This is a genomic window from Pectinatus haikarae (assembly GCF_015732185.1).
In the GTDB taxonomy this organism is placed as follows: domain Bacteria; phylum Bacillota; class Negativicutes; order Selenomonadales; family Selenomonadaceae; genus Pectinatus; species Pectinatus haikarae.
On the sequence record NZ_WIQM01000016.1, the window covers coordinates 173015 to 230685 of the forward strand.

47 protein-coding genes and 1 pseudogene (2 of these 48 running past the window's edge) are annotated in these 57671 nt (G+C 38.6%); 6 read left to right on the top strand and 42 right to left on the bottom strand.

Annotated elements, in window-relative coordinates:
• The 7 genes from I6758_RS11420 to I6758_RS14950 all read right to left on the bottom strand — a co-directional run.
• On the bottom strand, window positions 1–640 hold the 5' portion of the coding sequence (locus I6758_RS11420) for a hypothetical protein (protein WP_196605394.1). Its footprint begins 101 nt before the window's first position; only the first 640 of its 741 coding nucleotides appear in the window; the start codon lies at window positions 638–640; its stop codon lies beyond the left edge, outside the window.
• On the bottom strand, window positions 627–1169 hold the full coding sequence (locus I6758_RS11425) for a S26 family signal peptidase (RefSeq protein ID WP_196605395.1): 543 nt from the start codon (window positions 1167–1169) through the stop codon (window positions 627–629). Before I6758_RS11425 ends, I6758_RS11420 begins: the two co-directional genes overlap by 14 nt.
• Entirely contained in the window at window positions 1156–2964 is a 1809-nt protein-coding gene (locus I6758_RS11430; RefSeq protein WP_196605396.1) for a transglycosylase SLT domain-containing protein, read from the bottom strand. The genes I6758_RS11425 and I6758_RS11430 overlap by 14 nt, the downstream gene beginning before the upstream one ends.
• Before the next feature lie 9 nt (window positions 2965–2973).
• Window positions 2974–4095 carry a P-type conjugative transfer protein TrbL gene (gene trbL, locus I6758_RS11435; RefSeq protein ID WP_196605397.1) on the bottom strand — a complete coding sequence of 374 codons (1122 nt, stop codon included), beginning with the start codon at window positions 4093–4095 and terminating at the stop codon, window positions 2974–2976.
• A 4-nt stretch (window positions 4096–4099) separates the two neighbouring features.
• Window positions 4100–4885, bottom strand: a complete 786-nt coding sequence (locus tag I6758_RS11440) for a hypothetical protein (RefSeq protein WP_196605398.1) — start codon at window positions 4883–4885, stop codon at window positions 4100–4102.
• Window positions 4886–4968: 83 nt separating this feature from the next.
• Entirely contained in the window at window positions 4969–6144 is a 1176-nt protein-coding gene (locus I6758_RS14945; RefSeq protein ID WP_330998052.1) for a TraG/VirB4 family ATPase, read from the bottom strand.
• A gap of 16 nt (window positions 6145–6160) precedes the next feature.
• Complete coding sequence (locus I6758_RS14950) at window positions 6161–7786, bottom strand: VirB8/TrbF family protein (protein WP_231038652.1); 1626 nt, start codon at window positions 7784–7786, stop codon at window positions 6161–6163.
• 286 nt (window positions 7787–8072) lie between these two features.
• On the opposite strand from I6758_RS14950, the gene I6758_RS11455 reads away from it, so the two are divergent.
• The gene (locus I6758_RS11455; protein ID WP_196605399.1) at window positions 8073–10247 is read left to right on the top strand and encodes a MobA/MobL family protein; all 2175 of its coding nucleotides are present in this window, start codon (window positions 8073–8075) and stop codon (window positions 10245–10247) included.
• A 248-nt stretch (window positions 10248–10495) separates the two neighbouring features.
• On the opposite strand, the gene I6758_RS11460 is transcribed toward I6758_RS11455, so the two are convergent.
• The 20 genes from I6758_RS11460 to I6758_RS11555 form a co-directional block, all read right to left on the bottom strand.
• Window positions 10496–11410 (bottom strand): hypothetical protein, encoded by a 915-nt coding sequence (locus I6758_RS11460; RefSeq protein WP_196605400.1) that lies wholly within the window; start codon window positions 11408–11410, stop codon window positions 10496–10498.
• Entirely contained in the window at window positions 11394–12464 is a 1071-nt protein-coding gene (locus tag I6758_RS11465) for a radical SAM protein (RefSeq protein ID WP_196605401.1), read from the bottom strand. The genes I6758_RS11460 and I6758_RS11465 overlap by 17 nt, the downstream gene beginning before the upstream one ends.
• Window positions 12464–12880 (bottom strand): hypothetical protein, encoded by a 417-nt coding sequence (locus I6758_RS11470; protein WP_196605402.1) that lies wholly within the window; start codon window positions 12878–12880, stop codon window positions 12464–12466. The genes I6758_RS11465 and I6758_RS11470 overlap by 1 nt, the downstream gene beginning before the upstream one ends.
• Complete coding sequence (locus I6758_RS11475) at window positions 12877–13278, bottom strand: hypothetical protein (protein WP_196605403.1); 402 nt, start codon at window positions 13276–13278, stop codon at window positions 12877–12879. The genes I6758_RS11470 and I6758_RS11475 overlap by 4 nt, the downstream gene beginning before the upstream one ends.
• Complete coding sequence (locus tag I6758_RS11480; protein ID WP_196605404.1) at window positions 13275–16070, bottom strand: serine protease family protein; 2796 nt, start codon at window positions 16068–16070, stop codon at window positions 13275–13277. Before I6758_RS11480 ends, I6758_RS11475 begins: the two co-directional genes overlap by 4 nt.
• Before the next feature lie 15 nt (window positions 16071–16085).
• Window positions 16086–17255, bottom strand: coding sequence for an MBL fold metallo-hydrolase (locus I6758_RS11485; protein ID WP_196605405.1), 1170 nt, complete (start codon window positions 17253–17255; stop codon window positions 16086–16088).
• 495 nt (window positions 17256–17750) lie between these two features.
• On the bottom strand, window positions 17751–18437 hold the full coding sequence (locus I6758_RS11490; RefSeq protein WP_196605406.1) for a hypothetical protein: 687 nt from the start codon (window positions 18435–18437) through the stop codon (window positions 17751–17753).
• A 222-nt stretch (window positions 18438–18659) separates the two neighbouring features.
• Entirely contained in the window at window positions 18660–19256 is a 597-nt protein-coding gene (locus I6758_RS11495) for a type IV toxin-antitoxin system AbiEi family antitoxin domain-containing protein (RefSeq protein ID WP_196605407.1), read from the bottom strand.
• A gap of 387 nt (window positions 19257–19643) precedes the next feature.
• Window positions 19644–20657 carry a hypothetical protein gene (locus I6758_RS11500; protein ID WP_196605408.1) on the bottom strand — a complete coding sequence of 338 codons (1014 nt, stop codon included), beginning with the start codon at window positions 20655–20657 and terminating at the stop codon, window positions 19644–19646.
• A gap of 53 nt (window positions 20658–20710) precedes the next feature.
• Window positions 20711–22030 (bottom strand): hypothetical protein, encoded by a 1320-nt coding sequence (locus tag I6758_RS11505; protein WP_196605409.1) that lies wholly within the window; start codon window positions 22028–22030, stop codon window positions 20711–20713.
• Window positions 22027–23685 carry a hypothetical protein gene (locus I6758_RS11510; RefSeq protein WP_196605410.1) on the bottom strand — a complete coding sequence of 553 codons (1659 nt, stop codon included), beginning with the start codon at window positions 23683–23685 and terminating at the stop codon, window positions 22027–22029. The genes I6758_RS11505 and I6758_RS11510 overlap by 4 nt, the downstream gene beginning before the upstream one ends.
• A gap of 419 nt (window positions 23686–24104) precedes the next feature.
• Window positions 24105–28514 (bottom strand): NACHT domain-containing protein, encoded by a 4410-nt coding sequence (locus I6758_RS11515; RefSeq protein ID WP_196605411.1) that lies wholly within the window; start codon window positions 28512–28514, stop codon window positions 24105–24107.
• Window positions 28515–28558: 44 nt separating this feature from the next.
• Window positions 28559–29728, bottom strand: coding sequence for an ATP-binding protein (locus tag I6758_RS11520; RefSeq protein ID WP_196605412.1), 1170 nt, complete (start codon window positions 29726–29728; stop codon window positions 28559–28561).
• A gap of 215 nt (window positions 29729–29943) precedes the next feature.
• Window positions 29944–30954 (bottom strand): virulence RhuM family protein, encoded by a 1011-nt coding sequence (locus I6758_RS11525; protein ID WP_231038653.1) that lies wholly within the window; start codon window positions 30952–30954, stop codon window positions 29944–29946.
• Window positions 30955–31078: 124 nt separating this feature from the next.
• Entirely contained in the window at window positions 31079–32095 is a 1017-nt protein-coding gene (locus I6758_RS11530; protein ID WP_196605414.1) for a hypothetical protein, read from the bottom strand.
• Between the two features lie 155 nt (window positions 32096–32250).
• Window positions 32251–33780, bottom strand: a complete 1530-nt coding sequence (locus I6758_RS11535; protein ID WP_196605415.1) for a transposase — start codon at window positions 33778–33780, stop codon at window positions 32251–32253.
• 145 nt (window positions 33781–33925) lie between these two features.
• On the bottom strand, window positions 33926–35008 hold the full coding sequence (locus I6758_RS11540) for an ArdC family protein (RefSeq protein ID WP_196605416.1): 1083 nt from the start codon (window positions 35006–35008) through the stop codon (window positions 33926–33928).
• A 124-nt stretch (window positions 35009–35132) separates the two neighbouring features.
• Window positions 35133–35312, bottom strand: a complete 180-nt coding sequence (locus I6758_RS11545) for a hypothetical protein (protein ID WP_196605417.1) — start codon at window positions 35310–35312, stop codon at window positions 35133–35135.
• Between the two features lie 412 nt (window positions 35313–35724).
• Window positions 35725–36060 (bottom strand): GlpM family protein, encoded by a 336-nt coding sequence (locus I6758_RS11550; protein ID WP_196605418.1) that lies wholly within the window; start codon window positions 36058–36060, stop codon window positions 35725–35727.
• A gap of 26 nt (window positions 36061–36086) precedes the next feature.
• Window positions 36087–36599, bottom strand: coding sequence for a GNAT family N-acetyltransferase (locus I6758_RS11555; RefSeq protein ID WP_196605419.1), 513 nt, complete (start codon window positions 36597–36599; stop codon window positions 36087–36089).
• A gap of 130 nt (window positions 36600–36729) precedes the next feature.
• Between I6758_RS11555 and I6758_RS11560 the strand changes: the two genes are divergently transcribed.
• Window positions 36730–37644 (top strand): LysR family transcriptional regulator, encoded by a 915-nt coding sequence (locus tag I6758_RS11560; protein ID WP_196605420.1) that lies wholly within the window; start codon window positions 36730–36732, stop codon window positions 37642–37644.
• Between the two features lie 38 nt (window positions 37645–37682).
• On the opposite strand, the gene I6758_RS11565 is transcribed toward I6758_RS11560, so the two are convergent.
• The 5 genes from I6758_RS11565 to I6758_RS11585 form a co-directional block, all read right to left on the bottom strand.
• Entirely contained in the window at window positions 37683–37853 is a 171-nt protein-coding gene (locus I6758_RS11565) for a hypothetical protein (RefSeq protein ID WP_196605421.1), read from the bottom strand.
• A gap of 220 nt (window positions 37854–38073) precedes the next feature.
• Window positions 38074–39273, bottom strand: coding sequence for a hypothetical protein (locus tag I6758_RS11570; RefSeq protein WP_196605422.1), 1200 nt, complete (start codon window positions 39271–39273; stop codon window positions 38074–38076).
• A 27-nt stretch (window positions 39274–39300) separates the two neighbouring features.
• Window positions 39301–40518: a ParB/RepB/Spo0J family partition protein gene (locus tag I6758_RS11575; protein WP_196605423.1), complete on the bottom strand. Its 1218-nt coding sequence runs from the start codon at window positions 40516–40518 to the stop codon at window positions 39301–39303.
• 4 nt (window positions 40519–40522) lie between these two features.
• The gene (locus tag I6758_RS11580; protein WP_196605424.1) at window positions 40523–41272 is read right to left on the bottom strand and encodes a ParA family protein; all 750 of its coding nucleotides are present in this window, start codon (window positions 41270–41272) and stop codon (window positions 40523–40525) included.
• A gap of 149 nt (window positions 41273–41421) precedes the next feature.
• Entirely contained in the window at window positions 41422–41859 is a 438-nt protein-coding gene (locus tag I6758_RS11585) for a DUF5348 domain-containing protein (RefSeq protein ID WP_196605425.1), read from the bottom strand.
• A gap of 120 nt (window positions 41860–41979) precedes the next feature.
• On the opposite strand from I6758_RS11585, the pseudogene I6758_RS11590 reads away from it, so the two are divergent.
• Window positions 41980–42360, top strand: a pseudogene (locus tag I6758_RS11590) (IS1/IS1595 family N-terminal zinc-binding domain-containing protein); the annotation flags it as partial.
• Between the two features lie 94 nt (window positions 42361–42454).
• Window positions 42455–43495: an IS6 family transposase gene (locus I6758_RS11595; protein ID WP_196605427.1), complete on the top strand. Its 1041-nt coding sequence runs from the start codon at window positions 42455–42457 to the stop codon at window positions 43493–43495.
• A 280-nt stretch (window positions 43496–43775) separates the two neighbouring features.
• Here I6758_RS11595 and rlmD read toward each other — a convergent pair whose 3' ends face one another.
• The 6 genes from rlmD to I6758_RS11625 are packed head-to-tail and all read right to left on the bottom strand — an operon-like array spanning window position 43776 to window position 49580.
• Window positions 43776–45146: a 23S rRNA (uracil(1939)-C(5))-methyltransferase RlmD gene (gene rlmD / locus I6758_RS11600; RefSeq protein WP_196605428.1), complete on the bottom strand. Its 1371-nt coding sequence runs from the start codon at window positions 45144–45146 to the stop codon at window positions 43776–43778.
• 29 nt (window positions 45147–45175) lie between these two features.
• Window positions 45176–45838, bottom strand: coding sequence for an HAD family hydrolase (locus I6758_RS11605; RefSeq protein WP_196605429.1), 663 nt, complete (start codon window positions 45836–45838; stop codon window positions 45176–45178).
• Window positions 45839–45864: 26 nt separating this feature from the next.
• Window positions 45865–46326 (bottom strand): methylated-DNA--[protein]-cysteine S-methyltransferase, encoded by a 462-nt coding sequence (locus I6758_RS11610; RefSeq protein WP_196605430.1) that lies wholly within the window; start codon window positions 46324–46326, stop codon window positions 45865–45867.
• Between the two features lie 48 nt (window positions 46327–46374).
• Complete coding sequence (locus I6758_RS11615; RefSeq protein WP_231038654.1) at window positions 46375–46719, bottom strand: dihydropteroate synthase; 345 nt, start codon at window positions 46717–46719, stop codon at window positions 46375–46377.
• A 7-nt stretch (window positions 46720–46726) separates the two neighbouring features.
• Window positions 46727–47347: an MBL fold metallo-hydrolase gene (locus I6758_RS11620; protein WP_196605431.1), complete on the bottom strand. Its 621-nt coding sequence runs from the start codon at window positions 47345–47347 to the stop codon at window positions 46727–46729.
• A gap of 4 nt (window positions 47348–47351) precedes the next feature.
• Window positions 47352–49580: a RelA/SpoT family protein gene (locus tag I6758_RS11625; protein WP_196605432.1), complete on the bottom strand. Its 2229-nt coding sequence runs from the start codon at window positions 49578–49580 to the stop codon at window positions 47352–47354.
• Window positions 49581–49966: 386 nt separating this feature from the next.
• Between I6758_RS11625 and I6758_RS11630 the strand changes: the two genes are divergently transcribed.
• A complete protein-coding gene (locus I6758_RS11630; protein WP_196605433.1) occupies window positions 49967–51664 on the top strand; it encodes a carbon starvation CstA family protein in 1698 nt (565 codons plus the stop codon).
• A 92-nt stretch (window positions 51665–51756) separates the two neighbouring features.
• Here the strand turns inward: I6758_RS11630 and dnaJ are convergent, their stop codons facing one another.
• The 4 genes from dnaJ to hrcA all read right to left on the bottom strand — a co-directional run bounded on the left by dnaJ (window position 51757) and on the right by hrcA (window position 56621).
• Window positions 51757–52905, bottom strand: coding sequence for a molecular chaperone DnaJ (gene dnaJ, locus I6758_RS11635; protein ID WP_196605434.1), 1149 nt, complete (start codon window positions 52903–52905; stop codon window positions 51757–51759).
• Between the two features lie 87 nt (window positions 52906–52992).
• Window positions 52993–54843 (bottom strand): molecular chaperone DnaK, encoded by a 1851-nt coding sequence (gene dnaK / locus I6758_RS11640; RefSeq protein WP_196605435.1) that lies wholly within the window; start codon window positions 54841–54843, stop codon window positions 52993–52995.
• Between the two features lie 123 nt (window positions 54844–54966).
• On the bottom strand, window positions 54967–55563 hold the full coding sequence (gene grpE, locus I6758_RS11645) for a nucleotide exchange factor GrpE (RefSeq protein WP_196605436.1): 597 nt from the start codon (window positions 55561–55563) through the stop codon (window positions 54967–54969).
• Between the two features lie 26 nt (window positions 55564–55589).
• Entirely contained in the window at window positions 55590–56621 is a 1032-nt protein-coding gene (hrcA, locus tag I6758_RS11650; protein ID WP_196605437.1) for a heat-inducible transcriptional repressor HrcA, read from the bottom strand.
• Between the two features lie 272 nt (window positions 56622–56893).
• Here hrcA and I6758_RS11655 point away from each other — a divergent pair, with 272 nt between their 5' ends.
• Window positions 56894–57671: the beginning of a DUF3427 domain-containing protein gene (locus I6758_RS11655; RefSeq protein WP_196605438.1), read on the top strand. The gene runs 2093 nt beyond the window's last position; the window shows 778 of its 2871 coding nt (coding positions 1–778); it begins with the start codon at window positions 56894–56896; the stop codon falls past the right edge of the window.

Genomic DNA, 57671 nt, shown 5'->3' on the forward strand with positions numbered 1-57671 from the left:
CAGCTCTGGCTTTTTCTCTCTCTATGCGATTGGCCGTAAATTCAGCTTCTTGCATAGTCACTTGCTTCATAAATTCCGAACCCTTGACCTCTACCTGATCAATACTCTCTAAAGCTCCCAAAACTTCTGTCGCATTCTTTTTTTGCTGTTCTCCTAAAATACCGTCTGTTTTTGTTTGTAAAACCTCTTCTTGCGCATTTTTTCTAAGCTGCTGATTTTGAAAAGCTTTTTGTGCAGCATTGGCCGCATCCTGATTCGCATTTTCCAAGCTGGTATAGAGAAGAATTTCATACGCTTCATTATTGTCCGCTTTTTCTTTGATCTCCCGAAAAGCTGCACCCAGCTCTGCTGCACTTTTTCCTGTTGGCATATCGCCAACTCCCTGCACAGCCTTGAAAGCACTTTGCAAGTCAGAATTTAGACCCGTAATCATCAAGATTCTGTTATTCAAATTTTCCAAAGTGTTCTGCACCGCGGCAATAGCCTGTTCTGTTTCTTTTACGCTATCAGCAAAGCGCTTGGCATCAAAGACCTCTGCCCCCGGATAGATCAAATCCCCCCACCATGCCTGTGCAATCATAGAAGATCCACTAAGTACGGCCACAGTGAACACAACAACCGCAGTTTTACAGATTTTCATTTTGCATCACCTTCTTCACAAAACAAATAAATGGCTCATATGGCAAAAGAAGCTCGACTTTCTTCACAATCAACTCCTTTGAAATTGGTCCTAAATACCGGGAATCAAAAGAAAGCTCCATGTCGTTTAACAGCAGCATTTCATCTTCTGGCACTTTCCTTTCTCCAACTGCTAACTCTGGCAAACCTTCCTGATGAAAAATCTTATACTCTTTTCCTCTAATCTCTAAGGCATCATTAGAAACCATATATTCATCGCCCGGAAATCCCTGAACCTGCTTTAGTAGCAAAAATCCTTTTTCCACATAAAGCTTGGGCACATCTACCGGAAGAGATACAATGACATAATCTCCATAGTGCAAATTCTGGTTAAGGGACACCTTGTAAATTCCCTTTGGTGCCGAATCCGTAGTATTGATATAAAATAGTTTTCCGGCAAATATATTTGCTAAGGCCAGAAATCCAATCACCAAAAACATACCTATCATGAACACTTTAAGTTTTTTCTGTCCACCTTTAAGAAAGTTCATAGCGACCTCCCAAAGCATTCATAATGGACTTCGGCACACGGAAAGTTAATATCGCTAAACCTATTAAGGATAAGCAAAGCAGCACATATTTTGACATAGCTTCTGCTGTAATACCATTGTTTACGGTATAGGAACCAGATAGGTTTCGATTGACTTGATTCACATAATCCTGTGCCCATCCGGGAAGTGGTTCATTCTTAGAAAGACTATTGGGGCCGCCGTTATAAGCAGCCAAAGCATAATTCCAATCCCCAAACTGCTCATAGAGCCCCTGCATATATTTTGCTGAAGCTTCCAAATTCTGCTCCGGATTAAAGGGATCATAGCAGCCAAGCCCAGCTGCAGTAGATGGCATAAGCTGACCTAATCCTTCCGCTCCAACTTCACTAATCGCCTGCGGATTCCAGCTGCTTTCCGCTTTAATTTGTGCCAAGAAAAGCGTAACGGGAATGTTATATTTTTGCGCTTTTTCTGTAGCTATGCTCACTAAGTCTGCCGGTCCGGAAACACTGCCTGATCCCGTCTGTGTTACTGCTGGTGTTTTCATTGTAAAAATATCCTGCGGCTTGGCATCTTTGATGCAAAAAACGCAAAGCCCAACCATCACGGATAAAATCATGAGCTTTATGGTTGTAGAAACCAGATGGCCAAAACTCCCTTCAGCCACAAATTTCGTAAAACCTAAAGCTGCAAATGGCCCAGTGCAAAGCGCCACCGAAGCCGAAAGATAAAATTCGATATATACAAGCATGATGTAACAGGACAAGAAGAAAAATACTCCCATGGTCAAAAAGGTAATAAGATAAATCGGCAGTATCGTTCCAAAGTTCCGGACAAAATCCATTGAACCAAACGATGCAATTTTATTAAGTCCCGGCGTGATCATATACACGCATTTTTGCATTAAAAGCTGTGGCTGCGAAATGTTATCGGCAATCACCGTTGGATCTTGGATAAAAGTTCCTGACACCGAACTTACAAAACTCAAGAAAAAATCGTTAATGATTCGCTGCCAATTGGTAAAAATCAAAAACAAAAATCCATATTTGAAAGTTTTCGTAATTACTTGATTTAGTGAAGTTTCAAGCCCAGCAACAAGTATCGGCAGCGTCAAATCAATGACCGCCAAAACAAATAACAGAGCCAGTCCTGCCGTCTGCAGTCCGTTATACCCTTTTGATAAGGCCTTCACCATTTGTTCCATTAGCTGATTTAAAGAATCTCCCAGCTGATACATGGCTTCTACACCCCAAGGCAGTGAAATATTGTCGCTTCCCCGTTGTCCGGTACCTGGATTTACACTTCCATCACCGCTAAGATTGACGCCCAGCGCTATCAGTCTGGAATAGGGATCAATCACGGGTCCCGTATAATAACCAGAAGGCCAGTATTCTATATGACAATGTGCCCCGGTCGATGTGCCAAGATCTCCATCATAAGCATCGCCACCGGTATAACCAATCACGACTCCTTCAGAAACTCTTCCATCTGCACAAATTAAGGTATCCGGATTACAATCTCCGAAAAGAAGCGATTCCCCATTCTCTCCGGTAATAAGTACCCAATAAATAAAACCATTGCCTGCACCATGTTCGATAGTGCCATTAAACGGTGCCAGGATAGGGGTTCCAGACGAAGTGCCAACATCCAACCCTTTATGCGTATGTCCCATATGATTTTCTTCACCAAAAGGAGCCGTTACTTCGCCTCCACTAAACGGCGCTGCAGCAAAAACCGAAGCTATATTGAAGCACAGCAATATACTCATTAACATACATAGTCGTTTTATTCTCATAAAAACACCTTACTTATTGCCATAGTCATTGCGGTTTCTCTGTGCTTCCTCAAAGGCTCTGCCTGATCGAAGATTTTTGTAGTCCTCATGATGGTTAATGGCATTATTTGCACCACGCATTAAGGATCTGCCAATTGTGCTGTTAGCAAATTTTTGCCGCATCATAGTTTGAGCAAAATTACCGGCAACAGACCCACCGCTACTCGCCTGACTAGTACGGGCCGCATTCATAGTAGCCTTAGCATTACCATAGGTAGAAGCAGCTTTTGCTACACCACCACTCGCACCAGCAACGACTGTTGTTCCAACGGATCTTGCTCCGCCAATGGCCGCGCCTGCATCCATAGAAGGTTGTCCATTCATCATGCTAGCTGCCAGATTTGGAAGCTGCCAAGTAAGAAAGGCCATAGCGGCATAAGATAAGGACATTCGAAGCATCGTTGCAAAAGATTCCGTTGCCGGAATTGCTTTTACATCCCCGGCCAGCGAATTAAATAATCCCAGCAGAAAATACATCACCATCAGTTTTATGCCAAAGCTAAAAACGGCAGATACGACTCGTTGAAACAAAAAGGACGTATAGCGAATGGCTCCAAAAGGCAATAAAATCACGCCAATAGAAGCAAATACGTTGAATTCAATCTTCGTCAAAAGAATCTGCAACGTAATAAAAAAGAAAGCGCCTAATGTAATTACCGTAGACAGTAGGTACATAAAGCATTTCCCAAGCCCGCCATTACTCATAATGCTTGTCTCATTAAACGCTTTCAAAAGGCCGCCGACAACTTCAAATCCTTGTTCCAATATCTTGCTCGGTGCAATCCAATCACCAGATGGTGTCACCCCGGCAGCCGTTAACCCAGCGTATTGGAAAGACACCAAAATAGCCGAATTGATTTTATCCCACTGCAAAATGAGGAAAAGAAAAAATCCCACCTTCATTACTCGGCTGATCACAGCAGCCATCCGAAGTTCTGCGCTATAGAGCGTCCATGTTGTACAAACATCAATAACTGCCAAAACAGAAACGAGCTGCCACGCATAGGGCTGCAAAGCCAAAAAACCCGTAATGCTGTGCAGCTCAAAAAATTTCAGCAATTCCGTCAGAAAATCACTACTAGCAAAGTCCACGCACTTACCACCTCACATTGCCATATGTCTGCCATGGATCATCAAGTGCAGGAACGGTCTTTGTTACTTCCTGCTTCATTTTTGTGAGCGCTGCATCTTCTGCTTGTATCGCAGCATTTACAACCGCTTGATGATTCTGCTTTTCCAGCACTTCCGCTTGATTTTTCATTACCTGATTCTGTGCTGTTAGCGCTTGAAGCGCTGTATGAATACTATCAATCTGTGCTTTCTCTGTCGCAATTTCGTTGGCAAGTTGCTGCACCTGTTTGCTGCCTTCCGGCGATTTATTTTGCTCCAAAAGATCCGACAGGCGCTTTTTAGATACACCAAGCTCCGTCATGAGCTGATGGTATGTTGTTACATCATCCCGATTTCGCATGGATAAAACTTCTTGCAAAGTCGTTTTCACATTTTGCTCAGCCAAAGAAGTTTGCGCATAGGTATCTACTGCGATTTTAGGAAACGTACTTTGCCAATATTGGTTCCATACGGCATCTTCCGTAAAGAATCCGGACTTTTTCATGGCCGTATTGATAGAAGACATACTGCTATTCAAGGCATCTTTATAACCATCCAAAACCGTTTCTGGAAGTGCCTCCAGATCTTTCAATTGCAAAGTAATCTGCTGGGCTGTATTCGTCACAACCTGAAGCGTCTCTGTATAGGTTTTAATCTGCTGCAAAATATTTTCCGTATCAATTACCGAAATAGACGCTTGCGCCGTCATTGGTAATGCCAGCAAAAAGGTCCCAACAAGTCCCCTCGTAAAGCTTTTACGAACATCCACCATCTGAATTTCCCCTCTCCTTCGCAGGATGTCCATAATGGACCCCCTATATTTTTCTGTACCAAGGTGTCCATTATGGACACCTTTTAAGCATTTTGCAGATAATGCTTCCTGTAATCTTTCCACTCTTCCTCATAGCCTTTATATTCAAACCATTTTTGAATAAAGTTTTCTTGCCCATGCTCTGCTAATATCCGGTTCATTGCCTGCTGATCCTGCTTGGCCGTAGCTGTAACAAACGGAATTTCCGCAGGTTGCAACGCCAACCGGAAAATACGGTTTCCTTTTTCTGAGGAATAGTAATAATCTTGCTTTGGTGTCATGCTGGCAATTATGTCGATCTGTTTATCATTGCAGTCAAAAATCTTATAGAGTTCCCGGTTTTGCACGGTTCGTGCATTCTTATTTGCCAGATAGATCCGATTCGGACAGTTATCCATTACTGTATTCAAAAGTTCCGGTTTATTGGCTAAATCTGAAAGATTTTGTGTTGCGAAAATGATAGATGTATTCTTTTTCCTCATATCTTTAAAGTACTCTCGAAGCTTTTGTTTAAAGGCTTCATTATCAAAAAACAGCCAGGATTCATCTAACAAAATCATGGAAGGCCCGACTGCCTCTTTTAGCTGTGCTTCAATTCGGTGAAACAAATAATCCAGTGTTGCTGGCACTATTGCTGGCGTACTCATGAGCGTTTCCATTTCATACACCTGCCAGCGTCCTTTACCAGATACGTCTTTTGTGTTATCAAAAAGCTTGCCATAACTTCCTTTAACAGTAAGAGGAATTAGCGCCTGCCGAATTTCCTGATCTTGTACCATTTCACAGAACGTAGAAATCGATCTCTGCTCCTCTGGAAATTCTTTTAATGAGCGAAGTGCTTTCCAAACAAAATTATCCTTGGCCGGAGTAATTTCTATATTTTTCTGTTTTAAATACGCAAGAATCCACTCTTTCGCCCATTTAATTTCCTGTTCATCATCGATTCGTACCAACGGCTGAAAAGATAACTCTCCTGCACCTTCTGCCGCAATGTTATAGAAATTGCCACCAACAGCCAGCGTCAGCGCCCGACTCGAAGCTGCCTTATCAAAAATAAACACATTGCTATCTGGATATTTCAAAAAATGTGCTTCCAAGGTATTAAGCAGCACCGACTTCCCGCTGCCGGAAGGTCCGCAAATCATCGTGTGCCCTACATCACCTACATGAAGAGATAACCGAAACGGCGTAAATCCATTTGTATCTGTGTAGAGCAGCACAGGCCCCTTTAAGTATTCATTCCTTCTGTCTCTCTCCAGGCCATATCGATGTGACCGGGGCAAGGTGACAAAAATTTAAGCTGTTGACGATGGGACGGCGGATATTCGCCCGGTAGCAGCCCGGAATTGATCCCCACCATGCTTCCATGCTATTGTCCGTTTCAATATATCCGCAATAGCCTAGAGAATTTACAGCTTCTAGTATTCTGTTTGCTTTATCTGTACAACGATCTTTGTTAGCATCAGAAACCATCATCGTCATGGTGTAATAGCCGTAGCTTACGGCATCTTGTCCAAGTTCCTGCATGGCAACACTGACATCGTCTTTATTCATGACCGCTGTTTCATCAATGGCATCATTGAGTTTTTCCTTTAAAACGGCCTCCCGAACCTGCGTCCAAAAGCTCTTAATCTGTTGATTCCAGCGCATTAAGAAGTTCTTCAATTCTTCCATGGCATCCATTTTGGATAAGCAAATATAACGAGATACCCAGCGATATTCAATATCCATGTTGTTAAATACGTCAAAAGCACCTGGTGTAGACATCGGCGGAAAATCTAATATGGTAACAAGCTTGATGTGTTTTTCTCCGAGCTTCATTTCCCGACCGCCAAGCACATCCGTATCACAAATGTAATCTGTAATGTATTTATCATGATTTACTTTCACCGGAAACCGTTTATCCGAAATATTAGAGTGCAAATAGCTTAATGCTCCAGACGCATCGAGTGGCTTAATATCCGGGAACCAATTCTGTAGCATATTTCCAATGAGATTCACATTACTGATAAACTTTTCAACCGTTTCGCAATACACCCGCATATCGGCCTTATTCTGTCCTTTGTTTTTGGCATCGGCAATAAAAGCATCCGTAATACGTGACTTTAAAAGTTGCGGTGGTTCAGAGTAGACAATGAAATAGTAACTGGTTTCAAAGTGCTTCTGACCGGCATAATAACCGGCTCTTTCATCCTCCATTTTTTGCACAATGGGGATATCGATCTTTGCCGCATTGTACTTACTGGCAAGATGACGTTGCGCTTCAAAATATAGGACATAGCTGACTTTTCTCCCTGTTGTATTGCCACTAATGGCATATTCCTCTTCAATCCAGCGAACCTGATAGGTTGAATTTGATCCCGGCTGCAATTGAATAGAACGGATCTGCGGCTGCACCGTCATTCGACCAAGGAGCCCCACCGGATTATCTTTTGATACGATTGCATTTATTTTCTGTGCCGCTTCCTGCGTCATAAAATGCCGGGAGCGATTCCAATTGTTTTTATATTGGACTGGATCAAGCGGAATCGTTCTTGTGTCAGCAATGAATTGCGCTAAAAAGGTTTTGATTTCGGCCTCCTGTGGTTTATAGTTGGTTGCCTTTAATTGGCCGCCAGTTTCTACCTGCCCCGTAGCATTGTCCACGCGAACGACATACGTCTTATAATTTGCTGTTGTTGCAATGAAAATAATGGAAAGCACACAGATGATCAAAAGCACGAGATACAACAAGTTCCTTTTTTTCGCCACATCTTTATCTAAGGCCAGATTATATAAATCACTTTGGAACGTGCCTGCAGCCTTTCGGTCAAATACCTCTGTCGGTTCTCCTTTTGGGAAAAATTTCGTTTGCGGTTCCATATATTTCACCTCCTTTACGGTGAAATATTAGCATTATTTTAATAAAAAGTAAATAATAATATTTGTACAATCAAAGCTAAAATAAAGGTTTTAATTGAATTATTTCACCTTAATACTAATAATATTTATTTTACATTCTAGTATAAAAACCATATAATATAAGCAATAAAATGAATCGACGGCGAAAGGCAAAACCCATAATGCGCATTTACACAAAACTCTATCGAGGTTTGTTGCGCCACCCTCCAGCTGGACCGGATTACTGCCTCCGGCAGACGGCTTTGCCGTGCTTCGTTTTCCTTCGGATCAACGAACCGAAAAATTTTTACAAATTTTAAAAAGAAAAAGCAGCCCGAAAGATCCGGGGCTGCCAAAGGTAAGAGATATGGCCCATTACTATTTTGAAAATACACCGCACGGCACACGAAAAAACGGCACCAAACTAAACACCAAAACACATTACGACTATATTTTCCGTGAAGGCGAATACGCCCATATGGAAAATCGCGAAGAGGATCTGGCTTTTACCTCCTATGGAAATATGCCAAGCTGGGCCGATCATCCGGGGATGTTTTGGGAAGAAGCGGAAGCCCACCGTGACAAACCAGATGGCCGCGCTTACCGTGAATTCCGTTTTGCTTTGCAGGAAGAATTCACGCTTGCTGAAAATATGGAACTTGTCGAACACCTATTAAAAGAAACCGGCATTAAGGACCACCATGCCTATTCCTATGCCATTCATGATAAAGCCGCCACCTTTGATAAGGACCACCGAAATATCCATTGCCATCTGATGTTCAATGAAAAAATTATCGAACGCGACCGGCCACTTCCACCTGATAAATTCTTCAATCATTATGCGGTAAATCGCTCTGGTGAACCAACGCAAGGTTATCGCTCATCCAGAGAATTCATTACCAAAGAAATGACGCTTCATTTGCGTAAACGCTGGGCTGAAATGGTTAATGACAAATTTCAAGAAAAAGGTCTTTCCACTTGTATCAGTGAAAAGACCTTACAGACCCAACGTGAAGAACTAGTTTTATCCGGAAGAAATGAGGAGGCAGAACTTCTTAATCGAACCCCTGCCCCACACCTTGGCAGCGCTTACCGAAACCCAGCAGTTATGCAAAAAATTATGAATCAAATTGAACAAACAGATCACGAATCAGATTTCCCTGAAACTATTGAAGAAACAGACATATCTGCTCTTTCTTCCAAAGAGCAAAACGTCTTAATTTTTGCCAATGATGCTTTGCTCCGCCAAGTTGCCCAGCAAATACAACAAGAACGCCTGCGTCTGCAAAAGGATCAGAATATAGAAAAAGCAAAAATTGAAGCAGCAGAAATCAAGGAAGAACCTCTCATTATAACCATTGGCGATGTATATTCTTATCTCGAAGAAACAGCCTCTAATTACCGAAAGCTAGCAGATAATAAATTAGGTGCTTACAAAACCTTAAAATCGCAGATCCTTAACGACCAACAATTGCGACTTACTGCACAGGATAAGGCCTTCAATCATCAATACGATAAAACACGCAAAGCCTATGCAAAAACTGCTAAAGAATTGCAGCATACAAAAGAACTAGCTGCTTCCCTTTATGGCGTTCCTGATAAAACGCATGAACTGGCCGAATACAGCAAAAAAATAAAGCTGCTTACCGAAGAAAGAAATCTTCTTGGTAAACAGCTGAATAATTATCGCCACGCTATAGATGGCGAAGCAAAAGAAAAAATTGATGATATTTTAAAAACGTTACAGCAGAAAAATGCCAAAAATCAGCAGCAAAGCAAACAGCTCTATGCTGAATATCTGTCATTCAAAAAGCAGGTTGATAAATACGGAGAAGCTGCCCAAAAATTGAGTACAGAAAAAATGGATACCATACTTTTCACTGATAAACTCCCTGCAACATTAAATCGCAGATGTAAGATTAGCGGCATTCAGTCAATTTCCAGCCTTAAAATCTTGGTCTACAGGGGTGACTCCTATGCCCTTTTAGATCAGCTTCCTACGCTACCGAATACAACAAAGAATATAGATACTAGCTATACCGTGACTGCCGTAAAACTTGGCGATAATATAAGCCATGGCACGGTTCCAAAATATGAGCTTCAAATAACAATAGACAACAGCAGTAAATGGAAAATCCAAACTTCTTCTATTCCGATCAAAAATGATTCTACACCTGAAATTATCCGACTCTATACTCGCCCTGAATCAAAACAAAAAAATGCAGCTTTGCAAAAGGAATTAGCAAGACATACTCATCCTATTTTACAGGCTGCCCATAATCAGCAAAAGCAAGCAATTTCATCTCATATTTCCAGCCTTGCAGAAAAGCTCATTTTAAAAGAAAAGGATATCCATTTAGATGCCCATTGGAATAACAAATCTGAAATTATAGATAAGGCCAAAAATGCTGAAGACAGGATGTATCAAGGATGGCATTTGTAAAATTCGTTTTTGAGGATAAAATCAGTCTACCCCAAATATAACCTTGATCACTGTAGGAGCCTCAATAACTTGTCATAGAAGATTCAATATATAGATTTTTTACACCCTCCCCCAAGACTTTGAATGTCTTCAATCTACTCTTTATTATTAGGTACTAAAATTGACTATGCTTGATTCAGAAGTATCTACTGACATATAAACTTTCACAAGACATTCTAAACATGTAAGCCATCATGACCTGTGGTTTTCTAGTAGTAGTTGACCCAATTCGGCTGATTTTCACCAAGAGTTTTTTCAATGATGCTAATCCAATCAGCAACTTGTTGTAGCCTATTTTGCAATTCTTCTATGCTCATCTCTGTTTCATCAGCTTCATTCCATAAAACTTCTAATGCATGTTTAATGCCGTCTTCCGGGTAAAAAATTGAATCATGATTTAAATTCGCAAACAACACATTCTCCCCATTTTTTTTGCAACTACCATTAATTGCAATATGCCCTACATCCCAACCATCAACAGTTCTTTTTATTCTATAGTTATCGTAATGTCCCCACCTACGTGAATATACAGAAAAATTCAATGGCTTATCAAGATTACAATCTCCCTTTAACGTCATTTTTTCACCCTCACCTGTTACTTCTCTTAACAATATATCTAACATATCATAATCATCATAAAATTGAATAACACCATCCTCAGGAATTCTTCCCCTATCTATCATAAATTCTTCTTTAATGATCGGTAATAGCCCCCAGTGCAAAATCGGTATAATATGGGCTATCTTTTTATACAATAACTCAAAATTACTAAAGTCAAAATTATTTCTATTAGGATTCTTATATTCTTGTTGAAATCTACCAAAAGTCCTTATGAAAGCTTCTTTAGCACTATTCACCTTGCTTATCGCTGTATTATGTTCTTTTAATATATCTATTATTTTTCCTTTAATATTATCGGCTATGTAATAATTCCCCTCCTTATCTGGAATAAAAAATTTATTAATATGATATTTAAAATCTTTTTTTCTAAAATAGAAAATTTCTTGTATTTCATTTCGACTATAACCCCTATCTAAATCATATGCTTTAATTACTTTTGAAACAGTAATTAAAAGGTTCCTATCTCTTGCATTGTCGGATGTCACTTCACTCCAATACTCCATCGTATATCTCCTTACACGCATTAATGTCAAATATTTGACATCCACCGTGGCACGTTTCATATTTTGCGCATTCCATGCATTTCTTTATAGGATAAGCTTGATTTGCTCGCAATCTTAATCGATTTCGCATTTCAATAAACTCTTTGCCATTTTTCCATCCATCTTGTACTCTAATATTTCTTAAGTCTATACCTTCACGGTCAATATCTTTATAAAAAGAGCATGGATATAATTTAAGATCTTCTGAGATAAATGCCGAAAACCTTGCCGACTCACAGAATTCAGTTGTTTCTGAGTAAAAATCATCAGAATTTGATACTAAAAATGATATCATACAACTATCAAAACCGATCTTACACGCTTTAACTTTAAGGACTTTATCGATAAAAACTGATACTTCCTCGGAATATTTTAAACTTAAAGTGCGAGATGAATGTATCGGCTTATAGTTAAGAAATACTATGGCATTAATATTCCTCAGCAAATCTTCACGCTTTTCTAACAAGTAAATTGCATCTTTTATAGTATCTTTATTGAGTAAAAAGTGAACATTCACTTTTATTCCCATTTCTTTACATGTATTAATTACATCTATTGCACCTTTATAAGGATAATACCAGCTTACTGCTAATGCTCCACAATATTCTTTTGTTGCCTTGTAAATATTTTGAAGCATACCTTCTCCATTTGTTGTATATGACGGAATAATATTAGCTTTTCTTGTTAGCTCTAATATTTTTATAAAATCTGGATGTTGATTAGGATTCCCCCCTCCCAATGCAATCTGTAAAACACCTATATCAGCTGCTTGCTCAATTATAATCCTATAATCATCAAGAGACATAAACGTTCCATCTCTATTGGAAGCACGATAGCAAAAATCGCACATTTTTTCACAGTAATTAGTTATTGAAACATCTAAGAGTTCTGGTCCTACTACATTCCAAAATGGTTCCACATTGTCCGTTCCTTGCCTTATTAATTTTCCAGATTCTTTATCAAATAAAATTATGTACTGACTATCTTGATACTTTTTTAATAACCATTTTCCCATCACCAACCACCAATCTCGCCATTAAAATAAATATTTTCATCACATACTAAAAAACTTTCCATACAAAAAAATACTTCTGCTGAAGTACTTCCATCAGAACGCATTTTTCCATAATAAACAGTTCTTCCATTATGTATTAACTCTTTCACTTTAAATATAGTTTTTTCATCATATCCTTCTGCCTCTAAAAATTCATCTATACTTGGAAATTTTTCTTCATATTTATTCATATATTTATGAATTTCTTCTTTATTAACATCTATGGCTTCATATAAATCTTTAAAGAGCTTAGCGATAGGAGCTTCACCATTCATGCCAATATTTTTCAAGAAATTATTTTGATTTAATTCATTCTTCATCGATATTATAAAAGATGTTGAGGAACTGTTCGTTACAAAATCATCCTTTATTTTCATATATCAATTTCCTCCAACATTTGATTAAAATATTTTATAAAATCATCTTCATGGTCAAATAATGTGCTTATATTATATGAGTTTAGACTCATTCGAAGTTTTAATAATGTTTGATCTTCATGAAGATTAATAATTTTTATCTCATCTTCATTTAATAATTCCTTTTGATATAAAAAGTCAGAAAATTCCTTATATTCTTCTTTATAGAAATCGAAATAAATTTTTTTTATATCTAGTGCAGATTTAAAAATATCTTCAAAAAGTTTTATTAGATACTTTTCGGCAAATGAATTAGTTTTGGTTTTTGATTTATCCATAAATTTTTTTTTCAACTTATCAAATACAGCTTCTTCTTTAATTATACAAAAATATGATTCATTCAATTTTAAAAGTCTCATTTCTTTTCTCCATATATAAGTGTAAAAATACTATCGAAATCAATATCTATGTCATTACAAAATATATTTTCTTCGTACAATTGTTTGATAATAATATCATAAGAAGATTGCTTTATATCCATATTAACCAAGCTACTCAATATTTGCTTTATATTCCCGTTAAGACCTCCATTGGGGTAATTGTTCATTTCTTTTAAAATATCAATAGCAATATCAGGTGAAAATTCATATAAATTTTTCCATAAATTTATTGTATTCCAACAATCTAAATCAAATAAATATAACGTTAATTTGTAAATTATTCTATGATCTATATTCCATTTATCATACTCAACATTTGCTTGTAGCCAATCTAACAAATAATTATATGGACAAGCAGCACTAGACTCTGTTTGGGAATATCCATATTCATGCTTATAATAAATCTGAAACATTTCATTCAAAAATTCGCTATACTTACTATTTTCAATTGCTAATTCATTTAATACCTCAAATAATAAATTTATGTTAATTATTTTAAAATAATCACAATCATATTTTAAAATTAAATCATATACTATTCTTTTACTATATTTCTTACAATCAATTAATTCTCTTTTCCATAACCTTTTATCATCTCCTTGAAACCACTTGTCTTCTAGCCCCCATATGTAACGCCAATATAGTTTTTCATATCCTGGCAACTCTTTTAAAATTGGTAATAAACTATCAGGTGACATAACTCTAGCTAAATAAAATAAATATTTTGAAACGCCTTCCTTTATGGTACTATAGTTTTCCTCTAACTTTCCCCATAGTTCAGAAATTTTTTCTTTATCATAATTCTTTAAAATATACTCCGTTAAACAATAATCTCTAAATTCATCAAAAGTAAAACTTATTACCATTGCTGTCTTTCTCAGCATACCTATTTGTATAAGTTCTTCGTCTTTAAAAACAACCTCATTACTTACCATTTTATATAGCAAGCTCTGTTCCTTTTCACTAAAGATATTTGATGGAACTTTAAAAAACTCCATATTGTCTAACATATATTTCGCTATTTTATCTAGCAAAGAATAAACATTATCCTTATGGTTTAGTTGCATAACAGGAAATTCTAAACTATATTCATCTGCTTTTTTTTCGATATATTGATTAAAAACTTCGTACTTATATACATCATACAAATATAACTGTTTTTTTCCTGCATTTACCTCACAAAAAAATCTTAGTAAGAGAATATCTTCCGTCAATTTTTTGTATGCTCTATCGCTCAATGTATTTTCTCTAATAATAATTTGAAAATATTGTAGATAACCTTTAAATATTCTTTCTTTAAAACTTTCATTTCTAATAGCCATATCTATATGTTCAAAAAATTTTTCATATGTCCCATTCTCAAGTCCCGAAAATTTTTCTTTTAAAAATTCATTTCTTGTAGTTAAAATTACTTTTATAAACGAATAATTATTACACTTTTCTAGAAAACCCTTTAAATTTGCACCGAAATTTTCCATAACCGTGTTTTCATTTAACCCATCTATAATAATTACAAATGATCTGCCTGTTTTCTGCCATTGATCTTCTATTACTGAAAAAATATATTCTATTGTATGATTCCCGAAACTTTTTAATTCTTCACTAATCACTAACCATGGATTTTCTTTAAAATCATATGCATTATAATAAAGAACAAAATAGTTCTTTTTTATTAAAAAATTCATTGTAAAATCGCATAAAAAATTTGTCTTCCCTTGACCTGCATCCTTAGTTAATAAAAGAAACTTTAATGAATTATATTTAATCTTATTCTTTATTCTCCATAAGGAATGCTCAATTGAATTATTAAAAATATTTTGCCTTATTTTAAAATATTGAGATAATATTTGACTATTTTTTATTTCTTTTAAAGCTTTAGTTTTATTTTCAGCGTAACATATCTCGTTATTAAAATCTTCAAAAACATTATTGAAATCTGAAAAACTAATATTCTCATTGAATCTATCAAAAGTAATCTTCTTTTCATTGCATTCATCCAGCAACTTATTGTATTTACAAAAATTAACATCTTTTATTTCTCTTATCGCTTTTCTTAAAAATAAAATAGGATCAGCAAAATAGCGAAGAAATTCTTTATAATCACTTTCTTCAACATATATATCTGGAATATATTTTCTGCTTTTAATATTTTTATTAATTTGAACAACTGTAAAATCACTAAGCTTCTTTTTCAATACAAGCTTACATTCGTTTTCTTTAATATTTTTATCTTGTAATAAGTCAGCAAACCTGTTAACAGAAGACATCCGTATACCCAGTGATCCATCATTATCATATGATTGCATTTGTAAAATACCGACAATTCTATTGTTGCAAAGAACAGGTGCACCAGATAATCCTGAATAATCATTAGCTTTGCCAGCAATAATGTTTGTCAAATAACAATCCCAATCGTCGGCTTCCGTTACTGAAGGAAGTATGCCTCTACCCGTTACCGAATGTTCCAATTGCTCATTCGATATAAATCCATAAATTTTCCAATCAACTTCTTGAGAAAAAATTTCTTCGAGACAAAATATATCTGCCACCTTAGTCAATGAATTAGTTTCTATTTTAAGTACTGCTACTGCTGAATTTTCTTTTATAATTTGTGCACTAATTTTACAATCATTAATTACTACGAAATGCTCTTGCCCACAAACAACATGTTTAGCAGTTAAAATTAAATTATTATCAATAACTATGCCTGTGCCATTCCGAATGCATTCTTGGTTATAATATGAATTTACTTTTACTATAAACTCTTCCATGAATATTCTCCTATGCTAATCTATGGTAATCTCAGAATTACAAAATTCAGCTTTAAATTTATATTTTTCTTGAATATTCTCTATAATTTTCTTCATTTCAACTTCATAATTGAAATGTAAAAATAAATTACCTCCTAAAATCACTCTTGCAATTAAGTCTTTTTCAGGATGTCCATATTTTTTCCCATTTGTTGATATCAAAACATGTTTTCCCCTAGAATGCTCTATCAATTTTATATTTGGTTTAGTAGTTCCGTGATGCGAAATTTTAATAACATCATAGTCCTCTTTTAAATGTTTCCACCATAATTCACTGTCTGAGTCACCAGTAAATAAAAATCTTTTATTTTTATATTCTATTTCAACAACTATTGATGCTTTGTTTATTACATTCATTTTTGCTAAATTAGATGTTCCTAACCAATTTTCTATATTGCTAGCAACTGCTGAAATATAAGATGTATCAGATACCTCTTCTTTATATAGCCCCATAAGTAATTCAAATAAGGTTGCAAATTCAAAACTATTGTTGATTGCATAATCTTTTCCAAACATTTTTACCATTTCTTTATCAAATTCTGCAGCTAAGCTATCAAGTTGCTTTTTCCCAGGCGATAAAACACTAATATTACACTCTCCAATTGAAATTTTACTGCTATTAAATTCATTTATATATTTTACAATCCTATCTCTAAACTGCATGTTTAATCTATATCCATAAAATGAGCACAATTCTTCGAACTGCTTACTTTGCTGCGCAGAAATTTTTTTTTCTTCAGCTCCGCTTCTCATATATAAACTGCCCTTGGCAACTCTCATTTGTTTTTTTTGTGTTTCTGATACAATTTTATTTTTATGACAAGTAAATATATCTTTTATAAAGAGAGAGTTAAAAAAACCATTAAACCAGATGTTGTCTATTTCTATTATGTTAGGGTTTTGTGCAGATCCATTTTCAGTTAGTAATTCAATTGCACCTTCTATATGATCTTGATCAATATGTGATACTATCATCAAGATTATTTTGCACCCTTTAGCGCGTAGTTGCAACAATAAAGGCTTTAATTTATTATGATAAGTCGCCTTAAATCCACAGTCAATTAGTATACATTCCTTATTATCTAACTCTATAACTGAACAATCCCCTGATTCCGCAGGAAGAAAATGAACAACATTTTTCCCCATTTTATTTTTACTCCCAAATTTTTATTTAATTAATCACATACAACTCGATAAAAATATTAGAAAGTACTAAAAACTGTATCCACCATAAAAAATACGTGCAACAGTTTAATTTACCACGCCCCTCAAACGCAGATTTCTATTAATTCTCGCTGGCTTCAAGAAACAATTAGATTAACAAAAAGCAGGTGAAGTCAACTATGCACACCTAGATTTTTAATCAAGCGCAACATGGGGTTTCTTTGTCAACTATTTTAGCGCATTTAAAGTATTCCTAAGATAGTTCTAATCTCTCACATGTAAATATTCATTAGTTATTTTAATCGTGTTGGGCCATACTTAAACGGCAAGGGAAGTGTAATGAATTAATCTCCAAATACGTTATTCTAAAATCTCGGCCTTCTTTCACCTCATGGCACCAATTTGATCAAACGTAGAATTTCTATCAAATTTCCTTGACGTAATCTTCGAGAATCTACCTTTACATTTAATTCCTACTTACTGCACAAATACTGAGACGGTTTGTTGTAATTGGGTTACTACGTCTTTTAGTGTACCCATATGCGAATATATAGTTGATATATGTTTACTAGTTTCTACGAATCTCTCAGTGTTATCATGTTGCTGCTGTAAAAACAATCTCTGCTTATAATAAAAAACTGGTATATTCAGCGCAAAAAACATTAATAAATTAACAATTCTAGTTGCATTACTACGTACTTCTTCTTTCTTAGCAGCCCAAAATCTATCATACTCATTTTTAACAAATTCTTTAAAAGTATCCGACATACGAGCTATGTTCATCGCTTTAGATACCTTTTGCAATTTATCCATATAAGATAAAAAAAATTCTGCTTGAGTTTTTGATGGGTTTTTTTCAGATCTTCTGCTAATTGGAGCAATTATTTGCATGGCCAGCAATGTTGCATTTCCGGCAAGAAATATTAAGTCTACAGCTGAAGAATATTCATTCAGATTATGGGCACCATTTGCCCAATATGGATAAAGTATAATAATTGATGCAACAGCAAGATACGGTAAGCATCGTTTAAAAAGCAAAAAATTAATTTGTTTTATAAAATCATCCGTCAATTCATCAATTCTTATTTTAGTATCATTAGAGTTTTCTTTTGGAACTCTTCCGATATTTTCTTCAACAATTTTTCGACAAAACCATTTAAACACCTTTCACACCTCCATAATAGACGCTTTCAAATTATAAGCGTTATCTTTCAATGACGCATTTCGATTAATATTCATAATAAATATACCGCCTTGTTATTCCAAATAAAAATAGCCTACGCAAAAATTCTTCTTGGCAAAATAATTGTAGACAAATTTGATAACTTAAATTAGATGACTTTGCCTGATTTTTCAAGCGAGCCAAGATGGACGCGACAACATCTTTCATAACCATACTCCTATAGTAGTTCTGACTTTCTTTTCTGTTCTTAGTTTTTTTGCATATATCATTAAACGAGGAATATTTTTTTTAGGATCTTTTATATAAGCTTGGATTGCTTTGTTATATATCTCAACATCCATCTTATTCATTTGACGAAGGCAATCACAAATCACTCTCTCACGGTCATATATTTTCATTGAAATATCCTCTATTGTGCAACTTTCTACTCCTATTTCCAGAAGCTTCGCCTGCATATAGAATGGTTTTATAGCTGGATAATCAATATCAAAACGTGATTTCGTAGAATTCTTATCAACTGCAAGACACCATGCTGCAGGTGTTCTATCCGTATAGCCATAGTACTGAAGAGCCGTTTCCATACAAAGAATCGCATCAGGAAATAGTTTGGCAATTGTGGCAGCTTCACTGAAGGAACGGTCATCCTGCCATTGATAGTACCCATACCGTATTTTTTCGACGTATCCATCTTGCATAAGCTGGCACAGAAGTTTGTAATAAATACCACATTCAGAAAGCTCTTTTGTGCGCATAATGCCATCATGGGTATCAAATATTTTTTTTACACTTTCCGTATCCATGATTACATCCTTTCATAACTTTAAGAAAATATTTTTCTTAAAGCGGATAAAGTTCTAAATACAGATTACAGCTTTATTTAGCATAAGTCAAATTAATTCTTTAAGAACTTTTTTGTATATTAGCGGATAAAGTTCTAAAATAAGCTTTTATTTCTTTCAATATCCACTAGGTGTCCATAATGGACCCCTAGCTCAAACTATAAATATAGGGCTTTGCTATTATTCATAGCAGAAGCCCTTATCTCATTTATTCATAAAATATATAAATTTTTCTACTCAAACATAAAAGCATCGAAAATGTTATTTAAAAGAGAACTACCAACAAATGTACTTTTATGTATACTAACACATCTCTAATTATCATATAAGTGCATTGCGCTCATTAAATCATCGCGAACGCTCCTTTTGACGTTCTTGACTACGCACATCATCTTTTGATTCAACACGAAGAAGTACTTTTTTGGGCTTTTTAATATTAACTTCATTATTAAAAACCTTATCTTGATTAACGTTAACGGTTCTATCTTTCAACTCTTCAATTGCATGCTGCACCGACGGCTGCTGCTTTTCTACCATTTTTACTTCTTCTTGCGTTTTTTCTGCGCCCTGCTCTTTCTTATCGAATGGTGAAAGGTTTAGAACTTTTTCTTTCTTTGCCTGTAAATATTGAATTCCTTTATCAAAAACAAATGCTGTTTTTTGAACGGCCTGGTCCACAATGCTATAAGCTTTATTCCGAACTGCAACTTTTATTTTATCTGGCATTTCCTGAATACCAGTATAAACTTGCTTTACTTGTTCACGAGCCTCTTTCCATAGAGCAGCTGCGATGACCGGCTTTTGCCAACGAATCTCCGCGCGGAGATTTTCTATATCAGAAATAATTTTTTCACCATTATCCACTAAATTCTGCATTTTTTCCGACGAACTGCCTCTTGTCTGTTCCTGCATCCTCTCAATAATATTCTTGATTTGTTCCATTTCCCGCTGAACTTGTCGTTCACGTTCTACGAGCTTTTCATATTCCGTTTGCAGAAAAAGACTGGCTTGTTGAAAAAAAGTTACCGTTTTATCTGAAGCGGTCATAATATCCTGCTCAGAACGTGGTTTCTCCGGTACGGCTTGTAAATTCTGCAAATTTTCCTTGATAGCTTCATGTTTCGGCTCATATTCCAGCCAAGTTTCCGGCGATGGTATATACTCCTGTTCTGCCTTCAAAAACTGATCCATCTTCTCGTACAAATTGTCCGCGGCCTTGCCAATATCATGATGCACAATTTTCGGGGCTTTATCAAGCGTATCTTGTACGCTTTTTTTCATATCCTGTTTTAGCTGATGTGCAATATTCCCATAATTTTGCACATCAGCTTCATCGATCATCTGCCATAAATCTTTTTCCATAACGCTTTAATCCACCGTACAGACAAGAAACATCCACATCTATAAGGCTAATCTTAAGGAAACTCTGTCTTTACCCCTATTGCTTTGATCTCCTGGACGATTTCGGCAATCGGATCGTTTTTTTTCGCCTTTCTTCTAACCAATTGAACATATCTATCCAACGATTTTTTTACCTCAAGGTCCACAACCTGTTTTGCATAGGCCTCAATCTCATCGGCATATTTACGAAGTTTCTGCGCTTTAAACCAGCCGGCCATCTGTTGCTCGATGTTCTCGACCAACTGCTTCTGGCGTTTTTCCATGGCCTGGATCGTCTGCAGCTCTTTCTGTCTTTCTTCTTCAATTGCGCGCTGACGTTCCCGTTCCCTTTCCCTTATTTCCTCTTCCCTGTTCTGTATGACCCATGCAATTTTTGCCTCCAGGGCGGTTTTGACCATCCACTTGAATACCTCGCCCAATTGTTCTTCTAAAGATGCCTCGGCAGAATCAGCAAGGGCTAAGACCCGCTCCATCTTGTCTTTTTCCCAGTAATCAGAAATTTGCTTGAATTCAATTTCCAGCTTGCCGGTGAACACTTTTTCATACATGGGCCTGAATTCGTGAACCATGTTTTCGGACGGCATATCGGCGATGACGGCCCGTCGTTTTGCCATCGCTTCTTTCACCTGAAATGAAAAGGAGTTTTTAAATAAATTAATACTGGCACAGTCGGCAGCTTCTCGTTGGTTATAATGCGGACTTTCAACCTTAACCTTACCGCCCACCTCTTCTACCGCTTTTATAAGCGCGTCAACGATCCGGCAGGCCCGATTGCTCTGTCTGTCGGACACCTTGATCGGCAAGACCATGTGATCAGGGCGGTATTGTACTTTGGGAAAGAACGCCACGTCCCCGAACTGGAACATATCGCGGAACTGATGCTCTCTGTTGCGCACCTTCCGATATTCAATTTCCTTTTGATATTCAATAATCAGAGGATGAAATGGGTCGACTTTTTTCGAAACATGGATCTTCCCGCACCATTTTTCAAACGCCTCCCGGGAGCGGGGTGTAAACACGTCAAGTCCATCGAGCTTTTTCAATTTTTCTGTTGGTTGGGCACTGATATCGATAAATTCCATTTCATGCTCATGTTTCGTATTTCTTAAAACAATGCTCTCCTCTTTGGCTTTCACTACTGGCAATTCGGGCTTCGACACCTTGGCTCCGGCCTTCACTTTAGCCCAATAGCCGAGCGGCGGCAGAGGAATTTGCAGATTGATGCAGCGTTTGCGCAGACCGTTGTCGGAAATCCCATAACGCTTTGCTACGGTAGTTACCGGCTCGCTCCAAACTTCGTTATACAGCTTTGTTCTTTCGTCTTCAGTACTCATGGCTGTTGCTCATCCTTCCAGTCAACAAAGGAAAACCCAGCTCTCAGCAAGTTATCTGCCAGCTCTTCGAGCTCTTCCGAACTTTTTACTTCTTCCGGTACGAAATAGCGGCGTCGGTTGTCGTTGAAAAGTGCCGAAATGGACCCTAGAAAATCCGACAGTCGAGGGTATTCGTACTGATTCAAATACACCTTGTCTTCCTTATAAATTCTGTCAATAAGACTGCTACTAGGAAACCTGTTAGCTAAGTGCACCCCAACGATGGAATGGCGAAGCTCGCTTAGTTGATTGAATTCTTGTTCAAATTGGCTGTGATTGTTCTTATTCGTAATAAGCTTTGAGATGTCTAAAGATATCTTAAGTCGGAGTTTCAGTTCCTTAGCCAGCGTCCTTATCTTGATAATATCCTTGGTTGTTTGCATCAGGTAGCTCGGCTTTGCTTTATGTCTTTGCGGTCCGTTAACCAGAGCAATGGTGATACCATCGTACTTCTTCAGTTTTTTCTCCAGTTGGCTGTACCTGGCAAAAAACTCTTTTTCGGTGTACATCGGGCCTCGAAGAGGTGAGAACAATTCCAAAGCGTTTGGCGGACCGTATGCTGCGAAGCTTTCCTGCAAATTGGTTATTACACGGGTCAACTGCCCGTCGTCTTTCCAGATAAGATCATTTTCCTTGTCATATGAAAGACGTAAGATATATGGTCCGCCGGGGTCGGCCTTCAAAGCCCCAGTTGTCGTTTCCACAAATACACTAGAGCTCTTGATGTCCTCCGGATAGTCAATCCCTTTATTGATTACGGGAAGCAGAATGTTCATGTTGCGGACGATGTTAACCCGCCCCGTGTTGACACAAAGATTCACATATTCCGGCCAGTATTCTGCATCTTCGACCCAGCTATGCACCCAATCATACATGATTAACATTTCCAGTTCGCCTTTACGGCCTTCAATGAATGGCCTATGGCAATTGTCTTTATATATTTCGTCGACTCCGAAGGGATTGTTATTATAACGGTGATTGTACCGATTAATATGGTAATGCTGCTCAGTACTCCTATCGTAGATGCTCTCTACATATTTTTCGTAATATTGATAAGCGATTTCACCGGCAAAGCCAAATAAGTTTACCTTGAATTCCGCATATGTATCCTTTATCCAAGAAAGCAAGGCTTCGTCCAAATACTTATATCCAGTACGAGAAGGTTTCTCTGTTTCACGTTCCTTTAGCTCTTGCACCAAGATGATAAGCTCTTCCTTGTGTTCGGCTAACCCCATATCCTGTATTTTGCGATCTTCACAAAACTTGTTAATCATATTTTCAAAATCATCCCTGCTATAAAACAGATCCATATACTCATAGCTTTTTAAATGAGATTTTAGCGTTCTGTCAATTCGTGATTTATATTTTTTATAGTACTCGATAATAAAGTCTTTACTGCGGAGTAAGGTGTCAGCAATTTCTTTTTCTACCCTCGCCGCCGACTGCTCGAGTTTTATCGTCTCGTAATCATATTCCTCTGGGTTTAGATACGTGTTGAAGTATTCCACTACACATTTCATTACAGCGGCCATGTTTTCCGCATGATTCTTAAAGTCGAACTCATCGAGTTTCTTCTTTTTTTTCATTTGAGAAATGTACTGCTCAACTGTTAGCATGTTTCCACTTCACCCCTCTGAAATTGCCTTTCTGGGATTGTATCAACTTAAATCCGGCATAATTTTACAATATATTTCAAAATCAAATTAGCACATCTGCGCCAAAAGTGCAAAAAACGGCAAAGGTTATTGCTTCCTTTACCGGCTATCCGATATTATGATTGCCATCCACAACCAATTCATTTGTACAAGTTTTGTTCTTCATACTCTCTATACTTTTCAAGAACACTCAAAGCTTTTTCCTTAAGACGCTCTACCAGTTCTTCATGCCTTTTGTCGATTGTCAACCAAAGCTCTCCGTATTGCTTGGCAAATGCCTTAAACAGTACGTCTTAATGTACCTTTTTTACACTAAGTTGTTAATTCCCAAATCAATCCTTATAATCGCATCATTATGAATTTCGTAATATATATTTATATCAGCTAACACCCTGCATCATAAGGGGCCAAGGACGCCCAGATTCAATATCCGGATGACGCGGCTCAGTGTCAACAATTCCATATTCATCGCGCAATTCGTCAATTAGTTCCAGGCACGATACTGCAACATTGGCCGCAATATTGGTTTTCTTAACCATTGCAAAGAGTTTTTTTCGCAGAGCCGACACATCGACGCTATAGTATTCATAGACGTGCGGCAATGTTTTTTTACCCACAGCTATTTCATTTATCATTCCTTCCAACACCCAATCAAATTTAAGGTCTTCCTCACCATAGCTCTGTACTAATACCAATAACCCCTCTTCATCTGCAATCTCTGCTATTAAGGGCTTTATTCGAGACTTTGCGGTAGCAGAGAGTTGCCCATAACGCTGTAATAAATTGTGATATACATCAGGATGGCGAGCGATTAAATCTGGTATACTTCCTGAAAGCAGTCCCTGCTGGTTTCCGGCCACCTTACCGCTACAGACTAAGTCAAGAATCCTTGTGACTGACGAATCCGTATCACGTAAAACTACTGCATTTAGCCAATAGTAATCTTTATAAAATCGTGGATCACCCTCCGCCAATTTGAACAAAGATAACTCCGCCCGCGTATTCGGGGCATGCGCAAGAGAAGCTAATAATTCTTGGAACCTGTAAGGCTCTTTAAGATGTTCTTTCCCCAAATCTAAAGCTTCATCCAGGGCCTCTGGCTGATCGGAAAAAGGTAATAGTTGCAGCCATTCTACAAGCTGATTATGATGCTCATCCAGCAACCATGGTTTCTTCTTAGCCTCTTCTAATAAATCTTTCAGCCCTTGGATAACTATATCGGCTTCTATTTTGTATCCTGCAATAACGAGCGATCTTAAAAGTTCAAGCTTTTCTGATAGCGGCAACGGTACATGCAAAAGTTCAAAAGCAATAGAACCCCTATCACCATGAGGCATACTTAATGCTATCTTGGCAAGTTTTAAAACATGTCGGTATTCTTTATCGCCGCAATTAGATGAGTTGATATTATGTATAGCAGAAAAAATCGCTTCAGCAAAAGGTGATAGTGATTCATAGATTACATCCTCTTGCTGGCGTCGTAGATGACGGGCAGCTACTTCTGAGAAATCGGGCCATGGTTTAAAAACTTTCCTCTCATAATCGTCCTGTTGTTTATCCCAGATAATTTTAAGCACATATGCTGCCTCAATACCAAAGTCAAGATCGGATAGGTATCGAAGCATTAATTGAATGACCTTATCTCCGCTAATAGCTGAAAAAGCATCTTTGTAAATGTTAGTATAGCAAATAGTAGTCTCTTGAAAAGCATATCGATTCCTTGGGTTTGCAGCAAATTCATACTTTGCCTGTTTCCATTGTGAAAGGTCTTCCAGCAGAAGACTTTGTAGCCCTTCAAAGAACTCTGGCTTTGGAAAAAATGATATTACTCGAACAACTGACGAAAGTTGTTCACGGCTTGCAGGTAGCGATTTCAGCACCTCAACCCATTGATTAACGGTCTTAACAAGAAATTCTTGAAGTCCTTCATCCGTATTTAATAATTCTGCTTCGTTCTTTTGAGCATGTCGTGCCAGAATATCTGCTAAAAGTGCAATAACATGCGGCTCATGGGTGTTACTATACGACTGTAGTGTCGTCAGGATTGATACAGGCTGACTGTAACTAATGCGGTCAATTAAACGCCAGTATTCGCTTCTCGTTATCTCTTCGACCGGTCCGTCCATTTCCTGAATTTTTTTGTCAAGTTTAATCAGCTTTTCGATGAGAATACTTACCGTCTTTGGCCCAGCTATCACAGTCGCCTCGTCTGCAAAACGATTTTCTTGGGAAGTATTAACAATTAAGTCAATAATGGCCCCTTCTTCGACTACTCCTGCGTCCCTTAATAAGTCAATTGATCCGTAAGGGGTTTTGCTTCCATTCTCAATACGACACAGAATTCCCCTTTTGACCTCTTGAAGATATTGTTCCTTTGCCTTTACTAATGTCCAATAGGCGTTATTATCATCTAATGGGAACTCATCCGATACTATGATATCTTCAACTTGCTTTCTAATATAAGGGCTGATTTCACCATCATTAACAAGCAAACTCAGTTTTTTTAATACATTGGTTTCTTCTGTAATATATGTTAGGTGTTCTTTTTTCCATCGTTCCGCAATTTCGGCGTCAGTAATTTCATTCGTATAATTGCTACAAGCAAGCATCTGCCAAATGTCTTCCCTCGCGACTTTGATAATCGCAATGGCAAACCGCTCTGCACGCCGAAACAAAAGAGCCTCTATCACTGCAAATTGTACTTTGGTACTCGTTTCTAGCTTGGCAAGATTTGTAACAAAGTTTATTCCATCAAGGCCACTCTCCATAGCGATTTCTGCCAAGACACTTTCACGCACTTCTTCAGGTACAATGGCCAGTCGTTCTTGGATACTAGCGCCCAAGACGCTAGGTCGGAATTGCCGAGCGACACGAAGGGCTTTTAAATGTATTTGGTCATCAGCATAGGTGACTAATGGCCAAATCTGTTCCGCAAATTCCGGACGTCCAGTAGTGATCATAAAGCCAATTGCCCGATCCACTTCACCTTGTTTATGCCAACGTAAAGCGAAAGCCTTAATCTTATCTTGAATAATGTCCCAGACGTCCGTCGATGATCTATAAATCATTTCTGCGGCAAGCATTGGATCGACCGAAATAGACTGCAAAATTGCAGCAGCAACTGCTTTAACACTCTGGGGATCACGATAAGATAATCGTTCACACGCAAAAAGGATTGGCTCCTCCCATAAAGGCAAATTAAGAACATTGAAGCTCAGTTGTTTTCCGGCTTCCACATCACCGGCTTCTGCTGCTAGTATCATTTTCTCGACATCCAAAGAAGCATACCACTCTTGGATTTGCTGGTGTTGGAAGGAGATTCCGCCACTTCCACCTGACCTAACCAACAAATGCTGATTTACTAGCGTATCAATAACATCCTGTGGCTCCGGCCGATTCGTTATCTGCCCTCCTGTTACTAAATCATTTTCAATCTGACTAATTACGGCACGTGCCATATCCTCCCGAATTACGGTATTGGAAATACTGGTGGCCTTTGAAGCCAATCCTGCAAGAAATACCTGATGACAGCCAAAAAGCTTTTGCCTTAAAATTAAAGCCCGTTCCTGCACCCTCTCGTATTCTGCGACAAAACGGTTTAGTACTTCTTCTTTAGTAGTCGGCATTTTCCCAGAAGTAGCATAGGTAAGCAACCAATTCAAATAAAGGGGGATTGCTACCAGTTCCCTCACCCCATCCGTTTGCCATGCTTGCTCTAACAATGCTATTCCATTGTCTCCAAGCAATACATGAGCAATCTCCTTCTGTTGTTCATCAGAAAATGTGTTAAGTTCAAGTTTGGGTCCAGCAATCGACAAATCCCCTACCTGGGGTCTTGTACTGATAGCTATCCTGATACGAGGAAATTCACGCTGAAGGGTTTTTATTTGGCGATTGACACGAAGCTTCGCTTCATAATCAAGTTCATTCCAACCATCCAACATAAGCTGTAACCGACCATGACATGCAAGCAGCATAAAGTGTTGTTCACGGAAATTACGAAAAGCATTCCTCTGGATAAGCATTTTAAAAAAGGTGTCTGATTGCATTGACCATTCTGCGAGCGGAATAACAACAGCTATCCCGCCTTCCGATGCGAGAATAGTATCTGCAAGCTGTATCATTGTTGTCGTTTTCCCAAGCCCCGGTGCGGCAACAATGGAAATTTCATTGACAATTTTCATTGCAGCCGCGATGCCTGCCAGGCTAAATACATGGACGCCGTTAGTGTCCTTCGAAGTCATATTAATAGGAACTACGTGTTTTGGCCAACTCTGCTCGTTCTTGAAATGCTCGATATCTATTCTAGCGGCGCTACGTAGTCGCACTGTCACTTCCTCAAGATCATCATCCTGAGGCAATGAAAGACTTCGAATTATTTTAAGATCATCTTCATCCATCTCGACAGGAATTTTTCTTAGGAGCTGAGCATCAATGCTTGACCCTGCAATTGCAGCAAAAGATTGGCTCTCAGCTGTACGTTTCCAATCATTCAGCCGTGAAACGGAAAATGCGTCTTCATCACGATCTATGAGAATTGAGCAATTGCTACAGAGCCAAATACCATTAGTAATATTTTTTCTCTGGTCTGGACTAAGTGCTGGATCATATCTGGGCCCACCGGGAGCAGCAGCAGTAATATGTGCCGCTATCCCAGTAATAATGACACCTTCGCTACCGGACTTTGCGCCGATTGTGGCCCGTCGGCAATTAGGATTTGAACATAGCCAGGCAACGCGCTTTGCAAGTTCATCTTTCGTTTTTTGTGTGAAATCGTCTCTATTAGACATAACTAAACTTCTGCCCCCAAAGCTCAAAAATCCCGTCAATTTTATTACACATGAGAATAATCGTTACGAAATTCTACCAACATTTCATTGAGTACACGACCTGCTTTTAACCTTTTAATAATCTCGTCCCGCGATCGTTTATTCTCTGCCTCAATCCAGCCATACTCCTCAGGAATCTGTTCGACTCTTTTTATCATCTCTTCTTTCTTCCCGTAAATAAATGAGACAAAATCATCTTTTTCTCTGTCATCCTTAAATATAAGGATAACCTCATAAAATCGCTCGCACGCATACTTCGCTTCTTCACTATCTTCTCTGAGCAAGAATTTATGGAGCATGTAGGAAATTTCACTTTTCAGATAATATTTGAAAGAGTAAGTAATATCCATTTTATATTTATCAAATTTTAGAAATCCCCATTCTGGTACAGTCGTCATAAAACGTCCGCTATCTAAGGTGACAATTCGACATCCATATAAACGCGTTTCAAAATATTTGATATTCACATACCCATAATTAACCGAAGAATTACACATTGCATATGCATAAAATTCAGGCTTTCCTCGTTCATCATCTTCTTCATCATCAAATACAATAGTATACTCAGGATTATATTTGCTATAGTAAAAATTCTCCTCTTTAATCCATTCCTCTTTATTTTTCAGTTTTTTTATGAAACGTTCTAACGGAACTGTAGTTAATCCAAACCTTTTTTTCCATAAATACTCTGTGTGGTCAATGTCCGCACTTTTATCAATATCGGTATTCGTATCACAGACTCTTGTGTATATATGATAGGCTCGTACAATCCGCCGCTGATCCTTATCCTTATAATCTTCTATTAAATAATAGGGCGTATCTGACGTATTTTTAACAATAAGTACATCAATCTCATGATCTTGGATATTGAGGGTCCTTAATTCAATACGCGGACGAATCCCTGAGACAAATTTCTTGCTTTTTAACTGATTTATAATCTCTTGCTGATTTCTACGCCCTGGATCAGCCTCTACACCAACAATATTACCAGTTTTATCTACAACTCCATATATAATATAAGCGTCTCTATCAGCGCGATTATTGGCCATACAGATAATATCGTGCAATAAATCAGCGGTATTGGCGTGATGCTTTTCTTTAAAGTCCCAATAATCATCTTCTCGTTTACTCAAAATCAAACTTTCAATTTCCTCTTGCAGTTCGTTTATATTCATATAAACTCTCCCAAAAATATTAATATACATACCATTTTGAAACCTAGTAAAATAAGCTAATTACTTTCGCTTAGATTACCTTATATAACTAATCATCTTGTAAAAACTACGCTTTCCTCCGATATCGTAACTCACTTCTGAAGATTTTGTTTGTACTGAGAGTCTGACCATTTATTAACTAAATCATCTAAATAGAAGATATTTCAAATATATTATTAGCGTGGTGATTTGTTATTTTTTTCACCCAACAATTTCATTTCCATATCTTCCAATGCCTTTATATAATCTTTTTCGGCCTTTGAAACATCACCTAAATGCAATATCTTATATTTTTTATACTCTTCTTTCGCTTTTAGTTCAGCCGTTTTAGTACTAATTTTTCCGGAATGAGTAAGAATTTCATGCTTAGACAATTTCAGAAATCCATCTAATGCGTCAATCCAATCTGACATATACATAGGTATCCTTCTACGAGCCTGCATTTCTGCAAATTCAAGATAAGCAGAAACTACACTGTTTAATGCAGATAATTCATCTTCAGTGCAATAGTTTTTTGCTACTAATGCGTCAGCTTGCGTAGGCTGTTCTCCCTTGAAACTAAGTATACCCATATAAGGTTTGTCTGCATCTGCCGAATAATAAATTTTTTCTGCTGCAGTCTGTCCATGTGCTGCCCAATGCATTTTATTCTGCACAGTTTTGAAAAACAACGCAGAGGCTTCCATTCTCGGATCATAATCAACACTGGTTGCATAGATATCAAGAACCTTTCTCCAAAACACTTTTTCTGAGGAACGGATGTCACGGATACGCTCCAGTAATTCATCAAAATAAATTCCACCGCCATTATTTTTTAAAAAATCATCATTTATGGCAAATCCTTTTTTCATATACTCTTTCAAAACATTGTTTGCCCAAATCCTAAACTGAGTGCCTCGTAAAGATTTTACACGATAGCCCACAGAAATAATAACGTCTAAGTTATAATAGTCAACTTGATATGTTTTTCCATCCGCAGCAGTTGTTGCAAAATTTGCAACAACTGAATCTCTTATTAATTCGCCTTCTTTAAATATATTTTTTATGTGACGTGAGATGGTAGACTTGTCTCGTTGAAATAGCTCTGCCATTCCATCAATCGAGAGCCAAACAGTATCGTTATCAAAGGTAGTTTCTATTTTAGTCAGACCATCTTCAGTTTTATACATTATAATTTCAGAATTCATATGCACACCTCGTACTTATTTTTTTATTATAAATGTTTCTCCGAAATATTTCCATTAATATATATATAAATTATCCGAGTTTTGGATATATCCCCGCTAGTCATTTTGGCATCATAGCAAAGTTTCACAAGGATCGGTTCCTTTCATGTTCCTGACTACGCACATTCCCCTTTGATTCAATACGGAGAAGTACTTTCCTTGGCTTTTTAATATTACTTTCATTATCAGAAACCTTATCTTGGACGGATGCCACGGTTCTGCCTTTCTCTGGCTCATTTACGCGTTGAACAGCCGACTGCTGTTGTTCTGCTGTCTGCAATTTTTCCTGCTGCTCCTTTTCTACAGCCTGCCATCTCTTTTCTAATGGTGAAAGATTTAAAACTTCTTCTTTCTTCGACTGAAGATATTGGATTCCCTTGTCAAAAATGGATGAAGTCTTTTGAATAGCCTGATCCACGATGCTATAGGTTTTGTCCCGAACCGCAGCTTTTATTTTACCCGGCACTTCTCGAATACCAGTATAAACTTGCTTTACCTGTTCACCCACCTCTTTCCATAGAGCAGCCACAATAACTGGCTTTTGCCAACGAATGTCTTCACGAAGATTTTCTATATCCGAAACAAATTTTTTGCCATTAACCATTAATTTCTGCATTTCTTCTGGCGAACTACCCTTTGTCCGCTCCTGCATTTGTTCAATAATATTCTTGATTTGCTCCATTTTCCGCTGAACCTGCCGTTCACGTTCCATGAGCTTTTCATATTCCGTTTGTAGAAAAATACTAGCTTGCTTAAAGGAAGCTACCGTTTTATCCGAAGCAGCCATAACGTCCTGCTCAGATTTTGCCTTTTTCTGTACGGCCTGTAAATTCTGTAGATCTTCCTTGATAGTTTCATGTTTCGGCTCATATTCCAGCCAAGTTTCGGGCGATGGTACATATTCCTGTTCTGCTTTTAAAAACTGATCCATCTTTTCATACAAATTGTCAGAGGCCTTGCCAATATCACGACGCACGGTTTCTGGGGATTTATTCATCGTAGCCTGTACACTTTTTTCTATGTCCTGTTTTAGCTGACTGGCAAGATTACCATAATTCTGCGCATCAGCTTCATCGATCATCTGCCATAAATCCTTTTCCATAACGATTTTCTCCCTTCAATTTAAAGGGGCTGTGACAAAATGAGAAATCATTTTGTCCACAGCCTCTTTTTCTACACAGTTTGAGGCAACAAGCGGGCAATTACTGAAAAAAGGGCATACAACCCCTTTCCCCATAAAAACTGCTTTTCTACAGTTTATGCGGCTTTCTTCAAACGTAGTCTTTTATTGTGGTATTTATAAAGATTGTGCCCGATGGAAACCAGGAAAATCTCTAAACGTACCTGTTCCATGCCTTTACGAACAATTCTTTTGTACCAGCGGTTATTTTTCATAATCCCAAAAGTACCTTCAGATTGAATCGAGCGATTCATACGAAGAAGCGCTCCTTGAATGCTTTCTAGGTTATCCACAACTTCTTGGTGTATAGAAGTTAGTTCCTGGTTAAGACGAATCGTCCTGTTTTTATCCGTCTTTTTACACTCGGAGGCATAAGGACAATCTGTACAATTTTCGCACTGGTAGACCTCTTCCTGACGTCCGTATCGATTCCCTTTTACATTTTGTCTGTATTGAAGGTGAAATGCCTGTCCAGCCGGACAGCGCAGAGTACCTTCTTCATCAATCTTGAAATTCACTGCCCGAAACGGATTATCTCGATACTTTGCGTCAGTAGTTTCTTTCTTGTACATAGTGAATTTCATATACTTTTCCATACCGTGCTGCTCACAGTAAATATAATTGTTGTATGAACCATATCCTGCATCAGCAACTGGATACCTTGGATAAAATCCGTAGGTATTATGAAATTTCTCCAGTAAGGGAACAAAACAATCCATGTCTGCACGGTATTGATTTACATCAGCTACAGCTATGTATTCATCTGCAATACCAAATTGAATGTTGTAGGCTGGCAGGAGCTGGTCGTTGCCCATATAATCTGTCTTGATCCGCATGAATGTCGCACAGTGATCTGTTTTGGAATAACTGTTCCGGTCTGGACCACAAATGGTTATCTTTTCAACATATTCTTTGAGTTTCGCTGTATATTCCTGAAGCCGTTCGTAATAGCTCTGCTGGGGTGTTTTTCGATGGCCTTTTCCATGGACAAATTTTGTTTCATCTATTTCATAGATTTTGGCATACCGATCCGTTACTTCACTTAGGTACTCAGGAACGTATTCGGAATTCGTATCAATTTTGATGCCAAAGCTGGCAAGATCGTCGTTGATTTCATCGAGTAATCCCGTGACTTTTTCAAAAAGTCTATATCTAGATTTTTCAGTCGCTTTCTTCCATACCCAGCTATATTTATTAGCATTTGCCTCAAATTTCGAACCGTCAATATACAGATGGCTCAAATCCACATGATCTTTGGCAAAAATTTTATTGTTGATCTCGCTGAACAATTCCTCAACCGATGGTTTGAGCATAGTTTCGATAAAATAGCCGAACGTGCGATAAGATGGAGTCTCGCGTTCCATGAGATACATAAAGCGAAGATTGACTTTACAGCTATCTTCGAGCTCACGTAGCGATATATATCCATTTGTCATAAATCCAAATAAGATTGTTTTCAACATGCTGGTCGGGTTGTATCTGATGCGTCCGGTAACGTGTTCCGGAACATTTTTCAGGTACTTCTCCAAGTCGATTCCCCCCATGAATCTGTCGAAAACCAGCACAGGATCACAAATATCCAGAAAATCCGAAATAAATAGTGGCAAAACTGCCTGTTTTGTTTTAAAATAATTGATGGTTGAATTTTTCATTAGACACGTAAAATTTTACCACAAAAAGAGGATCACCGGCTCTTTCGAGCCAGCGATCCTCTTTTGTTTTTATAGGAGTGTTATTTCACAGCCCCTCGCATCATCGTGCCATTTCTGTCTGTTTTGACTTGTCCTTTATCGAAACTTGCAGTTTTTGTTTCCGTTGCTGTCGATTTTTCTTCTCTATTGCTCGATCCGCAATCTCCTGAAACGGCGATACCTTTGTCGGTTCTTTAACCTCTTTGCAAAGCAGTACTTCCTTACCATTTTCCAACGCTGGTGCTACTTGTTCAAGTCCTTTCAAAAGCATATTCTTTTCAATGTAATCAGCCATTTCTTGGGCTTTAGAAGCTGCCCGATACAATTCATTTGGATCATCTTTTAAAACTTTAGCCCAAGACTGCAGGTATGCGGCATGATTCTCAAAATGCTTTTCATCAAATTTAATCCCATATTGCTGCTGCAAAAACGTGGAGGCAAGCTCAGCCCGTAGTTCCTCTTTGGCGTATTCACTTTTTTCAAAATTGAACATATCCCGATTCATCCGGGTAGAATGCCCCGTACTGTGAGCAATTTCATGCGCACAAGTTGCATAAAAGCCATCCAGCGTCTTAAATTTTTCTCGCGGTAATACATGGATCTCGTCTGTAGTAGGGCTATAAAAATTCCGATTGCTCTGATCAAAAAAGATTTTTGCCTCACTGTTTTTCAGCATATTTTCCATGTATTTATTCTTCTCATCTTCAGCAATGGTCAACGGATATTCTGGCGGAATCCCTTCCATTTGCTGTGCATTAAATACCGTATAGTATTTAACTATAGGACAATCTAAGTCTTTCAGTTTTTTCTCTTCTTCACCTGTTTCTTGATTTAATTCTTTGACTGTAATGGATTTGCTCCAAAATTCAATATGCGTTCCTTTTTCGCCTTTTTTGACCTGCCAACCTTTTTCCTGCGCCTGCTTATACGTGCACCAGCGACTATCAGTATAACCTTTGTCCTCAGCCGCAATCATCAGGCGCATGCGATTGAGTCCTCGATAGGATGACCCCAGCGCCATATTATGCGCTGGCTTACCAAAATGCTCAGAATCCCAAAAAAACGGTTTCCCTGCCTCCATGTCTTTTGTTACTTTTTCCACAAGAGCATTCCGCTGCTCCTGCACATGCTCTGGTAATGACATATCTTCACCCCCTAACGTTTCGCGTTTTCTTCATCGGATTCCTGAGCCAATTCCGCTTTTTCATCCTCGGTCAGTACCTGTTCATTTAATTCAACCCCATAATCTTCCACAGTTTTTTCCGCCTTCATCGCATTTCACCTCCTGCATTTGGTATCCTTTTTATCACAATTTGGACCTTTTCCTCATCAAATTTGAGACTCAAAATATAGGCCTTGTCATACCAAATAAGCTCGTTATCCTTGCATACGCCTTGATTTGCCGTTACAATCTTTTTTCCATTTCTTACAAACGCCACACTTATCACCTTTACCTCCTGAGCAATTACTAATTTTCCCATTTAAAGTTTATTTCAATATATTAGGGGGTCCATAATGGACCCCTTCACTTGATTTCTATGCAACAAAATGGAAGTCTTCTATATAACTAAAACAATTTGAATCCATCATTTTGGCAAGTAAAATAAATTTAATTCTAAATAAAAAACCATATTGGAAATACCAACGAATACTTAATTCGTGGTTCCAATATGGTTCAATCCGTCATATAAAATTCTTTTTTTAACCTATAATCTTATATAATGCCTGTCTATTCCCCTTTTTTAACAAAGTCCGCATATTTAAATTTTCCAGTCTCTTCTTTGCATATCCTCCACCCATCAAAGAGAAATATTATATCAGGCCCATAATTTAAAGTTCACTTTTTTCGTACAAACCAAACTAGCTAAATTCTTTCCACAGTATTATTACAACGGATGAAAAAGCTGTCCAAACTAAGCTTGAAAATAAAATCGAATAAAAAATATTATAATTTTTCAAGGTAAAATATAGCACGACAAGAAAAATTATAAAAGGAATCGCTGATGCCATAGCAAAAATTATTGTTTCGCGAACTTTTGAAACTCCATGTTCCACATACATGAAATAATAAGCCAAAATACTTAGTCCTGGAAAACTTAATACTAAGCCAGTAACATAGTAATTTTTTGTTTTCGATATATAATCTATTATAATCATTAGAATCACAGATATACTGCATTTGATAACTAAATCCATAAGATCTCCTCTTTTAACAATGAAAACTATCCTTCTGTAGGTGCTTTTGGACCCGGTAATTCCAATTGATAAAATGCAAGATCCAGCCATTGATCAAATTTAAAACCGGCTTTTTTAATCACGCCCGAAAATGTAAAACCTAATTTTTCATGCAATTTTATACTCCCAATATTGGCTGCATCAATTCCGGCAACAAGGGTTGCAAATTCTCTTTCATTCGCAATTTTTATGAGCTCCTGCATTAATTTTATTGCAATGCCCTCTCTTCTAAAATCCTCATGGACATATACGGAATGTTCGATTGTATATTTATAGGCAGGCCATGCTCTAAACGGACCAAAAGTAGCAAATCCAGCTACCTTTTTATTTTTTTCAAACACCAACAACGGATAGCCTTCTTGCTTTTTCTTTTCATACCATTGTTTTCGCTCCTCAATGGTATGCACATTATAATCGTAGACTGCTGTTGTATGTAAGATAGCATCGTTATAAATTTGCAAAATATCCATCAGATCTTTTTCAGTTGCTTCTCTTATCATTTGTATCCCTGCTTTCATTCTTATTTTTTTATATTGTATCCCTTTCTTTTATAAGTTGTAAAATTGATCTTATGAAGCATTTGCTATAGAATCAAGTTATAACAAATTATTTTAGTAAGGAGTACTTTTCATGACACTTCAACAAATTCGATATATCGTGGAAATTTCAAAACACAATTCAATCAGTAAAGCAGCCTCTGCCCTTTATGTAACGCAACCAAGTATCAGCAAAGCTATTCAAGAGATTGAAAATGAATTAAATATTACCATCTTAGACAGAACAAACAAAGGTGTTCTCTTCACAAAAGATGGCATGGAATTATTATTTTATGCAAAAATGCTTTTAGAGCAAACAGAATCCATCATCTACCATTTTAATAAACATAAAATAACCGACGTAACAAGAGTTTCTATATCTTCTCAACATTATGGCTTTGCCATAGAGGGTGTTGCAAAGCTAATGGATTATTTTAGTGAACGCAACTACAATATAACCGTTCGCGAAGGAAAAACAACGGACGTAATCAATGATGTATATACGGATAAAAGCATTCTAGGTATTGTCGCATTAACAGACTTAAACAAATCTTTTTTTGATCGCTACTTCATCTCAAAATCACTGACATTTACCCCTCTAGCATCAATAACTCAGCATGTTTTTCTTCGAAAAGAGCACCCCCTGTCGCAGCTCAAATCTATTGAGTTAGAACAATTAAAAGATTATCCGTATCTGACCTATCAGCAAGATGACGTATTGCTTCACTTTGCAGAGGAAGTTATCCACGTGGATCAGATTAAACAAATCGTTTATTTAAAGGATCGGGGCGCTATGAATAATCTTCTATCAAATACAAATGCCTATAATATAGGAACTGGCTGCATAGTAAACAATTACATGAACCCTAATATTATTTCCATTCCACTAGCGGAAGGTTCTTTGATTCAAATAGGGTTAGTAAAACGAAGCGATGTATTTTTGCCTGAAGAACTTACTGTATATGTTGATTTTTTGATCACTACTTTAAACGAATCTGTCCCCGGCTAAATGATCAAGCGCTTAACAAATCTTGACGCTCACCACTACTACTCTCTATCTAATTTTTCTATCTTTTTTACCATAATTTCTATCTTTTCCTCATCAAATTTGAGACTCAAAATATAGGCATTATCATACCAAATGAGCTCATTATCCTTGAATACACCGCGATTGGTCGATATAATTCTTCTGCCATTTTCAATAAACTCCACCCTCATACAATTCACATCCTTGACCAGCACATTAATTTTCCCCATAAAAAATTATTACAAGCCGAATCGGGTGTCCATTATGGACCCCCAAACGAATCGACGTATCCTAAGAAGCAGGGGCAAAATCAGTCGTTTTTATACGACAATGCTGGCCCCACCTACCCCAAGATTAAATTTGCCTACAGTCAGTCAAGGTGTCCATAATGGACACCTAAATTCCAGACATTCACACCGGACTCTTTTCATCCTGCTCTTTTTTATATTTTTCAAGAAAAGCGTGAAATGGACTATTTTCAGGAATTTCAAATTGATTGGCTTCCTCTTCTGCTTCTCGTTCCAGAGCAGCTATTTGTTGCCGTTCTATCTCCGCCATTTTTTCTCGCATAGCAGCTTTCTTTTCCTCCTGAAGCTGTTTAAACGCAGCTGGAGCATCAACATATCCTTCCCGCAACGCCATATGCAGCCAACCTGCAGGATTATTTATCTTCCCTTTTTGCAATGCCTTTTTCAAAAGTTCCCATTGCTGTTCAACTGCCTCAAGACCATATTCAGCAATAAATTTCTTTGCAGTAGCAAGCGTAATACCATAGCTTGGCATTACAAAAAGTAAGCTATCCAGTGAATCTTTTATGTTAACCATATCTCCAACAACAGTTTCCTCATTCTTGTTTGTTGTTGTTTTTTCTGAGAATTCTCTGTTGTTATTCTCTGGTATTGGTGAGGACAGATTGTCCGATTCCATAGGGACAAAATGACCGGATGGATTTGGACAACTTGTCCCTATGAAACGGTCATTTTGGGTATTCTCCGCCAAAGGACCCGACAAGCCTTGAATTTCCTCATAAGGACAATTTGTCTCTATGGATTGGTCACCAACGGAAGCATCTCCCACAGTATCCGTGAGCCCTTGATTTTCCTCATGTGGACATTTTGTCCCTATGGACTGGTCACCAACAGCAGCATCGCCCATAGTACCTGCGAACCCTTGATTTTCTTCATGTGGACATTTTGTCCCTATGGACTGGTCACTAACGGCAGCATCAATTTCTCCTGATACATCTGGCTCTGATTCTTCATGATTTTCCGTTTCCGGCTCCTCCTTTTCTAGCCCTTCCAACGCAAGATAATCAATCGTGTACCACTTTGTGCGATCATAGCCTTTTTGATTGTAGTTGCCGGAAATAACCAATTTTTGCTTCTCTAAGTTGGAAATCGTCCGCGATAAAGTCTTCTGCGACCAAAACGGAAATTGCTTTGACCAGTCCGCCATGGTGTTATACACCCATTGCCGACCATCGATAATATTTTTACTGCGGTCCACCCAATAATGCAGTTGCTGTATAAAAAGCGCTTCATTCAAGCCGATTTTTACTGCAAGGCTGGGCAGGCACATCAAAGGAACCTCATTGATCAATAATTTACTCATTTTCTTCTCTCTCCCAACTGCAGATCATTAATTATTCATGGTATTTGCGACTTGAAAGTTTTTCGAATGCTCACAGGGCCGATCACAATCATCACAACATTCTTTGCATCGTTCCGGGCAATGAGATTCATCTAAATAAGCCAAGACACCTTTTATAACCTTGACACGTGCCTGCCACTCCTGACACTCTTCTTCTGTTTTATCAGCAGTTTCTACGGAAAGCCGTTGCTCAGCGTCTTTTAATTTCTCAACAATTTCTTTCTGAAACCAAATTTTTGCGGCAATATCTCTATCTGTCACTTCTTGCTTTTGCACAGGTGGTACAGCCTCATCAGTAAAATTAGCACCGTCATTGCTTATATTTTTATCGGTATCATTTTTCTGCGTTTGGTCGAATAGTTTTGTCTGGCCCTCATCCTCTAATTCACATTCTGTCGGACGCTCTTTCACAACAGGAATAATGTCATTTTTAGGCATAACGATTTTTTTCTTTTCCTCTTTCACAGCCTGCACCGTAATTTCTTCTCCCCGGTCCTTAATCGCCTCAACAGCAGAATTCTGCTGTTCTTCATCCATGCTTGCCAATTCTGCTGCAGCTGTAGCCGTAATATTCCCGGCATCAACCTCGGCCTTAACTTCATCTGAAACCTTCCGTATGGCTTCTTTACGCTGCAGAGAAGTTTCGGAAATACCAAGGATATTGGCAAAATAAGGGCGAAACTTACCATCAATATTTCCGGCTGCTTTCTGATAATCATAAAGCTTCTTGATGATTGGCTTAATAAGTGCAATTTCATCCGCTTCCTGCGAAGGTGTCAAATTCCTGCGCTGCCCTTTATTCGGAAATACGATATTCAGCGTTTCCATTTCATCGTCCGTTATGGCATCCTCAAAATCATTGATGATTTCTCGTGTAATGGTCGGAACCATCGGATTATCTATCAGTCCCTGCTCCAATCGATACAGCTGGGCCAAGCGGCGGCGATGACCGCTGGTAATCATAAATCGGCCATCCTCCATCGTCTTTAAAATAATGGGCTCTATATTATGAGTAAGCTGGATCATCATCGCCAGTTCTTCAATATTATCCAAACTATACTTTTCATTTTTAGGATTCGGCACCAATTCATGAACGTCTCGCATGATGATTTCTTCCGTAGTGTTAAGTTCCTTACCGCTGCCCTGTCCTGGCTGAGAATTTTTATTTAAAAGCTTGGCAATTAAGCTTGCTGACTGTTTTTTCATGATTTCATTCCCCCGCTAAAAGTTCTTTGAAAAACTGTACAAGATCCCGTGCAAAGCCACAATTAGGCGAATACTCAAAAATAGATTTTCTTTCTTCTGCCGATGCTTCCAGCTTATCTTTTGTGTAACGAATTCTGGTCCGAAATAAGGGAAACTGACTTCCTAATAACTCAATGCAACGAAACCCATGCGGGGTAGAAGAAAATTTATTGAGAAGACAGCCACGAAACTGCAGTGCAGGATTATATTCCTTAATTGCTTCGATATAGTCAGCCATCTGTGAAACGCCGCGAATCCCATAAATATCCGGTGTCGTCACAATGATGACTTCATCACTGGCTACCAAGGCATTGATAACGGAGGCATTAATTGTTGGAGGGTTATCGATAAGACATACATCATAATTTGCAGCAACCTTTTCTAAGGATTCTTTTAAAATGGTCTGCTGCACAATCTCTTCATCTTTTATGACAGCCACATTGGCATCCAATAGAGCAGCACCACTGGCAACAATGTCAATGTTCGAATACCGTGTAGGCTGGATAACCTCCTGAATATCCGCTTTACCTAGCAGGATATCTGCTAACGATCTTTTCGGATCTGCGTCAAAGAACTGCGAATCATTGCCCTGATCGTCATTATCTATAACCAGTACTCTTAAATCGCAGCTTTCTGCTATGGCATACGCCATATTAACGGTAATCGTTGTTTTGCCAACGCCGCCTTTTTTGTTGATGAACGAAAATGTTTTCATAAATTTTCAAGTCCTTTCGCTTAACTTTTCTATACAAATCAAGCGAAAATCTGCTATAATGAATCTTAGAGAACGAGATTTGTTTATAACAAATTTTCACCAGAGCACTATCAGTTAGCCGCTGATAGTGCTTTTTTCATACCCAACTTTCATCTGCTCTTAATTCTTACTAAAGCACCTTCCAGTTTCATATCCGGACGTGCCGTAAAGTAATAATCGCCCCTATATTCGATAGACGTTGGAAGCCAAGTCATCCATTCTTCTTCATCTGAGAAATATGGTGCATAAACTTCACAACCACTACCACACGTAAATTCAATGTCTGTGCCTTCTATTTCGAACCTACCAGCTGAATTTCGGGCTAAGCGCCCTGTTTTACCTATGTCCGCATACATGCGCTTCAAACGCCAGTCACTTTCATCGAATGCGTTACTACCTAACCCCAATAAGTGTTTTACATAGGATCTCTCTTCTTCTGTTGCTTTTTCTGGATTGAATTCGTTCTGAATCCATGCCAAATCATCAACAAGTTCCCGAATTATTGGAGTAGCCTTTCTAAATCGTTCAATCATACCTTGTTTTAACATTTTCTGTTCCTCCTTCATTAAAAATGCGTTTTGTTAACTTAAATGAAAATTGAGGCACCGAACCTTTCAATGGTACAATGTTTCTGCTAGAAAACACACCAATCGAAAGGACGATGCCTCATGCAGAAAATTATACCGATTGTATGCCCTAAATGCAACAATAATCACCATTTTCATAAGTTTGGCAAAGATAAATTCGGTAATCAAAAATATCGCTGCCTTGCTTGTAAACATCAATTTGCACCAGATGCTCTCCCCAGGGTCAGAGGTAAAAAGTATCCTCCTTGCCCTATGTGTGGAAAATCGTCTTTCTTGCATCACGATTATCGTGATTATTCTAACTTTCGTTGCTCTGATAAAAAATGTAATCATTCATTTTTTCAACCAAAATCAACTGCTACTTTGCCACCTTCTGTTTCTAAACTTTTTGGTAAATCCGATTTATCACGCATGCGTCATCCAGTTCATTTAATCATCACTGTTTTAACTCTTTTTTTCGTATTGTAAAGTTAAATGAAAGTTGAGGACTCGTCAGCCCTTCTGGTACAATAGTTTTATCACAAACACTGTACCTCCCGAAAGGAGACGAGTCCTCATGACAAAATCATATCAGATTTGCTGTCCAAAATGCAACAATCATCAAAACTTTTATCGTTATGGCAAAGATAAAGATGGAAATCAAAAATATCTTTGCCGTGTATGCGGGCATCAATTTGTACCATATGCCAATACAACCGGCAAATCAGGAAGGCCACGCATACGTTCTTACCCAATTTGCCCTATCTGCGGGAAGGCCATGTTTCTTCATCATGAACACAAATATTATTCAAACTACCAATGTGGTGACAAGAAATGCGGTCATTCCCTTTTTGTCCCAAAACAAGCTGCTATTACAGCACCTTCCATGTCGAAATTGTCAGGAAAAACCAATTTCAAGCGAATGCGTTATCCTATGCATGTTATTCTGACGGCATTGTCAATGTTTTATTTAGGCAAGAATTCTTTCCGTAATATTGCTCTTATTATGCGTACGGTCATGAATATTCAGCTTTCTCACACCACCATCAGCAACTGGTGTACGAAATTTGCCCCTTTGTTTCACAACATTGCACTTGAATTGATACCAACGCTCAATTTCGACTCCGATGAATGGCACGCGGACGAAACCGTGGTGAAAATCCGTGGCATGAAATATTATCTTTGGTTAATTGTGGACAGCGAAACACGTTTTGTCCTCGGCTTTCATCTTTCCAAACACCGGGATAGTCCTCAGGCTTTTTCCCTGCTTAATTCCGTTAAGCACCTTGGCAAACCCAGAGCCATTGTAACCGACCGTTACAGTGCCTACAAAGTTCCTGTAAAAGCAGTGCTGAACGTCAAACATATCCGTGTCCACAGCTTCAGTGACGATATCACCAACAACCTGATTGAATGCTTTAACAAGCAGTTCAAAGCATGGTATAAAACCAAACAGGGATTTTCTTCTTTCAATTCCGCCAACAACCTTATTGCGGTTTTTCTCTTTTTTTACAATTTTGTCCGTCCTCATTCCGCTCTTAACAGTTTGACTCCGGCACAAGTTGCAGGGCTCAATCTTTCTGCCAGAAGTAAACACAAGCTTTTGTTCGTTGCTTGAAGTATTTGGCTGTTTCTGTTTGTTAATCTTTCATGTTTACTTTACAAAGCCCAAATAAAAAAGACGCCCAATACGAATATTGAACGTCTAATAATAAACTCATTATTTTATTGTAGAATCAAATTATCTTGACTGACAAAATAGCAATTTCTTGTGTCTACTCATACTAGGTTGATAACTACCGAGACATTGATGTAGTCCTTAACTACCTTTTTGCGCTCAAAACCATCTTTTTTTACAAAGATGCAATGGCGGTAGAAGTAGCGGAAATTAAGGATTTCTACATAGTACGGCGTTGTATCAACGCTACAGCCTCCACGTGCGAAGTCATAGGGAACATATCCACCGGCTGAATCTGCTCCGCCCCATAACCGAGCCCGTTCAGTATTGCAATATCACGGGCCAATGATGCCGGATTGCAAGAAACGTACACTATATGTTTTGGACGCATATCAGCAAATGTTTTGAGCACAGTCGGCGTACAGCCTGCACGTGGCGGATCAACTACCACCACATCGGCGCGAACGCCCTGTTTATAGAGCTGCGGCATTACAATGGTCGCGTCGCCAACAATAAATTCAGCATTCTTTACATGATTATCGCGGGCATTCTTCTGCGCATCAATAACGGCTGGCTTAACTATCTCAATACCATATACTTTTCTGGCTTTTTGAGCCAGAAAAAGTGTTATTGTACCTGTCCCGCAGTATGCATCAATAACAGTTTCTCTGCCCGTAAGATTTGCATATTCCAATGCCTTTCTATATAAAATTTCAGCCTGATCAGTATTGATTTGAAAGAAAGAACGAGGCGATATATGAAAGGAGAGCATGCCCAATGTATCTTTTATAGTAGGTTTCCCCCACAAGAGGTTAGTTTCCCGCCCCATAATTACATTGTTACGATAAGTCTGCACATTTTGCTGAACACTGACAAGCTTCGGCAGCTTTTGCCGCAGAAGACTTACAAATTCCTTACTGCGACGCAATTCTTTTGTTGCTGTCACAAGCACAAGCATGCACTCTCCGCCCCTACCAACACGCCCGACTACATGACGCAGCATTCCCATATGACGGTCTTCATCGTATACACTGATCCCAAGTTTTTGTACAATATCACGGACTGCATTAATAATATCATTGTTCAATTCTTTTTGAATATAACAATTTTCCGTATTTATTATCTGATGACTGCCTTGTGCAAAGCAGCCAATAATTATCTTTTTTTTATCTCTGCCGACTGGGAATTGCATTTTATTACGATAATTCCAAGGATTTTGTGCTCCAAGTGTGGGATGGACAGTTAAATTCTTCTGACCGCCGATTCTTTCGACAGCATCCGTCACCTGCTGCTGTTTTATTTTTAATTGAGTTTCATAAGCAAGATGCTGCAGCTGACAGCCGCCGCATTCGTAGTAAAGCCCACAGCGTGGCGTCACTCGCTGCGGGCTGGCTGCTGTGATATGGACTATCCTGCCGATAGCATAATTTTTCTTTATTGTATGAACAACTATTTCTGCCTGTTCGCCCGCCAATGAATAAGGGACAAATACAGTAAAACCATCAATGCGCCCCACACCTTCGCCATTGCTGCCAAGGCCTGTGATATTGATCGTATATTTAGCATCTTTTTTTATTGGTACAGATTTCATTATATTGATAAAGCTCCATTTATAAAATATTATTTTTCAACAAATATAACCTTGCGGAAAAGATCAGAAGGATGTTCTAATAAAAGTGCAGCTCCATTTGCCACAAGTTCTTCTTTAGCACGAAATCCCCACAAAACTCCTACAGGCAGCATCCCTGCATTTACGGCAGTTTGCATATCAACTGAAGAATCACCTATATACACAATTTCCTGAGGTTTCAACGCCATATTTTCGGCGATAATAAAAACTTTTTGCGGATCAGGTTTACGTTTAAAACCTGGAAGATCCCCTATAATTTTCTGAAAAGTATTTCTGGCAAATAAGGTTGCGATAATTTTTTTTGCAGCCTCATCATGCTTATTGGTACAAACTGCAAGCGGAATATTTTTTTTCTTAAGATCTTCCAACATGTTTATTATACCTTCATAGGGTGCGGTTTTATCCAGCTGATGTGATTTATACACCGTTTTAAATCTTGCCAATACTTCTTCGCGGATTTTTTCAGATATATTGGCAGGCAGTGCGCGCTCTATGAGCATTCCTATGCCGTTGCCAACCATGATGCGATATTTATCCACAGGATGTGCAGGATAGCCATATTCCTTCAACACCACATTGACACTATCCGCCAGATCATTCAAAGAATTTACCAATGTACCATCAAGATCAAAGATGACAGCTTTGTATTCCATATACATATACCTCTATCCTTCATAAATCAAACGTTTTTATGTTCAAGCTCAAGCAAAAATTTTTTTACCTTTATATTGCGAGTATGCACCGGCAATATTCCCGCTTCATTAACAAGCCGATGACTGGGAATACATATATCTATGTGATTTTTATTTTTGGCAGTTTCCACAGCTCGTATAGCTTTCGGCTTACCGACAGCAGCTGCCAGCTCTCCATAAGAGCAGGTATACCCATATGGGATTTGTAAAAGCGCCTCCCATATTTTTTTCTGAAAGGCAGTTCCATCTTGCCGCAAGGGCAATAAAAATCCTTTTCGGACACCGCTTAGATATTCTGTAATCTGCATATAGGTTTCTCTGATCAGCAGTGTCTCTGTTTCAAGCGCCGGGGTAAAAGGTTTATGATAACTTATCCCTGTGATAAATGATTTTTCCTCTGTTATATATATATTACCAATCTTTGTCTGATAAACAAATCTTTTTTTCAAGAAAAGATACACCTCTCTCCTGATAAGGCAGCATTTTCGCCGCGAAATCTACAATGCTAAAAGTGTCTTCAGCTCATTCGCTATCTGCTTAAGCCCCCATGGCTGTGCCAGTAATACAGGAATGGCAGCCCGATACTGCTTCAGTGTAGCCATAAGGACAACATCCGTATAATCTTTACTCAGATCGGCGCAATAGCGGGAAACGGCTGCATCCCCCCCCTTGCTGAGCATTGTCTGCTTCAGTATATTGGCCGCTTTCGTTTTTACCTTATATATTCTGACAACACGAAATACTGCTTTTTCTGCCATCATTGCAGTACCCTCTTTTGTACAATCAACATCTAAAAGGATTTTTTCCGCATCTTTTTTATCATTGATTTTTATAATTTTCATAAAATATTCAGACAAAATACGGATTATTGATTTTTTCACTGCCTATGGTAGTGCTTGGGCCATGCCCCGGATAGACGATGACCGAGTCGTCCAGCGGCAGCAATTTTTCTTTGAGGTTCTCTATCAGCCCGGCAGTTGAACCGCCGGGAAAATCAGTTCTACCTATAGAACCGGCGAAAAGTGAATCACCGGAAAAAACAAATTTTTCATTTATAAGACAAATACCGCCTGGGCTGTGCCCCGGCGTATGAACCACTCTCAGTCTGCTGCTGCCGACTTTTATTATATCATCTTCATTCACAAAAAAATCTGCTTTTTTAGACAGTATATTCAATCCCCAGTATGCTGACAGATTCAACTTGGCATCGGTCAGCATAGGTGCATCCATTGGATGAATACCCAATTTGGCATCAAATTCATTGCAAATATCTGTATTAGCACCGATATGATCACTATGCCCATGCGTATTTATTACATACTTGACATCACAGTCTTCTTCTCTTACCCATTCGATGATAAGCTTTGGCTGTGATCCCGGATCAACAATAATTCCCTCCTTTGTGCCTTCATCAATAGCAAGATAACAGTTTTCTTCAAATGAACCATTCGTAAAAATTTTTACTTTCATCTTCTTAATCCTCTTTTATCTCCTTTACGCCCCCCAAAGAGCGCGCTACCCTGAATACGTCTTTATTATGCCGAAACTTACTCATTATTACTTCAGCCTGAGCCATGCTGCGTACTTCCAAACTCATTGATATATTTGATGTCTTATTTTTTCTGTTCGGCCGCGCGGCTACAGAATGGATATTTATCTTCGATTCGGAAGGTATTGCCAGCAGCGCTGTAAGAACCCCCGGATGATCATTGCAAATAATATCTATCGTTACGGTATATGTCTTATCAAGGCCCACATCCCAGCTTACATCGACAACACGTGAAAGATCATTATCAGCATTTAATACATTGGGGCAATCCGCACGATGGATAGATACCCCGCGGCCTCTTGTTATATAACCGATTATAGAATCACCTGGTATCGGATTGCAACATCGCGACAAATGCACAAGAAAGCCGCTCTCACCATCAACGAGAATCCCGTGACTGCCTTTTTTCTTTTCACCCTGTGGTTTTATTTTTTCCAGCATCTGCGATATATCGGACGGTGTAACTTCTTTCAGATCCTTTTTGTAAAGCTCGATGAGGCGGGAGATGACTCCGTTTACGGTAATACCACCGTACCCAAGTGATGCCAAAAGATCATTGGCATTTTGAATATTCATTTTCTGCGCAACTATATCAAGCCGGTTTTCCTTGAGCATTTTTTTTGAATCATAGCCGAGATGCTTAATTTCTTTTTCGATGAGAGCCATGCCAGAGTCAATATTTTCTTCACGTTTCTGCCGCTTGAACCATTGGCGTATTTTAGTGCGCGTTTCAGATGAAGCCACTATATTAAGCCAATCAGGACTTGGCCCGTTATTTTGAGAATTACTGAGTATTGATACTATATCACCATTATGAAGTTTATATTCAAGAGGTACGATTTTACCGTTTATCGTTGCCCCTACACAATGATTGCCAATATCAGTATGTATACGATATGCAAAATCAATAGGATTTGAACCTTTTGGCAGACCGATGACATCGCCCTGCGGTGTAAAAACAAAAACCTCATCAGAGAATATGTCGACCTTAAGCGCCTCAACATATTCATCAGGATCACTCAATTCCGTCTGCAGCGAAATAAGCTGACGCAGCCATGATAATTTTTGATCATAAGCATTGCTGGCATCTATGCTTTTCCCTGATTCCTTATATTTCCAATGTGCGGCAATGCCGTATTCAGAAATCTGATGCATCTGAAACGTTCGTATCTGTATTTCCAATGGATAACCATTTGCCGCGATTACTGTGGTATGGAGCGATTGGTACCCGTTGCTTTTGGGCATTGCTATATAATCCTTAAATCTGCCGGGGATAGGCTTCCATATATTGTGAATTATCCCCAAAACTGTATAACATTCCTGTACAGTTGAAACCAATACCCGCACAGCTGACAGATCATATATTTCACTTATATCTTTATTGTCCCGCTTCATTTTCCGCCATATGCTGTAAAAATGTTTGGCACGGCCTTGTATCTCAGCATCTATATTTGCTTTTTTTATTTCTTCGGACATCTCTTCCACAGAATCATCTATAAATTTCTGACGTTCCTGCCGTTTTTGTTTGACCTTTTCAACAAGATCATAATATTCTTCAGGATAGAGATATAAAAAGCACAGATCTTCCAGTTCCCATTTTATATTGGAAATCCCCAGACGATTGGCCAAAGGAGCATAGATTTCCAGAGTTTCTCTGGCTATCCTCTTTTGCTTTTCTTCCGGTACGTATTTTAGCGTGCGCATATTATGAAGCCTGTCAGCCAATTTTATCATTATGACACGTATATCCTTAGCCATAGCTAAAAACATCTTGCGATAACTTTCAGACTGCTGTACTTCCTTCGATTTAAAATGAATCTTATTTAATTTGGTAACACCGTCAATTAAAAGAGCAACCTCTTCGCCAAATTTATTTTTCATTTCTTCCAGCGTAAAGGTCGTATCTTCCACTACATCATGTAAAATAGCCGCAGCTATAGTGACTTCATCTATATGCATTTGTGTGAGTATAGCAGCCACATGCAGAGGATGAATAATATAATGTTCTCCCGAAGCTCTTTTCTGGTCAAAATGCGCTGCATATGCCAGATCATAAGCTTCCTGTATTATGTTGATATCAGCGCTCGGCTGGTATTCCTTTACAGCAGTTTTTATATCCTCTATTGTTATTTCGACGGCGTTGTCATCAATCATAATAATTACCCTCATTCATTTAAATCGCCCAACGGAAACATATTTACATTTCAACTGAACTTTTGTTATTGATTGTATCATATTAATACATTTCATAGCAATAGATTAAACATCGACATCATCCCCGGATTCATACCCGATCTGCGGCCGCAGCGTTTTTTTGATCTTATGAATCCCGGTAAACTGTTTTTATCTGTACCTTATATAATAAAGATATACACCGTTTATATATACAACTTAACAAATAAAGTTTGACTAAAAATATTAAAAATGTTATATTAACATTCATATATTATCATAAGAATTATTTAGGAAGATTTATTGCCTTACTGAACGTTTCAGAGCGGTCAGTGATTCTTTAAATCACATGAAAGGAGTCAATATATGTGAATGGCATAACAATGCTCGGTCTTGCAATTATTATCTTCATAATCGGCTATTTTACCTATGGACGATGGCTGGCAAAAAGCTGGGGAATAGATTCAAACGCACAAACACCTGCATATAAGTACGAAGATGGTCAGGATTATACCCCCGCCTCCAAGTTTATGGTTTTTTCTCATCAATTTTCCTCCGTCGCAGGAGCAGGTCCTGTTACAGGTCCCATTATAGCCGCAATGTTTGGCTGGCTGCCCGCTTTTTTATGGATCGTTCTGGGCGGTCTTTTTTTTGGCGGAGTACAGGATTTTGTATCTCTTTATGCTTCGGTAAAGAATGAGGGAAAATCAATGGGCGTGCTCATTGAACAGTATATCGGTAAAACCGGGAAAAAATTATTCCTATTCTTTTGCTGGCTTTTTACTTTGCTTGTTATAGCAGCTTTTGCTGATATAGTAGCTACTACTTTCAACGGTTTTGCCAAAGATGGCAGCCGGTCACTGCCGGGAGCGGCTGCCGCATCAATCTCCATGATATATATCGCCGGTTCTTTGCTTTTCGGTATCTTCGTAAAAAAACTTAAGCCTTCCGAGAGCATCCGCTTTATCGCCGCCATTATTCTCATGGTGCTCATGATATCTGCCGGCATCGCTTTTCCTATGTATTTTACACGTGATATTTGGATCATAATTGCATTGGGATATTCGTTCATAGCTTCTGTTCTTCCTATGTGGCTTCTGATGCAGCCTCGCGATTATTTAAGCACTTTCTTATTGATCGGTATGATCATAAGCGCTGTCGCAGGTATAATCATAGCCAATCCAACGATAAATATGCCCGCCTTTGTTGGTTTTGAAGTCAAGGGGCAAGGTCTTTTCCCCATATTATTCATAACGATAGCCTGCGGAGCTGTTTCAGGCTTCCACAGTCTCGTTTCTTCAGGCACATCATCAAAAACTGTATCTAATGAAAAAGATATGCTCTTTATAGGTTATGGCTCAATGCTTGTGGAATGTGTTCTGGGAGTTGCCGCTCTTGTGATCGTCTGCGCAGCAGCTACTAACGGACAAATGCCTGAAGGTACACCGTTTCAAATATTTTCCGGCGCTGTAGCAGGTTTTTTGAGCATGTTCGGCCTGCCTGAAGTATATTCTGTATGTGTGATAACGATGTGCGTATCAGCGTTAGCCTTTACTACGCTTGACACTGTGGTGCGGGTCGGCCGTCTTTCTCTTCAGGAACTTTGCAGCGGCGATTCTCCTGAAACAATGAATCCCATTCAAAAAATATGCGTAAATAAATACGCTTCAACATTGATAACAATAGGTATCGGCTATATGCTCTGCCGGATAGGTTATATGAATATATGGCCTTTATTCGGTTCGGCAAATCAACTTTTAAGCGCTCTTGTATTAATTTGCATGGCAGTATTTCTGCGCATGACCAATCGCAAAGGCTGGATGCTCTATATCCCCACAGTGATAATGTTTCTGGTCACACTTACTGCACTGTCACAGGCAGTTTACCGCATCATCAGTAAATTGATAACCGGCAGCGGTTTTATATTCATGATCGATGGACTGCAGTTTATTATAGCTGTGGCACTGATGGTTTTGGCTGTTTCAGTTGCAAGCCATTGCGGCAGGGAATTATTGCATGCCAAAAAAAATATATCTCCAGGCAATAGTCTGCTTGAAGACAAATAATTGATGTTTTCTTCAATGTAAAATCTGCATTTTATCTTACTAATACAGAGATTTCATTCAAATAAAAACGGAGCCTATTCGGCTCCATTTTTTTATTTGAAAAATTGCTTGATCTTATCTTGCCAGCTTTTTTGTTCAGGATTTACATTTTCGTTTTTTTCATCGGCAAATTCACGCAAAAGCTCTTTTTGTCTTGAGGTAAGTTTCTGCGGTGTCAGCACTTTCACTTTCACATGCTGATCGCCGCGTCCATTGCCGCGAAGATAGGCAATCCCCTTTCCCTTCATTCGCAGGATAGTACCGGACTGTATACCTGCCGGAACTGATATTTCCACTTTTCCATCCAGTGTAGGCACTTCTATCTTATCACCCAGCGATGCTTGTACGAAAGAAACAGGAACTTCACAAATGACATCATTCCCATTGCGATGAAAAATTTTGTGCGGTCTTACCGTAATATAAACATATAAATCGCCCGGACTGCCGCCTCTGTCACCTGCTTCGCCGCCTCCGGACACACGAATGCGCGAATTATCGTCTACCCCCGCCGGAATTTTCACATTTATCTTGCGGCGTATACGGGTATGCCCTTCACCACGGCAATCTGGACAGGGTTTCTTCACTATTTTACCTGTTCCGCCGCATCTATCGCAAGTACGTGCGTTCACCATACGCCCAAACGGCGTATTATGAACTTCCTGTACCTGACCTGTTCCATGACATTTAGGACATTCCTCAGGCTGTGTTCCGGGAGCAGCTCCGCTGCCATGACAGGTTTTACATTCTTCCGTGCGCGGGATCGTAAGTTCTGCTTCTTTACCAAAAGCAGCTTCCTCAAAATCGATTTCCAAATTATAGCGCAGGTCATCACCTCGCTGAGGGCCCTGGCGCCTGCCGCCTGATCTGCCGCCGCCACCAAAGAAAGCATCAAAAATGTCACCAAAATCAGATGAGCCGTCACCGAAACCGCCGAATCCTCCAAAACCACCGGCTCCACCGCCTCCGCCGCCTTCAAATGCCGCATGTCCAAATTGATCATATTGCGCACGCTTTTGTGAATCCGACAGCACTTCATAGGCTTCATTAGCTTCTTTAAATTTTTCTTCGGCCTCTTTGGCATTATCTTTATTAAGGTCAGGATGGTATTTGCGGGCCATTTTTCTAAATGCTTTTTTTATATCAGCCTCGGTAGCATCTTTAGAAACACCGAGGACCTCGTAATAATCTCTTTTTTCGCTCACTTTATCCACCTTGATATACAGATTAACCTGATGACTTTTATGTGAATCAAAGTCATCAGGCCATCATCCTATTTTAAATGCATTTAATTATTTTTTATCATCGTCTACTACTTTATAATCCGCATCCACTACATCGTCACCGTCTTTTTTGGCAGCATCTCCCGCAGCTTGCTGCGCATCAGGACCGGCTGGTTGGCCTTGAGCCTGGGCCTGTTGATAAGCAGCTGCACTCATTTCATAAAGAGGCTTCTGCAGTTCTTCTGTCGCTTTCTTTATAGCTTCTATATCCGTGCCTTTAAGTGCTTCTTTTACTTTATCGGAAGCCGCCTGTATTTTTTCCACAGCTGCTTTATCAGCTTTATCACCAAGATCCTTTATCGCTTTTTCTGCCTGATAAACCATACTGTCAGCTGTGTTTCTTGTATCTATTTCTTCCTTGCGTTTTTTATCTTCAGCTGAGTGAGCTTCAGCTTCTTTTACCATACGGTCAATATCATCCTTGCTCATACCGCTGTCAGACTGAATAGTGATTTTCTGTTCTTTACCCGTGCCAAGATCTTTCGCTGATACATTAACTATACCATTAGCATCAATGCTGAACGTGACTTCAATGCGTGGAACGCCTCTGGGTGCAGGTGGAATATCGGCCAATTCAAACCGCCCAAGAGTCTTGTTGCCTTCCGCCATATCACGTTCTCCCTGCAGAACATGGATATCAACAGAAGGTTGATTATCCGCTGCGGTTGAAAAGACCTGACTTTTTGAAGTAGGAATTGTCGTGTTTCTTTCAATAATTTTTGTACATACACCGCCCAATGTTTCAATTCCAAGAGACAGCGGCGTTACGTCAAGCAGCAGAACATCTTTTACATCGCCGGCAAGAATACCACCCTGAACGGCGGCACCTATAGAAACACATTCATCCGGATTTACTCCGCGGCTCGGTTCTTTGCCAATTTCTTTTTTAATAACATCCTGAACAGCCGGTATACGTGTCGACCCGCCGACAAGGATAATTTTATCTATATCATTTACTGTAAGACCTGCATCAGCCATAGCTTTTTTTGTGGGTTCGATGGTCGCGGCAACGAGATCAGCCGTTATTTCATCAAATTTCGCACGTGTCAGTGTAAGATCGAGATGTTTCGGACCGCTTGCATCAGCTGTAATAAACGGCAGGTTTATATTTGTTGAAGTCATATTTGAAAGCTCTATTTTAGCTTTTTCTGCTGCTTCGATCAAACGCTGAGCGCTCATTTTATCCTTAGAAAGATCAATACCGTTGGTTTTTTTGAATTCATCTACCAGCCAGTCCATAACTCGTTTGTCAAAATCATCGCCGCCTAAACGAGTATTACCATTAGTTGCTTTTACTTCGAATACCCCATCGCCAAGTTCCAGGATGGAAACATCAAAAGTACCGCCGCCAAGGTCAAATACAAGAATAGTTTCATCTTTATCTTTGTCAAGGCCATACGCCAAAGATGCGGCTGTAGGTTCATTAATTATGCGCAAAACTTCAAGTCCTGCTATTTTACCGGCATCCTTAGTAGCCTGACGCTGACTGTCATTGAAATATGCCGGTACTGTGATAACTGCCTGACTCACAGTTTCACCAAGATATGCCTCAGCATCAGCTTTAAGTTTCTGCAGAATCATTGCAGATATTTCAGGAGGTGTATAGTCCTTTCCATTAACTGTGACTTTATAGTTTTCACCCATATGACGTTTTATTGAAGCGATCGTACCATCTGGATTGGATACAGCCTGTCTTTTAGCCAATTGACCGACAAGACGTTCTCCGTCCTTTGTAAAACCTACTACGGAAGGAGTTATACGGCTGCCTTCCGGATTTGTAATAACAGTCGGTTCTCCGCCTTCCATAACAGAAACTACAGAATTAGTTGTACCTAAATCGATACCAATTATTTTTGACATTATAAAATTCCTCCTATATCTTTATGTACTAAATTATAGTGATTATCTTTTTTTGTTTCCCTGCAAGGCCAAGCTTTTATGCTTTCTGCTCCTCTTAGGGAAAAATACGCTGTACTTGTACTGTTAATTAGAAACTACTGTGACCATAGCCGGACGCACTACACGGCCATGAACCGTATATCCCTTTTGCAGTTCCTGCTCGATACTGTCATCTTCTTTGTCAGCATCCTCTACACGCATCACCGCCTGATGAAAATTGGGATCAAATTTTTCACCGGATGTTTTTATTACCTCAAGACCATTCTTTGTAAGGACTTCCTGAAATTGATTAAGAACCATCTTCACGCCTTCCAGAATAGCCGCACCATCATCAGTCTTAGCAGTCACTGCCCGTTCAAGATTATCCAGCACAGGAAGCATATCTTTTACAAAGCCCTGCAGGATCACCTCGGAAATTTCCGATTTCTCTTGATTGCTGCGCCGGCGGAAATTAACAAAGTCGGCCTGCAGACGTTTAAAACGATCCTCTGCTTCCGCTAAAGCTTTTTCCCCGTCTGCAATTTGCTGCGCAGCCGAATCGGCATCGTTATCTTCACTGCCCGTGTTATCTTCTGCATCAGCAGCCTGCGTCTGTATATCCTGTTCCTCACTGATTTCCCTTTGCATTTCTTCCAGTTTTTCGCTGTCCTTCTTTTTCATTTCATCTTTTATATATGACATGTTTGGCCCCATCTCTTTTTTATATTTTATAAAAACCGCTTCAGCATACGAGCCATATTTTCATTCATAAACTCCAATAAAGCTATCACCTTGCTGTACTCCATCCTTGTTGGTCCTAAGACTGCTATAGTACCGAGAGGCTGTCCGTCAAAATGGTAAGTGGCTTTTATTATACTGCAGTCCTTTATCGTTGTATACTTATTCTCCTGTCCGATCGTAACAGTAAGACCGGTATCTGACTTCTGCATCTGACTGTACAGAATATCACGAAGAATAGGCTCTTCCTCAAGCATAAGCAGTATATTTTTCACTTTATTGATGTCATGAAATTCCGGCTGATCAAGCAGCTGCGGTGTTCCCTCTGTATAAATCTGATTACGTTTTTTTCCTGCCAGAGCATGCTCAACTATATCTATTATTTTATTGAAAGCAGCTGTATCAATCATCTCTGAACGCATCTTATGAATAGCGCCCATGCTGATCTCACTTATTTTTTTCCCAGATAAATAAGCATTAAGCGACTCGGCTATCTGTTCAAAATCAAGCATTGATGATCCATGAGGCATTTTTATTATTTTATTTTCAATATAACCTGTATCGCTCATAATCGCAGCCACAACATTTTGATCATCAAGCGACACAAATTTTATATAATTGAATGTAGATTCTGCCAGCTGCGGTGTTATAACCATAGAAACATTATTGGTAAGATGCGATATGATTTTGGCCGTTTCACGAAAAACACCGTCCAGCCGCTGTACTTTTGTATCATACCACTGCTGAATCGTATCCATCTCCGTAGCTGTGATTTTTGTCGGAGTCAAAAGATCATCCACATAAAAGCGATATCCTTTGGAAGAAGGAACACGTCCGGAAGAAGTATGCAGATGCTCAATATAGCCTAAAAGTTCCAAATCAGCCATTTCATTGCGTATAGTAGCCGGACTTATTCCCAAGTCATATTTTCTGGCTATAGTACGTGAACCCACAGGTTCAGCTGTTGATATATAATCATCAATGATAGCCTGCAGTATACGCTGTTTTCTTTTGTCAAGCATCATGCCACCTCCTCTTTAGCCAAATTTAAAATGCAGCGGGTATTTATTAGCACTCTCAATTAGTGAGTGCTAATTTCTAATTAAAAATATACAACCATTTAATCAAAATGTCAAGAAATTTGCCCGTAATTTTTTATCTATGAAAATATTATGTTGTTCAGCTATTCCCAGTATAAATTTAATATCAAAAACAGAAACTATATTTATTCTAAAGCGCTTGAATATATTATATAATATATTTATTTCAATATCATATGTTTGGGGAAACTTCTATGAAACAAATCAGTTCTGATTTTACGAAAGCTCTGCTCACATCTTTTGTTGATACAGACTCTCCTTCAAAAGAAACCTTGAGATCTGAGCTTGTCTACAATGATTTTGCACAAAATCGCAGCATTATATCTTCGCTGGAAAAATTATTAAAAAACTGCACAAGTTTTGATTTCGTCACAGCCTTTATTACTAAGAGCGGTTTACTGCTTCTTAAAGATTGTCTCAGCCTATTGGAAAAAAACAAAATCAAAGGCAGAATCATTACTTCTGATTACCTGAATTTTACCGATCCTTCAGCTTTGGCTGAACTGCGCCGTTTTTCCAATATTAAACTGAAGATCTACACAGAAAACAACCTGCACACAAAGGGATATATATTTTACACAAAACAAGAGGCTTCTATTATAATAGGCAGCGCAAATATAACGCAGGAAGCTTTGAAAGCAAACGAAGAATGGAACACAAAACTTATTTGTACCAAAAACAGTGAATTATACAAAAAGATTACCGATCGTTTTGCCCTGCTCTGGGATAGGTCTGAACCAATAACTGACCAATGGCTTGAAGAATACAAAAAGTATTATAATCTGCTTCAGGCTTCCCGCAAGAAATTTGAAACTGCTATTTTTCAAAAATCGCCTAAAATACGCGCAAACATGATGCAGAAAACTGTACTTGCTTCTCTGCTTCAGCTCCGCCAGCATGGGAAAGACAAGGCACTGCTGATTTCGGCAACAGGAACAGGAAAAACTTTCTTAAGTGCCCTTGATATAAAAA

Bases quoted from the DNA above. Each gene is read 5' to 3' on its own strand.
- I6758_RS11425 (WP_196605395.1), bottom strand. From the start codon at position 1,169: ATGAACTTTCTTAAAGGTGGACAGAAAAAACTTAAAGTGTTCATGATA.
- I6758_RS11430 (WP_196605396.1), bottom strand. From the start codon at position 2,964: ATGAGAATAAAACGACTATGTATGTTAATGAGTATATTGCTGTGCTTC.
- I6758_RS11440 (WP_196605398.1), bottom strand. From the start codon at position 4,885: ATGGTGGATGTTCGTAAAAGCTTTACGAGGGGACTTGTTGGGACCTTT.
- I6758_RS14950 (WP_231038652.1), bottom strand. From the start codon at position 7,786: ATGGAACCGCAAACGAAATTTTTCCCAAAAGGAGAACCGACAGAGGTA.
- I6758_RS11460 (WP_196605400.1), bottom strand. From the start codon at position 11,410: ATGGAGTATTGGAGTGAAGTGACATCCGACAATGCAAGAGATAGGAAC.
- I6758_RS11465 (WP_196605401.1), bottom strand. From the start codon at position 12,464: ATGGGAAAATGGTTATTAAAAAAGTATCAAGATAGTCAGTACATAATT.
- I6758_RS11470 (WP_196605402.1), bottom strand. From the start codon at position 12,880: ATGAAAATAAAGGATGATTTTGTAACGAACAGTTCCTCAACATCTTTT.
- I6758_RS11475 (WP_196605403.1), bottom strand. From the start codon at position 13,278: ATGAGACTTTTAAAATTGAATGAATCATATTTTTGTATAATTAAAGAA.
- I6758_RS11480 (WP_196605404.1), bottom strand. From the start codon at position 16,070: ATGGAAGAGTTTATAGTAAAAGTAAATTCATATTATAACCAAGAATGC.
- I6758_RS11485 (WP_196605405.1), bottom strand. From the start codon at position 17,255: ATGGGGAAAAATGTTGTTCATTTTCTTCCTGCGGAATCAGGGGATTGT.
- I6758_RS11495 (WP_196605407.1), bottom strand. From the start codon at position 19,256: ATGGATACGGAAAGTGTAAAAAAAATATTTGATACCCATGATGGCATT.
- I6758_RS11500 (WP_196605408.1), bottom strand. From the start codon at position 20,657: ATGGAAAAAGATTTATGGCAGATGATCGATGAAGCTGATGTGCAAAAT.
- I6758_RS11505 (WP_196605409.1), bottom strand. From the start codon at position 22,030: ATGAGTACTGAAGACGAAAGAACAAAGCTGTATAACGAAGTTTGGAGC.
- I6758_RS11510 (WP_196605410.1), bottom strand. From the start codon at position 23,685: ATGCTAACAGTTGAGCAGTACATTTCTCAAATGAAAAAAAAGAAGAAA.
- I6758_RS11515 (WP_196605411.1), bottom strand. From the start codon at position 28,514: ATGTCTAATAGAGACGATTTCACACAAAAAACGAAAGATGAACTTGCA.
- I6758_RS11520 (WP_196605412.1), bottom strand. From the start codon at position 29,728: ATGAATATAAACGAACTGCAAGAGGAAATTGAAAGTTTGATTTTGAGT.
- I6758_RS11525 (WP_231038653.1), bottom strand. From the start codon at position 30,954: ATGAATTCTGAAATTATAATGTATAAAACTGAAGATGGTCTGACTAAA.
- I6758_RS11530 (WP_196605414.1), bottom strand. From the start codon at position 32,095: ATGGAAAAGGATTTATGGCAGATGATCGATGAAGCTGATGCGCAGAAT.
- I6758_RS11540 (WP_196605416.1), bottom strand. From the start codon at position 35,008: ATGTCATTACCAGAGCATGTGCAGGAGCAGCGGAATGCTCTTGTGGAA.
- I6758_RS11550 (WP_196605418.1), bottom strand. From the start codon at position 36,060: ATGGATTTAGTTATCAAATGCAGTATATCTGTGATTCTAATGATTATA.
- I6758_RS11555 (WP_196605419.1), bottom strand. From the start codon at position 36,599: ATGATAAGAGAAGCAACTGAAAAAGATCTGATGGATATTTTGCAAATT.
- I6758_RS11560 (WP_196605420.1), top strand. From the start codon at position 36,730: ATGACACTTCAACAAATTCGATATATCGTGGAAATTTCAAAACACAAT.
- I6758_RS11565 (WP_196605421.1), bottom strand. From the start codon at position 37,853: ATGAGGGTGGAGTTTATTGAAAATGGCAGAAGAATTATATCGACCAAT.
- I6758_RS11570 (WP_196605422.1), bottom strand. From the start codon at position 39,273: ATGAGTAAATTATTGATCAATGAGGTTCCTTTGATGTGCCTGCCCAGC.
- I6758_RS11575 (WP_196605423.1), bottom strand. From the start codon at position 40,518: ATGAAAAAACAGTCAGCAAGCTTAATTGCCAAGCTTTTAAATAAAAAT.
- I6758_RS11580 (WP_196605424.1), bottom strand. From the start codon at position 41,272: ATGAAAACATTTTCGTTCATCAACAAAAAAGGCGGCGTTGGCAAAACA.
- I6758_RS11585 (WP_196605425.1), bottom strand. From the start codon at position 41,859: ATGTTAAAACAAGGTATGATTGAACGATTTAGAAAGGCTACTCCAATA.
- I6758_RS11595 (WP_196605427.1), top strand. From the start codon at position 42,455: ATGACAAAATCATATCAGATTTGCTGTCCAAAATGCAACAATCATCAA.
- rlmD (WP_196605428.1), bottom strand. From the start codon at position 45,146: ATGAAATCTGTACCAATAAAAAAAGATGCTAAATATACGATCAATATC.
- I6758_RS11605 (WP_196605429.1), bottom strand. From the start codon at position 45,838: ATGGAATACAAAGCTGTCATCTTTGATCTTGATGGTACATTGGTAAAT.
- I6758_RS11615 (WP_231038654.1), bottom strand. From the start codon at position 46,719: ATGAAAATTATAAAAATCAATGATAAAAAAGATGCGGAAAAAATCCTT.
- I6758_RS11620 (WP_196605431.1), bottom strand. From the start codon at position 47,347: ATGAAAGTAAAAATTTTTACGAATGGTTCATTTGAAGAAAACTGTTAT.
- I6758_RS11625 (WP_196605432.1), bottom strand. From the start codon at position 49,580: ATGATTGATGACAACGCCGTCGAAATAACAATAGAGGATATAAAAACT.
- dnaK (WP_196605435.1), bottom strand. From the start codon at position 54,843: ATGTCAAAAATAATTGGTATCGATTTAGGTACAACTAATTCTGTAGTT.
- grpE (WP_196605436.1), bottom strand. From the start codon at position 55,563: ATGTCATATATAAAAGATGAAATGAAAAAGAAGGACAGCGAAAAACTG.
- hrcA (WP_196605437.1), bottom strand. From the start codon at position 56,621: ATGCTTGACAAAAGAAAACAGCGTATACTGCAGGCTATCATTGATGAT.